We start from the raw sequence: 56,077 nt of genomic DNA, 5'->3' as shown, positions 1-56,077 counted from the left end.
GTCTTTTTTTATTATGTCCCTGTAATCGAAATCCATACGGGGAGGTTGTGCGTTCAGGATGGATCTTAACCCTCCTCCCCATGCCTGAATACGCGGATCGGGGGTGTTCCAGTAATCGGCGTTTGGAATGTACGGCCATCCGGCGGCGCTGGTGTAGAGTCTGCGGTCGTCTTTCTTTTTCCAATAATCAACCAGGTCTGAAAGATATTTTCCCTGATTGCCTCCTCCCGGTTCATTTCCGTATGCCAGCAAACAAAAAGACGGATGATTGCCGTACTCTTTCAGTATCCTGTCGCCTTCGGCATAAAACCATTCATCTAAATAGCCGCCATTGCCTACTGTGGTCCAGCCGGCACATTCAACCTGTAGATAGATCCCCATGCTATCGGCTACATGAAATGCAGCTTCCGGAGGACACCAGGAGTGAAAACGCACATGGTTCAGGCCAAACTCTTTGCAGGTACGGTATATCTTTTCCCAATATTTATTACCGGTCGCAGGATAGCCGGTCAATGGGAAGATACAACATTCGAGCGTCCCACGCAAAAAGATGGGCTGGCCATTTACCTGGAAGCGCGTCCCGTTTTTCTTAAAGTCGCGGAACCCGAATTGGGTATATCTTTCGTCTTTTTCGCCCGAAGAGGTTACGGTCGTTTTCAGGCGGTATAGGTTGGGTGAGTGTTCAGACCATAATAATATCTCTTCTCCTGCTTCTATGGTAACATCCAGTTGTGTGTCGTTGTCCGTAGTTTCAAATCCGAGGTGGACAGGTTTGCCTACTGATTCTCCTTTAGCGGTTTCTATCTGTACCAGCACCTTGCCTTTTCCTGTGTCTGTTTTTCCTTTCAGCCGGATGGCGGCTTTTACCTTTTTGCCGGCCACATCGGGATATACCTGTACGTCGTCAATATATACTTTGGGTTTTGCCGAAAGCGACAGGTTGCCCGTAAGGCCGTTCCAATTGCTCTGGGTATGATCGGAAACACTGTGGGCATTCACACCTACATCAGGATGAACCCTGTTGTCCACACGTATACTGATGACATGTTTTCCGGGTTTAAGACCGTCCAGGAAATACCGGTGAGGGGTTGATAAAGCATCCTGCCTGTCCTGCTTCATACCGTCTATATAGAGTGTCGTTTCCCAGTGTGTGCGTTCCAGTTCGAGTTGAACGGTTCTATCTTTCCAACCCGAAGGAATATCGATCTCTTTCTGGTACCAGGCTACTCCGACATAATGCTTATCGGGATTCAACCAGAAAGGCACCTTGATATTTCCCTTTTGCCTGTATTTTTCATATTCCGGAGCAGTATACCAGGCTCTGTCAACAATGCCCCCTGTCCATTTCGTATCGATGCCAATATCATAACCATATCCTTGCTCCTGCAATGAGCCCGGCAGGGTGATAGGATCATTGAATATGGTATGATACCATTGCTGGATTTCTCCGACATTGTCCGGATCTAACCTGAACCGCCAGCTACCGCTCAGGTCAATGTTCTTTTGAGAGGCTGAGCATCCAAGTAGGATAACCATCATCATGTATAATATTGAATTTTTCATAAGTGCTTATTTAAAATTGTCGTTTAGTTGTTTTTTATTGAGATCGTATACTTTCTAAGCTTTATTGTTTCCGGAACTTTATCGCTTTTATGTTATGGCGAATGTATCAATTCTTTTGCTTATCTCAAAACTTTAGTCAATTGCGAATTACGAATGATCATGATCAATTGCGAATTACGAATGATCAATTACGAATGAAAAAAGAGCAGAGATAAGAGTTTTGCCTTTGCCGTTATCGAAGAAGTAATAGGCGGACAACTGAAAGTAGACTTTAGATCGAAGTTCCCGATTAAATTTTAAAAAGCACGGATTATCGTAATTCGTAATTTATAATTCGTAATTGACTATATTTGCTGTGTAAGGGGAGTGATATTCAATGATTATTAAAATAACCATCAAACTATGATGAAAAATATATTCGTGTCGTTTTTTCTTTTGGCCAGCCTGGTCGCATTTGGACAAAGTTCTGTCGTGGATGATCTCTGGAAATTGTATCAATCAAAGGATTATGATCAGGTAATAGATAAGGCTGTCCCGCTCCTTGAGGCAGATCCGTTAAATGTAAACTTAAATCTATTGATAGGCAGGACTTATACGGACCAGGGGAATTTTAAGGAAGCGGTTCCCTATCTTACATGTGTAGTAAAAAATGACAGCAACAACTCATGGCTTAAGGCCTGGGCGCTTGGATACCTGGGTACTTGTTATTTTATGCTGCAGAAGTACCAGGACTCGAAGCAATCGCTCACCGAATGTATCCATTTGAATGCGACTAAAAACGCGACCAATGACGCTTATGGAAAGACCCTGCTTTTCGGTTTTCATGAGTTTTATGATCACTGGAAAATCGTTGAAACGGAGAATTTTCGTTTTTATTTCCAGAATATGAGTGATGGTGATATTGAGAAATATACCTCTTTACGGGAAAATGCCTACAAGAGTATCAATGGTTTTTTCAAAAGCACTTTACCTAAAAAGACCGATTTTTTTGTGTGGGAATCAAGAGAGGATGCGGTCAGAATTTTAAAAGCAAACCTGGGATTTGCAAGACCGGGATTTTGTATCGTTCATTCACATTACCAACAAACAGTAGGACATGAAATGACCCATGTTATCTCCCATTATACAACAGATATTTCCCATAAAACACGGTTTATCAATGAGGGAACTGCCGTATGTTTTGATCTAACCCGTCAGGACCGGTTAACACAGGTAAAAAAATGGGTGGTGGCCAATCAACAACAAATTTCCATAAAAGATTGTTGGGAAAACAAAGCCAAATATGCCGAAGAGATATTGTATCCGTTGTCCGGATTATTTGTCAAAGATTTGATCGATTATTTCGGGAGGGAAAAATTCATTGAGTTTTTTGAAAATCAATCATACGAAAATGCCCAACGGATATTCGGCGATAAATTGAATAAGGTAATTAAAGATTTTGAAAATAAGATAAATACATAAAGTGTTTTGTTGGGAAAACTTCTTTTAATCAGATTGTTTGCGCTTACTTGCTGTTAATTCGTAATGTGTATTTATGCGGATCATTCAAACATTTTTTCTTTACTTTTTTTATTTTGTTTAATTATTTAATTATATTTGCCACAAGCGGGTTAAACTTATTATTTCGATTTTTAGTCAACTATATATGAGACACGCTGATTTTTCTGATATAAAACATCTGCTATATGCTCGTGGATACCTGTTCTTCATCAAAACAAGAAAGTAATATTGAGTCAATTTTAATACAATGCTTCATTTTTTTAAAAATGAAACATTGTATGATAAATTAAAAACTTATTGAACTACAAAAGCAAACAAATAGGTAAAATATGATAAGTAAAATAAATTTGAACAAGGTAGCAAGTTATAAAAACTCAACAATTTTAGAAACCGACAAAAAGGTAAATCTTGTTTATGGTTTAAATGGGACAGGTAAAAGTACCTTATCTAATTTTTTTTACAAGCCGACAGAAAGCAGATATAAAAATTGTTCTGTTGACGGATTAGATGAAAATCACGAAATACTCGTATATAATCAAACTTTCATTCACGAAAATTTCTTTGAGCCTGAAAGTTTAAAAGGAATTTTTACATTGTCAAAAGAAAATAAAGAGGCAGAATCAAAAATTGCAAATGCACAAAATGAAATTGAAAAGCTTGAAAATGAGCGAGAGATAAAAAGTAAAGAACTTGAATCTGAAATCACAAGTATAAACTTAAAGCAAAATGCGATAAAGGATATACTTTGGAAAATCAAGACAGATTATAGCGGAGGCGATAGAGTTCTCGAATTTTGTTTAGAAGGCTTCAAAGGTTCAAAGGATTCTTTGTTTAATCATATTGTTGTTTTATTAAAACCTGAAACAAAACCTTCGAGAAATATTGTTGATTTAAAAAATGATTTACAATCAATTTTGGGTGAAAATGCTCAAAAATATCCTGAACTATCTTTAATTGTTTTCACAAAACACAACATAGAAACAGAATCTCTATTTCACAAACAAATTGTAGGTAATGAAAACAGCACAATTTCAGAATTAATCAAAAAATTGAATAATTCTGATTGGGTTAAAACGGGGTTGGAATATTTACCAACAGAGTCAATTCAAGAAAATGTAACTTGTCCTTTTTGTCAGGAAAAAACAATTTCAAAAACATTGGTAGAGAATATTAAAAGTTATTTTGATGCTTCATATGAAGCAGACATAAGTTCCTTAAAATCATTCTTACTAGATTACTCACAAGCAATTCAATTTATTCCTAACAAATCCATTTTTGAAGTAAATCCGAAATTTGAAGGATATAAAAAAGATTTTGAAATAAAATACACAGCATTTATCAAAGTTGTTGAAGATAATAGAAATTTAATTGATAGTAAAATTAAAACACCGAGTTTATCAGTAACGCTTAAAAATTCCACAGTAGCACTTCAGGAATTAAATGATGTTATTCAAAAAATAAATACACTTATTGCCGAACATAATAGAAATATTGACCAAAAAGAATCTGTAAAATCAAAAATAAAAACTGAGTTTTGGCAAAATATGCGTTGGGATTACGACCAAGCAATAAGCTCTTTTAAAGCAGAAAAACTAACTTCAAAAAATAAAACCAATGCTTTGGAAATAGTAATTAGAGATTATGGGACGAAAATAAATGAACAAATCACAATTATCTCAGAACAACAAAAACATACAGTAAACATTGAAGAAGCTATTGCAAACATAAACAGTGGTTTAGTCGATTTGGGAATTGATGATTTTAAAATAATGAAACACTCCGAAAACTTATATAAAATAGTACGAGGAGAAAATAAAGAAAAAATATTCCATTCGTTGAGTGAAGGAGAAAAAATGATTATTAGCTTTCTTTATTTCATTGAATTGTGTAGAGGTAAGAAAAATGCAACTGAAGCGGGAAAAAAGAAAATAATTGTTATTGACGACCCAATTTCAAGCTTATCACATATCTATGTTTTTAATATTGGCAGATTAATTAAGAATGAATTTTTTGGAAAAAAAGAAACCAAAAAAAATAAAGAAACGGGAGAGAAGATTGTTGAATGGAAATATAACTATGAACAAGTATTTATATTAACTCATAGTTTGTATTTTTTTTATGAGATAACAGAGACAAAACACGAAGAAAGAAAAGAAACACAAAATCTTTTTCGACTGACCAAAAATGAATCAGGAAGCTCATTTTGTACAATGAATTATGAAGAAATGCAAAACGATTATCAAGCCTATTGGTTCATTGTAAAAGACGAAAAGCAACCTCCAGCATTAATTGCAAATTGTATGAGAAATGTTATTGAATACTTTTTTAATTTTGTTGAAAAGAAAGACTTAAATAACTTTTTCTTACAAAAACCGCTTAACAACTATAGATTTCAAGCATTTTATAGATACATAAATCGAGAATCTCATTCATTGGGGCAAAATATTTTTGATTTCAAAGAATTCGATTATACCGACTTCAAAGATGCTTTTGCTGAATTATTTAAAATTACGGGTTATGAAGCACATTACAAAAAGATGTGGGGAAAATAGAAAAGCCACCAACAAGCGGTTTGGAATAATGTGGGGGTGTTTACTTGCCAATAGTTTAGAAAAACTTGGCAGTTCCTTTCGCTCAACCAAACATTTATGTTTCCCCGAACTACGGAGTTACTGAGCGTTATGAATAATTAAAAATAAGACAATATGCAAATTGAAGCATTAACTAAAAATGATTTAAAGTTGATCAATGAATTAAGTTCCAGAAATTATACAAGTTTATCTCTTTCTTCAAATTCAAGTGAAGAAGAACGACACCAATTCAAAAATATAAAAGAAAAATTAAAGAAAATAGCAAATTATTTTTCTGACAAATATAAATTATATGGACCTTTTCAAACAAATGTGTCGCCAGAAGCAAATCCTATGTCAAGAGGGAATACTCTGAATTATGTTTGGTCTACATTCTTTAAAGGAACTAAAAACAAACAATATTCTGCTCAAATTAGCTTTGTCATTGATAAACAAGTATCTTGTCTAAATATTGGATTTTATTTTGGGAGTGCTTCGGCTCATAGTTTACATATAAAAGAAAGAGATGAGTTAGAAAGTACTCTTAATAGGTTAGGAACATTATTATCTGACGCAATTAAAAATAATCCGAGCATAAAAACTAGATATAATGATTTATTTGATTTAGGTTTTTCCGCATATATTAACGGAGAAAACACACTGCCTGATTTATGGATAGACAAAATAAATTATGATCCTAAGAACTCGAACATAACTATAAAAGTTTTTCCTAATGAATCAGGTTATATTGAGCTATTGACTTTGGACTTTTATGTTTCACAAGTTATTTTTTTAATGACTGCTATTGAGTCAACTAAAAGCAATCAAAAGACTGTACCACCATTGACGTCGGAACAATGGGCCAAGAGAGCGGAAAGGAAAGCTAAAATTGGTTCTGATGGAGAATTATTTGTTTGGAAAAAAGAATGTGAAAAATTACGAAAAAATGGCAGCAAAAAAGAAGCCAAACACGTTGCTTTAGAATCTATCCATTATGGATACGATATTCTCTCGTATGACAACAATGAAAATGAAATATATATTGAAGTAAAGACAACAACTAGACAAAAAAAAGACCCAAAATCAAAACAATTTTTCTTGTCTAGTAATGAATATAACACTTATCTTACAAACAAGAGTAAATATAAATTATATCGAGTTTATGAAATAGAAAATGAGCCTCATTTTGAGGAACTAAATTTAGAAAATGTAAATAAACAAGCTGATGGATATATAATAGAATACTAAGCTATTTATAATAAGTTATTTACCATAGATTGGGGGGGGTAGACTTGCAAAAAGTTATGAGGGAACTTAGAAACTTATCTCCGTTCGAATATTATCATTCTCCTCTTGAGCGGCAATATTCCTATGATTTTATTATCATTATTTACAGTAATTTAACCATTATTTGCTTATAATGTTTAAGTTTCTGAAGTTAATTTTACATGTGATTGACATAATGAAGCTTATGATCGGTTAATTCGAATTTGTAATGCCACTTGGACTACAACTACAGTCAACTTTATAATTTAATCTATAGCAATAAAAGTCTGATATAGACGTCAGTTTTTTGAGTTTTTAATATATACTATGATCTTGCCAATTTCCATAGATTTGTCTATTTTCCCGGATTATTCTAAATTGTATCCCCCTGTTGAGCAACATCTGTAATACCGCTTGAACTACAACTCTTTGTTGAGCGGCATTTGTAATGCCGCTTGAAATATAGTTAACTTTACAATTTGATACAAAACAATAAAAGCCTGATATAAACATCAGGTTTTTGTATTTTTAGATATATACCGGAATCTTATCAGGTTTTATAGATTTGGACATTTTTCCGCATTCAAAAGTGATTAAATGTGAAAAGTGATTAATATGTTGATATTTTAGCGCTCATTTTTCATAACCTAAATAACTCATTTGAAAGTAATTTTAAAACTATAAAAATGATTGTTAACATTTCACATGGCACAGAATTTGACGTTTAGTAGTATTACTAATAAATAAAGTATTAACATTTAAGTAAAAAGATTATGAGTATTCTTGATGGTTTAAAAGCAGCTCCCAATTATTTGGAAGACGAACATTTAAGTGTGGGAACAAAGAAATATCTGAAAGTATTAAATGCAGGTGATACACCCGTAGAATCACTTCCTCCGACTGAAGCGCGCAAAGTTTTGGAAGGAGCACAATCATCTGTAAATGTAGATTTATCAGGTATAGAAGAATCATACAAAACAATAGAACAAGATGGACTTTCTGTAAAGCTGGTAATAGTCCGTCCTAATGGAGTGCAGGGAAAACTTCCTGTATTTATGTTCATACATGGAGGTGGATGGGTATTGGGCGACTATCCAACGCATAAACGTTTGGTTAGGGATATAGTAGTAGAATCGCAGCTGGCCTGTGTTTTTGTAGAATACACACGCTCGCCGGAAGTAAAATTTCCAGTTGCGCTAAACGAATGCTATGCAGCAACAAAATGGGTAGCTGCAAACGGAGACCAGATAAATGTCGATGGTACACGCCTGGCCGTAATCGGTAATAGTGCGGGTGGCAATATGACTATAGGAACATCCCTGTTAGCAAAAGAAAAAGGAACTCCCGAAATTAAATGTCAGGTACTTATGTGGCCTTACTCGGATGCAAGTACCGATTTCAAATCCTATAAAAAATATGGCAAAGAACGTTTTCTTACTACAACTTTAATGGAATGGATGCGTGATAACTATTTGAATAGCGAATCAGACTGGGATAATTACCACATATCACCCATGCGCGCCACTAAAGAACAACTGCAAGGACTTCCTCCAACATTAATAGAAGTAGCTGAAAATGATATATTAAGAGATGGAGGTGAAACTTTGGGCCGTCATCTTGACGAAGCCGGGGTATTTGTAACTACCATCCGTTTCAACAGTGTTATACATGACTGGGGATTATTGAATGGATTTGCAGAGATATCTCCTGTAAAAAGTCTGGCAATGTTCACTGCTGCGATGTTGAATAAGTATTTGAAATAATGATATTTTAGATTTATAATTTTAATCAACAGACAGGAATGTTTATTTTTATACAATAAACATTCCTGCATTTTTTTGTGTTAGCATAAATATTATTTGCGAATCAGTAGTTGAAACAGTTTGCCTATTATTATATTTAGATATTAAATATCAATAAAATAAAAGTATTAAATATTTGTTCAATCTTCTGAAAAATCATTAACTTAGAAAAATAATCCCCCGCTTGGACTACAACCACAGTCAACTTTATAATTTAATCTATAGCAATAAAAGTCTGATATAGACGTCAGTTTTTGAGTTTTTAATATATACTATGATCTTGCCAATTTCCATAGATTTGTCTATTTTCCTGGATTATTCTAAATTGTATCCTTTGCATGTCCGGTAATAAAATTTATTCGCATTTATTTGTGAAATTACAACAGCATAAGTTTTGTTGTGGTACCTATCTGTGACAAGTGACATGTTACTTGTCACAGATATAAATGGAACTTTCTTATATTGTTGTTTTTATTTCATTCGGATTGATTATATTTACCACACAAAAGCATGTCTGCTTCTCAGGGGATGGGCAAAATGTTTAATTTTATGATGAAACGATTTGTATTTGCTTTTATTCTGCTATTACTTGCCCAATTATCAATGGGCCAAAAAAGGGTTTATAATTCCGGAATAACTTTTTCAATCATTCCTATAGAAGGATGGGGGAATTATTCCAAAAGAAATAATATTGTTTTCGCTCAAAAATTAACCGGCTTCAAAGACAGATATCAAGAAAATATTAGCATAGAAACATATCCTGCAAATAATCTGACACTTGATGAATTATGGGACTTTCATACAATTAATGTTTATCCGGTAGCATTCAAAAAATATGCAATGAAGCAAACCGGAGAATCAAAAATTAACGGGATGGATGCTAAATGGATTGCATTTACAAATAAAGCAAAAGCAAAGCGGCAAACATTTTATAATCTCGTTTATATGATTGTCGAGAACAACATAATGTACAGTATAATATGTGTAGCATTAGAGAAAGATTATAAAAGTGTTGAAAAAGATTTCCAAAAAATGATCCATACTTTCAGGATAGAAGGTGATCCTGAAATCTTTAACCATGAAGAGATCGAATATGCAATGATTGATGAGAAACCAATGTTTAACGGTGACACAACTGATATGGATATAGAATTTCATAAATATATATCCTCAAACGTTACTTACCCTAAAAAACTCCAAAGAAAAGGGGTGATAGGACGTGTGATCGTAGACTTTATCATTGACGTAGATGGTTCTGTCACAGAAGCGGAAGTAACTCATGGTGTACACCCGTTACTTGATGCCGAAGCATTACGGGTTATCCAATCATCACCTAAATGGTCACCCGGGATTCAGGATGGTAAGCCGATAAGGGTGCGATATACCTTCCCATTGAATTTTAGGTTAGAATAAGAAATGATATAGTGGTAACAACAAATCTGTTTATTAAAAAACAAAACCCATGAAGATCTTATCAATGTTGAATGTTCGCCTCGGTTGTAAGGAGAATGCCAAATCTGGAGTGTTGCTGGCAATGCCGCAAGAGCGTAGTTAAAAAGTTTAGCGAAGAGGATCTGGACGGTATATCCTGTAGAAAATTTTAAAATTTTGTAATTGTAAATAAAATGATTATGAAGAGGGATAAAACATTTTTATTAACAGTAGTATTATTTACTGTAAGTATCAGTCTATTCTCACAGACAGCGGAAGAATGGAAAAAACTCGGCAATATTGAGTCTGACAGTGCTAATTACATTAAAGCTATTGAGTATTATCAAAAAGCGATAGAAACGGACAGTACATATTTTGATGCCTATCACAATTTGGGTTTTGCATTTTCTAATATTCAGGATTTTGATAAAGCAATAGAATTTTATAACAAAGCCATAAGTATAAATGATACGGAGGTTGATACCTATTTTATGCTCGGAAGTGTTTATGCGGAGATACAGGATTACGACAAAGCAATAGAAATATTTAAAAAGGGTATAAGTTTAAAGCCGGATTCACCAAAGGAAAACTATTTTTTGGGTTTCCTGTACAATGTGAAAGGTAATCATGTTTATGAAATGCTATACACCAAAAAAGCAGCGCAATTAGGCGACACATTGGCTCAACAAATTTTTATTGACAATGAAATGTCGTGGGAAGATAATTTTGTAAAGCCTGATTATGAACAGATAAAATTGAACATAGAAAACAAACAGTCCAACTTTCACTATTCCAAACTCTGGAATAGATTTCAACAGGGTGACAGTACTATGACTTTGGATGAAAAAAGACATTTATATTATGGTTATGTGTTTCATAAAGATTATGCACCTTATTTATCCGTATACGATTCAAAACAAGTAAATGACATATTGGGTAAAGAAGAGCCAACACAAAAAGAATGGAAAAAATTAGTGTCATTGCTCAATACGTCATTGGGTGCAGAGCCGTTTAATTTTAGGTATCTTTATTATCAAAGCATTGCGTACAATGCTTTAAAGAACCCTGTTAGTGCTAAGAAGAATATGAGGAAAATATGGAATATCGCAGATGCACTGATTTCGACAGGTGACGGCTTATCAAAGGAAACCGCCATACACGTTATCGCTGTTTCGAGTGAGTATGATTATTTATTTTTGAATAATTTATCAATACAAAGTCAGGAGTTAGTGAATGGTGGTTATGATGTTCTGTATTTACAACCCAATAAAGACGGTATAGAGGAAATGTGGTTTGACGTTAATCAATCACTGAATACACTTAACCAATCGTTTAAATGAAATGGTTGACAGATAAAACGTACGGCTGCCTGACAAGCGGTTTGACTTCGTTGAACTCAGCTGCACTACGGCAAGCTGTCAAATCGTTAGTGGTCATGCGAACGCAGAATGTGCAATTTATTAGAATAAAGAAAATGAATAGAAAAGTAAGATTAATGATTGTAGCAATGAGCATTACTTTGAGTGGTTTTGCCAATCAGCCGAAAGAAATACCCGAATTGAAAAACGTATTTGATAAATTCAAAGTCAGCGGTTCGATTCTTATTTACGATCAGAATGAAAATGTTTACATGGGGTATAATTTGGAAAGATGCAATATTGCTTTTGGCCCGGCTTCGACTTTTAAAATCCCGAATACATTGATTGCGCTCGAAAGTGGAATTGCATCAGCAGAAACTGTCTTTAAATGGAATGGAGAAAAAAGAAAATTTTCAGATTGGGAGAGGGATCTAACACTCAAAGAAGCATTCAAAATATCTTCTGTTCCCGTTTATCAGGAAATTGCACGGCGTGTTGGCGTTGAAAAAATGAAATACTATACCCAACTTTTCAATTACGGAAACCTGGAAATAACGGCTGAAAATATTGATAAATTTTGGTTGGAAGGAAATTCTGCAATAACACAATATCAACAGATCTACTTTTTGAAGAAGTTATATAATTTGGAATTACCTGTCCGGGAAGAATTTATGATGCAAGTCAAAGAAATCATGCAATATGAAGTTAATGGTAATTACACGATCAGTGGAAAAACAGGTTGGGCTGTTCGCCAAAAAGAAGACATAACATGGTTCGTGGGTTATGTGGAAACAAATGATCATGTTTATTTTTTCGCCACGAATGTCACTTCAAATGAAAACACCGATGTGGAAACATTTGGACAAGTGCGGATTAAATTAACAAAAGAAATTTTGAACGAATTGAAAATTATCACTAAAAAATGAAATGCATGAACCGCCACTTAATAAGCGGTTTAACTTTGTTGATTCTGTTAGTAAGGCTAAGAAGGACAAAACTGAATGGGTTAGTATTGGTAAGGTAATAGTATATAAGTGTATTGAGAGACAAATGTTTAAAAATAAAAGATCATGCAAAAAGAAAGATCCAACAACGATGTTTCAAGTATTCTGTTAATTGTTTTTATTATCATAACATTCGTTACCAATGTCAGTATCGCGTTAATACAAAGTTCCGTCGATAATTGGTATAATATGAAAACAGTAACAGTTGTCCTTTTGTGTTTACAGATTTTACGAAACGTAAGTTATATTTTACCCGCATTGGCCATTAAGAATAAAATCTATAAGATCATAGGAGTTGCTCTTAGTTCGATCATGGTGGTATATTTGTTATGTAGCCCTATAATACAGATTTTGGAAAACAGATAAAATAAATGTTGAACCCGTTGAGCGAGCGACATTTGTAATGCCGCTTGAACTACAGCCAACCGAGATCTTGTCACATTTCATAGGTTTGGATTTATTCGTTTTATTACATGTTAACCCGGTTGACAAAATCTTGAAAAATAGAGAATAGAGTATGAATCAACGAAAATTAATTCTTAATGTTCAAAAATTTTAAAAAATGAGAGGTTTCAGTTATTTTGTAGTTGCAGCTATGATTTTTGGCGTAACACTACTGACGTCATGTGAAGAGAATGATGATAAACCGAAGGAATTTACCGTTTCTTTCAACAGTAATGAGGGTAGTGAAGTTTCAACACAAATCGTGAAGGAGAATGAAATGGTAATCAGGCCCGAAAACCCAACACGTAGTGGATACGATTTTTTGACATGGTATAAGGACGCGGACTTGGTAAATGAATGGAATTTCGATATCGATGTAGTAACTGCCGACATTATACTCTACGCAAAATGGGAGGAAAGAAAACGACAAAAATCATTATTACCGCTAAGCATTGGAAATAGTTGGTCTTATGAGAACACCAGTTATAATGGAGGAGTTCCGAAAACAATAACCACAAATGAGAACATCCAAAACTCATACGTAATCGATGGAATAACAGGATTTTCTTTTAGCGAATATAAAAGCGGGCAACCAATTTCTCTATTTGAAAACGATGAAAATGGAAATCTTGTTGAATATTTATTTAACAATGATAAATTTGTTCACAGTACGATTTTATATAAAAAGGATGTTAAAAAAGGAGATAATTGGACTTATAAGTCAGCTGTTTATACAAATGATGATTTCTCAAAATATAAAATTGAAGAATGGGTAATAACATGTATTACTTCAGATACTATAATATCCACTCCTAAAGGAAATTATCATTGTATTGGTTTTTCTTACCACCCAGGAGGAGAACAAAGAAATGGAGACCCAAATCACACAATGATTGATTTTTTATCAGAAAACATTGGAAAAGTTAAACTTCTTCATTATGAGCATGATAATGGGAGAAGTTGGTTGTTCCGGGAACGCGTATTGATTGATTTTCAGTTAGAGGAATAATTAGAAGTGTGAACGATAGCGAAACTGGAAAAAGATACCAGTAACCACTGGCGAGTTTGTTGTTATACAAGGGTGTATATACTTGCAGGAATTTTCCGGCAGTGTTGGAGTTCTTCACATGTTCGAAATAAGCGCGAACAGCAATTTTTCTCTTGTTGAGCAGAATTACAAATGACGCTTAAGGTATTACCAGCTTTGCAAATTAATATATGATAATAAAACCCCCGTTGAGCGGCATTTATAATGCCGCTTGAACTACAGCCAACCGAGATCTTGTCATATTTCATAGGTTTGGATTTATACAATTTATTACATGTTAGTTTGTATCCTGTGTGTCTGAGAATGGGGTTTATTCGTCATTTTACGAATAATTAGTTCTTAATCCTACGAGCGGAACAGTGCAATGCTGTACTATTTATACCCACCCTGTTCGGATAAGCGAACGGTAATTCGTCTTTTTCCGTCGTTCATCGTTGTTTTTTTACGAAAAATCTCGTAGGTTTGCCGTCTTAAAATTTTAACGACAACCAAACTGATAAAAATGAATGGATTAAAAATCATTGTTTTAGCGAAGCAGGTGCCTGATACGCGTAATGTGGGGAAGGATGCGATGAAAGCCGACGGGACTGTGAATCGTGCTGCTCTTCCGGCCATTTTCAATCCCGAAGACCTGAACGCTCTTGAATTGGCTTTGCGGATAAAAGATTATCATCCGGGGACTACAGTTACTTTGTTGACGATGGGACCTGTCCGTGCTGCCGATATTATTCGTGAAGGATTGTATCGTGGCGCCGATAATGGTTATCTGCTTACCGACCGTGCATTTGCCGGTTCGGACACACTGGCCACCTCTTATGCTCTTTCATGCGCCATCCGTGCGATCGGTAAATTCGACCTGATCATTTGCGGACGTCAGGCTATTGACGGTGATACTGCACAGGTAGGCCCTCAGGTTGCCGAAAAACTCGGTATTCCACAGATCACTTATGCTGAAGAAGTGAAGAAGATCGAGAAAAATAAAATACGTATCAAACGCCGTCTGGACAGAGGTGTGGAAGTAGTGGAAGGAACGATGCCGCTGGTAGTGACCGTAAACGGTTCTGCTCCGGAATGCCGTCCGCGCAACGTTAAACTGATGATGAAGTACAAGCATGCCAAAACCGTCAGCGAAGTTCAGGAAGCTGCCGAAGATTATATGGAATTGTACAACAACCGTCCTTATCTGAATATCTCTGAAATGGGGGTAAAAGATATCGAGACCAAGATCGAGGAACTCGGTTTATCAGGTTCTCCTACAAAAGTGAAAAAAATCGAAAATATTGTGTTTCAGGCAAAAGATTCGAAAAAACTGACTGACTCCGATTTCGATATACAGGCATTGATGGTGGAATTGATCGCCAACCATACTTTGGGTTAATAAATTGCAAAAAGTTATCAGGAAAAAATGAACAGTATATTTGTATATTGCGAAGTGGAGAACGGCGTTGTAGCCGAAGTGAGTCTCGAACTTTGTACCAAAGGCCGTAAACTGGCCGACCAACTGAAATGTAAACTGGAAGCCATCGTCATCGGAAGCGGATTGAAAGATGTTGAGAAACAGATCATCCCCTATGGTGTAGACAGGCTTTTTGTAGCAGATGCTCCCGAACTGGAACCCTATACTACCCAGGTACATACTTCCATCGTAGTAAAGCTTTTCGAAGAAGAGAAACCGCAGATCGCCCTGATGGGTGCTACCGGTATCGGCCGTGACCTGGGTCCGCGCGTATCCAGTGCCTTACACAGCGGGCTGACAGCCGACTGTACTTCACTCGAGATCGGTGAACACGAAGACAAAAAAGCAGGCAAAATATATAAGGACCTTTTGTATCAGATCCGCCCCGCTTTCGGAGGAAATATCATCGCTACCATTATCAACCCGGATTGCCGTCCGCAGATGGCTACCGTCCGTGAAGGGGTGATGAAAAAAGAAATACTTGATCAGGACTACAAAGGTGAAGTTGTCAGGATGGACGTAAAAAAATACGTTACCGATGCCGACCTTGTGGTAAAAGTGATCGAACGCCAGATGGAAAAATCGAAGGTGAACATCAAAGGTGCGCCTATCCTTGTTTCCGGGGGTTATGGAATGGGATCCCGTGAAGGATTTAAATTGTTGTTTGAACTGGCTGAGGTAATCGGTGCGGAAGTAGGGGCTTCACGTGCCGCTGTGGATGCCGGTTTTGCCGATCATGAACGTCAGGTAGGACAAACGGGAGTCACCGTACGTCCCAAACTGTACATCGCCTGTGGTATTTCGGGGCAAATTCAGCATACTGCAGGGATGCAGGAAAGCGCCATGATCATTTCCATCAACAATGATCCCGGTGCGCCCATCAATGCCATTGCCGATTATGTGATTACGGGAGATGTCAATGATGTTGTTCCCAAGATGATCAAGTATTACAAACAAAACAAGAAATAAGAGAATTATGGCTAATTTTTATACAGATAACAGAGATCTGAAATTCCATCTCACGCATCCGCTCATGAAAAGAGTGATCGAATTGCGTGAGAACAATTATAACGAAAAGGACCAGTTCGATTATGCACCTTTTGATTATGAAGATGCGATAGACAGTTATGACAAAGTATTGGAAGTGATTGGCGAAATATGCGGTGACATTGTTGCTCCCAATGCAGAGTCGGTGGACATTGAGGGTCCTCAGGTGGTGGATAACCATGTAGTATATGCCCGTGGTACCCAGGAAAACCTTGATGCATTGCGTAAAGCCAACCTGATGGGGATTACTTTACCACGCCGGTATGGTGGTTTGAACCTATCAGTAGTGCCATATACGATGGCAGCTGATATTGTATCCCGTGCCGATGCCGGGTTTGTCAATATCTGGGGTTTGCAGGACTGTGCTGAGACCATCAATGAATTTGCCGACGAGTCGCAGAAGGAACGTTTCCTGCCCCGCGTATGTAACGGTGAAACCTGTGCCATGGATCTTACCGAACCTGATGCAGGTTCCGACCTGCAGGCTGTTCAACTGAAAGCCACGCAGAAACCTGACGGATCATGGGTGTTGAATGGAGTAAAGCGCTTCATCACCAACGGTGACGGAGATATCTCACTGGTACTGGCCCGTTCGGAAGAAGGGACCAGCGACGGACGCGGACTTTCCATGTTCATCTACGACCGTACCCACAACGCTGTGAAAGTACGCCGTATCGAGCATAAATTAGGAATTATCGGTTCGCCTACCTGTGAGCTGGTATTCAAGGATGCTCCGGCAGAACTGGTAGGTTCCCGTAAGTTAGGTCTGATCAAATATGTCATGGCATTGATGAACGGCGCCCGTCTGGGTATCGGAGCACAATCTGTCGGAGTTTCCGAAGCTGCTTACCGTGAGGCTTTGGCTTATGCCAAAGAACGCCGCCAGTTCGGAAAGGAGATCATCCGTTTCCCGGCTGTTTACGAGATGCTGGCCAATATGAAAGCCAAACTGGATGCATCCCGTTCCCTGTTATATGAAACCTGCCGTTTCGTAGATATTTACAAAACACTGGAACATATTTCCAGCGAGCGTACCCTGACACCTGAAGAACGTACAGAAATGAAGTCGTACCAGAAGCTGGCCGATTTCTTCACTCCGTTGTTAAAAGGAATGTCCAGCGAATACTGTAACCAGCTGGCATACGATGCCATACAGATACACGGCGGATCGGGCTTCATGAAAGATTACCCGGTAGAACGTATCTATCGCGATGCACGTATCACTTCCATCTATGAAGGTACTACCCAGTTACAGGTAGTGGCTGCCATCCGTGGTGTGACCACCGGCGCTTACCTGAAACATATCCGTGAGGTGTATGAAACGACCGAGATCAGGCCCGAGCTGGAAGGATTGCGTCGCATATTGCAGGAAATGACTGCAGAATACGAAGCTTGTGTAGCGATAGTTGCTGAGCCGAAAAATAATGAATTCCTTGATTTCCATGCCCGCCGCCTGGTAGAAATGGCCGGGAACATTGTGATGGGATATCTGTTGATCCTGGACAGCAACCGTGATGAGCATTATTCCAAATCAGCCGAGATATTCATCAAACAAGGTCAGGCCGATAACAAGTCGAAAAAACATTATATCGAGACTACTTCATTGGATGACCTGGGTTTTTTCAAATATGAAATGACCGAACCGGCATCCGCTGAATAAGTAATGATCGTATACAGATAAGTAAACGCCTGTCAAATTTCGACAGGCGTTTACTTTACCTGTGATTTCTTACATAAGAAGCTATGCACAGTACAAAAATGTTGCATTTTCTTGTATCTGGTATGTGTCCATTCTAATGAACGGTTTATTGTATGATTGGGTATATATCGTAGAATATAGGATGCACCTCGGACATCTACAAGCAAGCTTGTGATCCCTCTTGGTTTTCACTATATTTATACAATATAGGATGCGGTTCGGCAATTTTTCGAAAGCAAGCTTTCTACAATTACTCTCACCTTTCACTATATTTGTACCATTATTTGCTATTAAGTAATACCCCCAAATTAATGTCATATACTAGAAGTGTAATTGACATTAATCAATGTGATTTAAGAAAGTAATAAATAACATTGAGTGCTTATTCTAGAATGAAATGACAGCTTTTATAATAAAAAATTCTACTTTCAATGGTTAAGATAGGCATCCTTTCAGATACCCATGGTTTTATTGAACCCAGATTATTTGATTTTTTCTCTTCCTGTGATATGTTGTTCCATGCCGGAGATATCGGTAATATGGAAACTGCTGATGCATTGGCCGCTTTTAAACCGTTGATAGCTGTACACGGTAATATAGACGGACAGGATGTACGTGCTGTTTATCCAGAAATGCAAAAGATGCGTTGTGAGGAGGTGAAAATATTGATGGTACATATAGGCGGGTATCCAGGACGCTATGACAGGAAAATTTATCCTGTTTTAAAAGCGCATCCGCCACAATTGTTTATCACCGGGCATTCCCATATCCTGAAGGTGATGTATGACCGGTCACTGCATTTTTTGCACATTAATCCGGGAGCCATAGGAAACTCTGGTATACATCAGGTAAAGACGGCTATCAGGTTGACCATTGATAAAGACAATATGAAAGATATGGAGATACTTGAATTACCCAGGAAGAAAGTAATCGTTGAGTAACATTTGATAATAAAGAGACTATGATTTTAGTGATCAATCCAGGTTCAACATCCACAAAAATAGCTGTATACAATAAAGACGAGGTTGTTTTTCAGGAGACGATCCGGCATTCGGCAGAAGAAATCGGTCGATATCCGACCATTGCGGATCAATTGCCTTTTCGAAAAAAGATTATCATGGAAGAACTGGAAAAATCCGGTATAAATTTATCCCAGTTACAGGTTATTATAGGACGGGGAGGGCTTATCAAGCCGGTGAAGTCAGGTATATACCGGATAAACGATGCGATGAAAAAGGATATGGTGCCCGGTTTTCAGGGACAACATGCCAGCAACCTCGGAGGACTTATTGCCGATGAAATTGCTAAAGAATGCCCTCAAAAAGTAGATGCCTATATTGCCGATCCTGTTGTAGTAGATGAGTTACAGCCCTGTGCCCGCATTGCCGGGCATCCTTTGTTTGAACGCAGATCGGTCTTTCATGCATTGAACCAGAAATCGATAGCGCGTATTTATGCACAATCCGTACACCGTTCTTATCAGGAAATGAACCTGATTATAGCACATCTGGGAGGAGGTGTTTCTGTTGCTGCGCACTATCAGGGTTCTGTGATCGATGTCAATCAGGCGTTAGACGGGGAGGGGCCGTTTTCTCCGGAACGGAGCGGGACTCTTCCTACCAAACAACTGGTCGATCTGTGCTTTAGCGGACAATATACCCACCGGGAAGTCTCGGGAATGTTGAACGGAAAGGGAGGGATGGTCGCCTACTGCCAGAGCAATAATGTACAGGATTTGGTGGATAAAGCCCAATCAGGGGACGAATATACCCGGCTCATCCTGGATGCTTTTTGCTATCAGGTGGCTAAAGATATAGGCGCCATGAGTGTGGTACTGAAAGGTAAAACCGACCAGATCATTCTTACAGGTGGTATCGCTTTTAATCATTGGATTACGGACCAGATCACGGCTTATGTTTCCTTCATTGCACCTATAACCATTTATCCGGGAGAGGATGAGATGGCTGCCTTAGCTATGAATGCACAGTTGGTGATTTCAGGGGAATTGATACCCGGGGAATATTTTTAAATAATTGATAATTGCAAACTATATAATTTACATGCATTGGCATGGGCTGATTTTTTGATATAATTTTTATATTTCGTATAACTGTATTCAACAAATCTTGTATCTTTAGGCAGGTAAAAGAGGTGGTCACTAAAAGAGACAATATGAAAAAAATACAAGTAGGGTTGGCATCATTCGGTATGTCGGGTAAGGTATTTCATGCACCTATACTGGATAATCATCCGGGATTTTCTTTAAACACAATTGTTGAACGAACCAAAAACGAAGCTGTTAAATCATACCCTGAGGTAGATATTGTCCGCTCTTTTGATGAATTGATCGATCGTGATGATATTGAACTGATCGTAGTCAATACTCCGGATGCCACACATTTTGAATATGCGCATAAAGCCCTTGAAGCCGGGAAGAATGTGGTGGTGGAAAAACCGTTCACACATACCATCGGGCAGGGAGAAGACCTGTTGAATCTGGCTTACAAACATAAGAAGATGTTGAGTGTATTCCAGAACCGGCGGTGGGATGGAGACTTCCTTACAGTCCGGAAAATTATCGACAATCAATGGTTGGGCCGCCTGGTAGAGTTTGAGTCGAATTACATGCGTTATCGTAACTATATCCAGCCTGATACCTGGAAAGAGTCGCTGGTACAAGGCATAGGCATCACTTATAACCTTGGTTCGCATATGATCGATCAGGCATTGGTACTATTTGGCATGCCCGAAGCAGTGTGGGCCGATATAGATACCTTACGGAGCGGGGGAGAGATCGATGATTATTACCATATCAAACTGATCTATCCGGAAATAAAGGTAACGCTCAAATCAAGCTATCTGGTGCGGGAAGAAGGAGCCCGTTATACCTTACATGGTACATTGGGATCATTTCTTAAATATGGGATCGACCCTCAGGAAGACATGCTGAAACAAGGCGGAAACCCGACATTACCCGGGTGGGGGACAGAACCGGAAGAATACTGGGGAATATTGAATACAGAGATCAATGGGATGCATTTCAGGGGAAAAGTGGAAACTATTGCCGGGAATTATGCAGCCTATTATGATAATATTTACGACGTGATCAGGAATCGGGCGGAACTGGAAGTACTGCCGGAGGAGGCATTGAATGTGATCCACGTGATAGAGGCAGTGATGGAAAGTAGCCGGATAGGACAGACTATCGAATTGGGTTAGGATGGATGAAGCGTTGAAATACAAAATCGGAATAGGTCTGATTCCCGGTATTGGCGATATCATGGCTAAAAAACTGATTTCATATTGCAACGGTCCGGAAGCTGTCTTTAAAGAAAGAAAAGAAGTATTGATGAAAATACCGGGAGTGGGGGAGATGTTGGCTTCATCCATTACCCGTCAGGATATTTTACAAAAGGCGGAAAAAGAAATAGATTTTATTCATCGCCACCAAATCGGTTATTCCTACTATCTGGATGATAATTATCCGCAGAGGTTGAAAAACTGTCCCGATGCCCCGGTTATCTTTTATTATAAAGGAGAAATTGATTTTGAATCTTCTAAGATATTGAGTATTGTCGGGACAAGGCAGGCTACTTCATATGGGAAAGATTTCTGTAATCAGCTGGTTGATGAATTATGCCGGCGGGGGCATCATCCGGTGATTGTAAGTGGTCTGGCTTATGGAATTGATATTTGTGCTCACCGGGCAGCTTTGCGCAATGAGACGCCCACCATTGCTGTACTGGGAAACGGATTGTCGCAGATATATCCGTCGATGCATACTGCTACGGCCCGCGAAATTGTCCGTCATGGGGGAATCCTTCTTTCAGAGTTTTTGAGTGACAGTCCTATTGACCGTAATAATTTTATTAAACGCAACAGGATCATAGCCGGATTGGCCGATTGTACCGTTGTTGTTGAATCCAATATGAAAGGAGGGGCATTGATAACGGCAGATATTGCCAATTCCTATAACAGGGATGTTTTTGCCTGTCCCGGTCGTTTAACTGATCCCTGTTCTGCAGGATGCAACTGGTTGGTCAAAACCAACAAGGCCCATCTGCTTCAGAGTGTTGATGATATTGAATACATCATGAACTGGGATGTAAAGGAAAAACAACCGGAAGCAATCCAGATGAATTTGTTCCCAACGGTATCAGCCGACGAGAAAATTGTCCTGGAGTGTCTTAGGGAACACGGAGCATGTATGATCGATCATCTTAGCGCACATGCACAGATGCCCGTCCATAAAGTCTCTACCCTGTTATTGAATCTGGAATTATCCGGTTGGGTACGTAGTCTGCCCGGGAAAATGTACAAGGCGGTATAGCCCTTGTATATTTTGGAGTATCCTTTAAAAAAGGATAGCTGCGGATAGTGAAAACTTATTGTTCTTTAAATCAAATTCGCTGGCATCGGAAACATTTTTCAATCCCCAGGAATAACGAAGACCTAATTGTAATTTCCATACCTCAATGCCACCGCCTAATCCGATACCCCAGTCAAACTTTTTAACACTATCCTTGAAGGTATCTCCGTCGAAATTCACTGCATAGGCGAAATACGGACCTGCTAAAATAAATGGCCTGACAATTAGAAGATTAAATCCCCATCGTACATTTACAGGTACTTCGAAATAACCGATTTTGTTGGATATATTATCTATCTTCATCTTATGGGAAGTATACAATAATTCCGGTTGGACTCCTAATCCTATAATAGGAACCTTAAACTGGAGCAATATTCCGGCATGCCATCCGGTAGCATCTTTCAGTGATAACTCGTCCGATTTGAACTTAGGGAAATTAAGCCCGCCTTTGACCCCGAAATGAACCTGTGAATGAACATTTCCGGCAAAGCTGATCATGACAACAATGATAAAAGCAATTTTTTTCATGTGTGAATTTTTTAGGTAATATTCAATGTTAAATCCAGTAAACAAAAATAATCAAATTTATTGAATTGACGACTATCTCTTTCAAATAGCAGCCGTATTAGAATTTATTTTTGTTATCATCTAGTTATAAGGGAATTTTTTGTGTCAGGTATCGATTTGGCAGCAGTTATTTTGAATGATTAAGATAGTCTTATGGTTTAACTTGTTGATAAATAAATGAGTATAATATTAACAATAATCTGCATGATCAACTCGCTAGCAGTTAATTTAAGTATATTTTTTAATTATTATTTTTAATTCAGAAATAAAAATTACATTTGTAATTGATGTATTTCAATATGACTTTTTTATTAAATCCAGCAACTACATGAAAAGAGAGGTGTTTTTATTTTTTATGCTATGTTTTAGCATTTCGTCTTATGCGCAGGTACAACGTAATTATGCTCAGGAGCTTATTGACTTGTTGCATACGGAAAGATATTTTGAAGCTAGAGAAATTAAATCGAAATATGCATACTTTCTTCCTCAAAAAGACAGGGCATTTGATTTAATCTATGATATCCATATGGCACTTGCATTTAATAAACCGGATAGTGCTATAGTTTATCTTGAAGAATTTTTAAGCAACCGGGATTATGAGCGCATTATGGGGCCTATTATAGGCTCTTATTATGGGAGGTTGGTTCTTGTCTATGAAGAGTGTCAACGGTTTGAACAGTCAATAGATGCTGTTGGTAAACACTTAGACTATTTGGAAAGAAATCCATTTTCTATGGATCAGAAATTTATCGAATCAGAAATTCTTATTGGGCAAAATAAGATAGTATCACTAAAAGAAAAATTAAAGAATGAACCGCTTTGGCGAATTGTGAGAGATTCAGATGTGCAAAATATAGAGTTGAAAGATAGCGAGTATATTAGATTTGATGCATTATATAACGGTAAGGTAGTAGAAACATTCTTTGACACTGGTTCTTCTTTATTTTGCGTTATGGATGAAGCAACAGCTAATGATATAGGAGTGAGAATAAGTCCCAATCAGGACACTATGCGAATGATAAATGGGAAGCCGGAAAGAGCTCTGGAAGGTATTATTGATGAGGTAGAGTTAAAGGGCGTAAAACTTTATAATATCCCGGTGTTAATTCTAAATTCAGTTTCGCCCATGTCAACTGGTTTATCTCCAAATGATCAATCAAACATTGCGAAGGAGTTGTTGAAAGAGAAACAAGTTGTAATGGGGATTCCAATGATGAAAATGATAGGTCGGTTTGAATTTGATTGGAAAGCAAATACTTTCCGTATTTCACAAAGGCAAGAGCCTGGAGAGATTAGCCTTGCCTCAAATTTTATGTTTCTTAGAAACGTTCCTTATTTGAATTTGAAAATAAATGATATAGGGTTTACTGGTTTTTTTGATTCTGGTTCCAATCAGTTTTTGAATCTGACATATCCATATTGCAATTCAAAAAGTGATCTTATTGAATTAGATACTCAAAAGCAAGTGTATACCCGTACAGGATTTACAGGAACAGAGACACATATAGAACGTCAGAAGGTGAAGGATCCACGTGTCTATTTTGATGGAAGAAAGATCGGTAACGATGACTTGGATAATGATGTTTATGTAGCAGACTTTAGTTGGTCTCATATAAACTGTCGGGATGGGGAAGCAGGCGTTAAATTTATAAAAAATATAGGTTCTAAATGCATTCTGGACTTTGATGCCATGACAGTTACAATAGAAGATTAATGCGCTGTAGGGTAGTTCTCTCTGTATATATATTTATGAATTAGAGAGTGGAAAAATTAAAAAGGCTTATCTTTTAGAAAACTTTCGAAGCGCTTGCGGTTGATAAGTAATTATTTGTATGATCCTTCTATCTGATTTTTACCTACATGTTTACTGTATTGCTTATAAGGCTCATCAGTAACAGACAACAAAGTGTGGTGCTCTTCTCCCAAACCTGAATTCGTGAATTTATAAATGCCGGTATTTTATCTGTTTTTCGGTTGATTTCCCGTTTAATGTCATGGTTTCTGTGTTAATGTTCTTTTTAAGCCTGACTGTTTTTTTTGTGGATAAATTCAGGCTGTTTATTGAACTTTTTAAAAGAAGAATCTGCCATAGGTAAATAATATCACTTCAGTATCTCCTGTAGTTATTGAAATTAAAATTTCATCCCTTGTTTTAGCAATAACTTTAGGTTGAATGTGGTATATTTTATAACTTGTGAAATTTATATTTCGTCTCGTTTGTTTTTTTAGTTTTCCCATATTAGCGATTTGATAACCTGCTGTAATTGAGGTGTTCAATTACTTATCAACAATTATGCGGATCTATGTTTATGATGGTGTTGAAAAATGTTTTGTATCATCTATGGAATAAACTAAGCCAACTGTTGTATCTTTGTTTCTCCAAACAATATTTTAATGTTTAATATATAATCGTAAACGCCTCTTATTTAGGAGGTATTACTTTCTTCAATAATTTGATACATGGCAAAGACAAACAGCCGGCAGGGTAGGGGAACTTTTCCCATCATGGATAACACCAGGGTGATAGGCGTGGAAGCTGGTAAACTGCCACCCCAGGCTGTGGATATGGAAGAGGCTGTATTGGGTGCTATTATGCTTGAAAAAGATGCTATTTATGAAGTAATTGAATTGCTCAAGCCCGAGTGCTTTTATAAAGAGGCCCATTCCAAAATATACCAGGCTGTAATAGATCTGTCTCTACGGGAAGAGCCTATTGACCTGAAAACGGTAACCCATGAGCTTCGTAAGAAAGGATTACTGGAAGAGGTAGGCGGATCATTTTATATCACACAGTTGACGACCCGTGTAATGTCTTCAGTGCATATAGAATACCATGCCCGTATCATTTATCAGAAATATGTGCAACGGGAGTTGATCAGGGTATCTACACATATTCAGGAACGGGCATTTGATGAAAGTGTGGATGTTGAAGACCTGCTGAACAGTTCGGAACAGGCCATGTTTGAGATCACACAGGGATCCATCAAAAAAGATGTACAATCCATCAGTGTATTGTTGAAGGATGCTATTGAAAGTATTGAAGAGGCCGGGAAGCGTGAAGACAACCTGGTCGGTGTACCTTCCGGATTCACTAAACTGGACCGTATAACAGCAGGGTGGCAGCCCACCGACCTGATCATCATTGCAGCAAGACCCTCCATGGGGAAAACGGCATTTGTCCTGTCCATGGCCAGGAATATGGCTGTAGACCATAAGCGTCCCGTCGCTTTATTCTCATTGGAAATGTCTTCACAGCAGCTGGTAAAACGTATGATCGTTTCGGAGACCGAATTGGACTCGCAGAAGATCAGGACGGGAAAACTGGAAAAAGAGGATTGGGAACGTTTGGAATCCAAAATTACCGCATTACAGGAAGCTCCGGTGTTCATCGATGATACCCCGGCTTTATCGGTTTTTGAATTTCGGGCAAAATGCCGGAGGCTGGTACAACAACACCATGTCGGTATTGCCATCATCGATTATCTGCAGTTGATGACCTGGACCGGGGATACCAAAGGCAACAGGGAACAGGAAGTATCCAATATCTCCCGTTCGCTCAAAGCCATTGCAAAAGAACTGAATATTCCGGTCATTGCTCTTTCCCAGTTGAATCGTGGTGTGGAAAACCGTACAGGTTTGCAGAATAAACGTCCCCAGCTGGCAGACCTCAGGGAATCCGGAGCTATTGAACAGGATGCTGATATTGTTGCTTTTATACATAGGCCTGAATATTATGGATTTACAGAAGATGAGGAAGGGAACTCATTGCGGGGAATCGCTGAAATTATACTGGCCAAGCACCGTAACGGGGCATTGGATGATGTCCAGTTGAAATTCAGGAGTCAGTTTGCCAAATTTGTGGAACCTGATGCCGACAGCCTTGCCTACGATATGATGCCCCAGATTATGCCATCCAAAATGAATGAAGATGATATGTCGGGCGATACATTTTATGATCATTCTTTTCCGGCAGGCACTTCTTCCAATGAACCGGCACCATTTTAAACACAGTAACCAGAAAGAAAATGGAGCAGGGGATGATCGATTTTTTAAATGACCTGAACGGAACACAACGCGAAGCAGTTACCCAGTATGACGGGCCTTCGTTGATTATTGCAGGGGCAGGTTCGGGAAAAACGAGGGTATTGACTTACCGGATCGCTTACCTGCTGACACAAGGGGTTGCACCCGGAAGTATCCTGGCACTTACTTTTACCAATAAGGCTGCCAGGGAAATGAAAGAACGTATTGCACAACTGGTAGGAGAGAAGCAGGCCCGTCGTTTATGGATGGGGACTTTCCATTCCGTTTTTGCCAGGATATTGCGCTCCGAGGCGGAAGCCATCGGATACCCCTCCAATTTCTCCATATATGATACACAGGATACTAAAAACCTGTTCCGGCAGATCATTAAAGACATGAAGCTGGATGATCAGATCTATAAAGTGGGAGATGTCTACAGCCGCATATCTTCAGCCAAAAATAACCTGATAACAGCCAGTATGTATGCTGCTAATTCAAACCTTACCGTGCAGGATGCGGCCGTCAAAAGGCCGTTGATCTCAGAAATTTACCGGCAATATGCACAACGTTGCTTCAAGGCCGGAGCCATGGATTTTGATGATATCCTGTTGAATACCAATATACTTTTTCGTGATCATCCGGAAATCCTGGATAAATACCAGCGATTTTACCGTTATATACTGGTGGATGAGTACCAGGATACGAATTCGGCGCAATACATGATCGTGAAGAAGCTGGCCCGGCAACGGGGCAATATTTGTGTTGTCGGAGATGACGCCCAGAGCATCTATGCTTTTCGTGGAGCGCGTATTGAAAACATACTGAATTTCAGGAAAGATTATCCGAATTACCGGATGTACAAACTGGAGCAGAATTACCGCTCTACCCAGAATATTGTCAATGCAGCCAATACACTGATCGAGAAAAATAAGAACAGGATACAGAAAGAGATATTTTCGGAAAATGACTCAGGTGACCGTATCCGTGTATTCGGTGTCGGGACGGATCAGGAAGAGGGATACCTGGTTGCAGCATCTATACTGGAGATGAAATACAATTACCAGTTGTTCAATAAGGATTTTGCCATTTTGTACCGGACCAATGCCCAGTCCCGTATTTTTGAAGAAGCCTTGCGGAAGAGGAATATCCCCTACAAAATCTATGGGGGATTGTCTTTCTACGAAAGGAAGGAAGTAAAAGATGTATTGGCTTACGGAAGGTTGCTGGTGAATTATAAGGATGATGAAGCATTCAAACGGATCATAAATTTCCCGGCAAGGGGCATTGGCAATACGACCATTGGGCGACTGGAGACGGCAGCAAATGCAGCCGGCCTGTCATTATGGGAGACAGCACTCAGGGCAGATCAACTGGCTCCGGAGATAACCGGTGCGGCCCGTGCTAAAATACAACAGTTCATTACTTTTATGAACGGGTTTTCCCAGAAACTGGCATCGTTGGATGCCTATGAACTCTTACATCAGCTGATACTGGCTACAGGTATTATCTCTTTATTGCAGGCAGAAAAAACACCGGAGAATATCAGCCGCCTACAGAATATCGATGAGCTTTTGAATGGTATCCGTGAATTTGTGGAGGAAAATGTCTCGGAGTCAGATCTGGTTACGCTGGATCAATACCTTGCTAATGTTTCATTATTGACGGATGCCGATAACGAATCGGAGGAGGATATGGACAAGGTAACGGTGATGACGGTACATTCATCGAAAGGCCTTGAATTTGATGTGGTATACATCGTCGGAATGGAAGAAAACCTTTTTCCGTCGCAAATGTCCATTTCTTCTTTACAGGATATCGAAGAAGAACGAAGATTATTTTATGTGGCCCTGACCCGCGCCCGGCGTAATGTTTTTCTGTCTTATGCCGCTACCCGTTTCCGTTGGGGATCTATCGTATCTTCTTCACCCAGCAGGTTTATCAAGGAAATTGATCCAAAATATCTTGATTTCCCCGGAGGGAATACCCGTATGGTAAATAATCCTTTTACCACACCTTCGTCCAGACCGCTTTTTGATACTGCAGGTAATGCTCAACCGGCTTTTTCAAAGAAACTTTCCCCGGTCAATCAGTTTTCTGCAAAATCTTCCCTGGCTGATACATCCGAATACCAGGCCGATGATCCTGACAAGATCAAGCCGGGCATGTCTGTGGAACACCAACGCTTTGGCGTAGGAAAAGTCCTCAGCCTGGATGGAAATGGTTCCAATGCCAAAGTAGTCGTACATTTTGGCAATGCAGGACAAAAACAACTATTATTGAAATTCGCCAAATTGAGAATAGTCTGAGATAAAGAGTTCTTATTCTTGCAAAAAAAACTCGCCTTAATTACGGATGAAATGACTTTTTATAATTGCTCTTGCTCTAAAAGCAATTTTTTTCGCAACAATGCTTCCAGGAAATAATAATCGGCATATACCAACGGGACATCGATTTCACTTTTTCCCGGTTTGGAACCTGTGCTGTGCATGAGCAGGAAGCCACGGTTCTCGTTCAGTGGTGAACGATAGGCCGGAGAAGACAGGCTTTCCAGTATCTTATCTGCTTTTGCCCGGTATTCGTCTGTTTTTTCGGGAACATATCCGCTTAGTTCATATAATGCAGAGGCGGTTACAGATGCTGCCGAAGCGTCACGTGGTTCATGGGGGATATCCGGTGCGTCAAAATCCCAATAGGGAACCAGATCCTCAGGCATATTAGGATGAGAAAACATATAATTTTCAATACGTTTGGCCTGTTCCAGAAATTCGGTGAGCCCGGTTGCCCGGTAACACATCGTATATCCGTACAGTCCCCATGCCTGTCCGCGCGACCATGCCGATTCATGTGCCAGGCCCTGATGGGTATGCTTGTTTAATACTTGCCCGGAAATGGTATCATAATCAATCACATGATAGGTACTGTAATCTGCCCGGAAATGATTTTTCATGGTGGTGCGTGCGTGATTGACTGCGATCTGGTAAAACAGGGAATCGCCGGTTTCTTCGAATGCCCAGAAAAGCAGTTCAAGATTCATCATATTGTCGATGATTACCGGATATTGCCATTTGTCCCTGTTGTGGTCCCAGGAACGTATAGCCCCTACCTTTTCCCGGTAACGGGATGTCAATGTCCTGGCCGACTGTATCAGTATTTCCCGATAATTATCATCGTTGGTCAAACGGTATCCATTACCGAAGCTGCAAAACATTTTAAAACCCATATCGTGGGTACCTCCGTTGAGCTTTTCGCGTTCGATCAATCCGGTATAATGACGGGCCTGTTCCATCCATTGATGATCGCCGGTATATTCGTACATATACCAGAGTTCACCGGGATAGAAGCCGCTTGTCCAGTCACGTGAAATGACCAGCCGTAATTTCCCGTCAGGCTCTATGGTACGCGGATTGGTCAAAGGACCGGAATGGCTCCTTTCACGCCGCTCCCTGCTTTTTTCCGGTTCTTCGGATAGGGCCGTTTGGATTTCACTGAAGGAAAAAGTCAATTGCCGGGTAGCAAACTGAAAATTGTCTTCTATCAGTTCCTTTCCTGTTTTCGGTTGGGAAGAACAGGCAACCGCTATCATCATTATTAAAAAAAGGGAGAAGAGATTTGCTTTCATGTGGTTATCGGAGGTTTTAGTGGGACTTATCTGGAGTTATATATCGGTAATCTTTGTCAGGGAAGATACGTTCTGCCCTTTTACATATCCGGGCAGCCGTATTATTTTTCCTTTTCCGGTATGGTACAGATGAGAGATCGTAATCACGGATCATGGACATTTCTTCTTCAAAACTTAACTGTAACAGGTATGACCTCAAATATATGTCTTGGATGGCCTTATTCCAACCATCTTTGTTTCCCCAATAATGTGCGACAACATCTTTTGCATCGGTCAACGTATAATAATCCGACATTAATATGGAAAAAGACATTTGCTCCATAAATGTATTCCGATCAACGAGATAAGATAATTTGTCGGACAATTGAATGGCTGTATCGATCAGTTCTTTGTTTCTTTTGACGGGAATGCCGACAACTCCTGAATTCCACATGGCATGACCGGAAGTGATGCTAACTCCTTCAACCGTCCTGTTTCCTACCCGTTTCCATACATGACGTTCCGTCTTAGTCGTAGGGCGGGATAAAAGATTCTCATATTCATGCAATATGGCTGTACCGTTTTCCAATAGATGAAACAAACGATCCATTGACCCGTAAATAAATGTGTCCGAATCTATAAACATCAAAGGCGTATCCGGGTAAAGGTTTATCATTAATTGTATGGACTTTTGCTTGGCGCGGAATCCAAAATTTTTCGAACCGGTCCACATCCACTCTTTGATTGTTTCCTGTTCTACCGTATGTATGGTAAGCGGTTTATTCTCCGGGAACTTTTTAAAATATTCCGGATGATCGGTAACCAGGTGTATCGAAATGTCGGGATGATACAACCAGAAAGTTTGCATGGAAAAAAAAGTCTGACAATATATATCCGCATTGTTACCATATGCCAGATAAATTATATGAATCATGATATGTGGGGAATTGGTATTTTTCAACATCCAAAAATAGGATAAATTATTATATCATCAATATGTGGTATGGTTAAATTCATTGATATGATGGTTCAATCTGGTTTGGTATGTAATCAATGTATCATAAACAGACCTATTGATCCGTGATGATGAATGGTTTACATTTTCCTATCTTTCAACCATGCATCATATGTACTTTTAGGAAAAACCTCTGATTCGTAATGAGGTAAAAAATAATGATATTTTGATTTACGGGATGTTTTGTCCTTAAATTTTAATGCCATCAGATAAAATCACTGGACATCAGGCTATTTTGCCAGGCAGTTGTCGTAAAAAGCGTTGAAGTATTTGCAATAACTTTTTCTGATGTGATATATTACTCTTGTCATTGACACATTTTTGAGAAGAGAAAAAATAACTACTTTTGATATCAATTTCAAAAGTTGATCAGGAATAATGAAGATTGAACAGATTTATACAGGATGTCTGTCACATGGAGCTTATTACATCGTTTCCAAAGGAGAAGCGGCCATCATTGATCCATTGCGTGAACCGCAACCTTATCTGAAAAGATTGGAAAGGGATGGTGTAACACTCAAATATATTTTTGAAACCCATTTTCATGCCGACTTCGTAAGTGGACATATACATCTGAGTGAAAGAACCAATGCCCCAATTATATATGGTCCGACTGCTCAACCCGAATTCAAGGCTATTATTGCAAAGGACAACCAGCGCTTCCAATTAGGGGATGTAACGATCCGTATTATACATACGCCCGGACATACGATGGAAAGCTCCTGTTTTTATTGTCTGATGAGAGCGGTAAGGATGCGGCGTTATTCAGTGGTGATACCTTATTTTTAGGCGACGTGGGAAGACCGGACCTGGCTCAGAAGGCAACCAATATGACACAGGAACAATTGGCCGGATTGCTTTATGATAGCCTTTATAACAAAATACTTCCTTTGGCGGATGATATTAAAATATATCCGGCACATGGAGCAGGTTCTGCTTGCGGGAAAAATATGATGAAAGAAACAGTGGATACGTTGGGCAATCAAAAAAAGACAAATTATGCCCTGAATCAACCGGATAAGAATACATTTATAGAAGCAGTAACTGACGGATTGCTTCCTCCACCCGGTTATTTTAAAATGAATGCCGAAATGAATAAGACGGGATATACTGTTTTTGATACGGTGTTAGACAGGGGAATGAATGCACTCACTGCAGCCGGTTTTGAAGCCATTGCGGAGACAACAAATGCTTTATTATTGGATACCAGGGATGACCGGGATTTTGCGAAAGGATTTATTCCACAATCTGTAAATATCGGATTGAATGGAAGTTTTGCACCTTGGGTAGGTACGTTAGTAGCAGATGTGCAGCAACCGATCCTTTTGGTTACTGATCATGGAAAGGAAGAAGAAACCATTACCCGGTTGAGCCGTGTAGGTTTTGATCATGTGTTGGGATACCTGAAAGGAGGTATTGAAGCATGGGTAAAGTCCGGAAAGGAAACAGACAGGGTAAACCGTATTTCGCCTGAAAAATTTGCTGCAGAAATGAAGGATAGGAACTATAAGGTCGTGGATGTACGTAAACCAGGCGAATACACGGCTGAACATATTAAAGGCGCAGATAACAAGCCTCTGGACTATATCAATGACTGGATAGAAGAGATCGATCCTGGAGAACACTTTTATTTATACTGTGGAAGCGGATATCGCAGTATGATGGCAGCAAGTATTTTACAGGCAAGAGGATACCGCAATTTCTCGGAAATAGAAGGTGGTTTTCAGCCTATTACTGCAACCAATGTTCCCACGACCGGATCTATTTGATATCCTATTGAGCGGTTGTCTGATTCAGCTTAGATATGATGAAATGTCCATAAACATAGCGGTATACCCACCGTCATGAACAAAATAGGACATTTAGTTTCACTGAGCCGTTACCTGCGGTGAACCCTTTGGGTTTCGGGGTCCATGTGTCCATTAAAAATTAAATTTTATTCACATGAAACCCTTTTATATCACGAAAATCAGTGAACCTCTTAATGTGGCTTGTTGCTTTTGTTTTTATTTGCTTCAGTAGATATAATAAAATAAGAAAGGATGACATGAGTCATCCTTTCTTATTTTATTCATCCACAGGAGAAAAATCCTCCTTACCTACTCCGCAAAGTGGGCATACCCAGTCATCGGGAATATCTTCAAAAGCGGTTCCCGGTTTAATTCCACTGTCCGGATCTCCTTCAGCGGGATCATATACGTACCCGCAAATATCGCATTGGTATTTTTTCATTGTTGATGTTTTAATAGATTAATTACTCAAATATAATACTTCTGTTTTGAATTGGTGCAAATACTTTTTCATTTGGTTCGGTAATAGGTATCCCAAACGGCATTTGTGCGATCAGTTTCCAACTCGGGTCAATCTTCCATGATTTTGAGATCTCTTCATCAATCAAAGGATTGTAATGCTGGAGAGAGGCACCAAAGCCTGCTTTTTCAAGCAATAGCCATATAGCATACTGATGCATGGCCGAAGCATGTTCAGACCATATCGGAAAATTATCCCGGAAAGTCGGATAGTTATTTTGAAGTGTTTTAACAACACTTTGATCCTCGTAAAAAAGAACTGTACCATAACCTGCTTCAAAACAGTTTTCGATTTTTTCTTTTGTCGCCGGAAATTTTTCGGTGGATATTAGTCCTTCGAGTTCCTTTTTTACTATATCCCATAATCTTTTATGATGCTCATTCAAAAGAAGTACAATTCTGGTTGATTGTGAGTTGAATGGAGAAGGGGTATGAAGCACTGCAAAATCAATTAATTCTTTGATCTCTTTGTCGGAAATGGGACTTTTACCAGCGATTTGGTAGTAAGACCTGCGATCTTTAATTATCTTTTTCAAATTTTCCATGTCAATTTTTTAAGAAATGATACGTTTTTGATAAATGATGTATTGTTTTTAGCGATTATCTTTTGGCCAGGTCATGATTAATGCTATACAATCCATGTACACCGAATACGTTGAATTTATCCAATATTGATTTAGCAGAATCTTCTTCTTCCACTTGCTCCGTCACAAACCATCTCAGAAATTCCTGTGTGGCTTTGTCATTCTCTGCAATAGCCAGATCCATGAGCTGATCGATCATTTCCGAAACTTGGAGTTCATGTTTGTATACATGTTCAAATACAGCCTGAGGGTTCTCCCATTCAGTAGGGACTGCATCAATTTGGTTAACAATGGCTTTTCCACCACGTTGAACGGAATAATCGATCAGTTTATGGGCATGTTCCAGCTCTTCCTCTGCCTGCTTTTTCATCCAGTTGACGCATCCGTCAAGTCCTCCCATATTCATGAAATAAACGGCCATAGACAGGTACAGGTTTGACGACCACATTTCTGCTTTGATTTGCTGGTTAAAAGCATCCGATAATTTTTTTGTAAGATTCATATGATTTATTTTAATAATTGGTAAAACATTTGTTTAATAAAAACTCGTGAAAAAGTAAGAATCAAGCATATTTAGAAACGATGATCCATAAAAATACTTATTCAGTATACATTGGGAGGTCTGCCCGTGGCATGCCCATCCTTACACATTTCGTGAAAGGTATCACTGCATGTCATCCATGTTCAGTTCTTTTGTACGAATTGCTATTTTCTGCTTATCCGGACAGGTTTCACTTTCTGCCTAGAACCTGTCATTCGGGTTGATTTTGGTACCCCATACCATTCATACTGCATTCTGCATTGAAATGAACTTTCAATCCTTCCGGAGTTTTGGGACCGCTCACCTTGTCGGTATTCGTCCACCCATCCAATGCTTGTGCAGATCAATTCATGATGAAGCTTTAATAGGTTTAAGTTGAATCATTGCATGATTGTTACCTGCAATTTTTACAGGTACCCAGGAAGTATACCTGGGTTTCTTCGTGAAGAAGATCCATGTCTTCTTTAAAAGAAGGAACTTCCTCTTTATTCATCGGAATATCGTAGATCATTCCGCATTTTTTGCATTTAAAATGAGCATGATCGAACGTATTCGCATCATACCTTACATTTTTTTCGTCGATAGTCAAGGATAACACAGCTTTCTTGTCATAAAACAATTTGAGGGTATTATAGACGGTTGTTTTCGACAATGTAGGCATAGATGGCAACAGGTCATTGAAGATCTCATCTATCGTGGGATGAGTCATGTGTTCCATCAGGTATTGCATGATAGCCACCCGCTGCATAGAGGGTCTGATATCATGGCTTGTCAGGTGTTGGTGTATTTCTTGAATATCCATTTTTGTTCATTATCTATTATCCATTGATTATGGATGTAAAATTAGAATAATTATCATGTTTTACACAAAATGTTTTTTTCTGACTTATCCTGAGGAACGGAAATGATTACCCCAAAACACCGCGGATACGATCATCAAATGCGGAAAGAGCTGCTTTAGCACCTTCGCCCATTGATATGACGATCTGCTTGTAAGGTACGGTAGAAACATCTCCGGCCGCATAAATGCCAGAGACATTCGTCCGGCAATGTTCATCGATCTCGATTTCACCCATGAGGTTGATTTTTACAATGTCTCTGAACAATAGACTGTTGGGTATTAATCCGATCTGAACAAAAATACCGTCCAGTTCGACCAAACGTTCCTGTTCGGTCTGGCGGTCTTTTACCTTGATGCCGACTAATTTTTCATCATCACCAAGAATTTCAGTAGTTTGTGCGTTGAGGAAGAGCTCCACATTCGGCAGGCTATGTAATTTTTCCTGAAGTACCCGGTCGGCTTTCATTTCTTCCAGGAATTCAAAAACGGTTACTTTGGAACAGATGCCTGCCAGGTCAATGGCTGCTTCGATACCGGAATTTCCACCACCAATGACCGCTGTATGTTTTCCTTTGTAAAAGGGACCATCACAATGCGGGCAGAAAGCCACCCCCTTACCGATGTATCTTGATTCTCCTTCCACATTGAGTCTGCGCCAGCTTGCACCGGTAGCAATGATCAGCGCCGGGGAGGTATAGATCTCACCGCCTTTTACATGCAATATTTTATTATTTCCATTAATTTCCACTTTTTCAACAGTCCGGTTCTCGAAAATATCAATAGGATATTCCAGCATATGCTTTTTCAGGTCATTAGCTAATTGTTCCCCGGTAGTCTTAGGAATTGAAACCAGATTTTCAATGCCTACCGTTTCCTTGACTTGTCCGCCGATGCGTTCAGCCAGAACAGCTACTTTCAACCCTTTACGTGCGGAATAAATGGCTGCTGAAGAGCCTGCAGGTCCCCCGCCTATCACCAGCACATCATATTCTTTACGGGTATCCACGGGATTGACTATTTCTTCCGATCCGTATTTTTTTTCGAGTTTATCCAACAGTTCGCCAAAATCGGCACGTCCCGAATGAATAAATTCACTATCGGCAAATACGGCAGGAACTCCTTGTATTTTCAACCGGTCCACTTCTTCCTGATTGATGGCTCCATCCACAGTTTCGTGTTGTATCCTGGGATTGATCAATGCCATCAGGTTGAATGCTTGTGCCACATCCGGGCAATTAGTACAGGTGAGCGATACATAGGTAGTGATATGGATTTTTCCTTTCAAGGCTTTTATCCTGTTCTGAATAAATTCATCCGGGAAATTCTTGCCTTTTCCATCACTGTTCAGTATTGCCAGAAGAAGTGTGGAAAACTCATGCCCGTTAGGCACAGCCCTGAATTTTATTCCGGTCTTTGCCCCATCTTTCAATAGGTAAAACTCTAGTCCGGTCCCTTTATTCAGATGGCATTCGATCTTGTCCGAGCATGAAGACAAGTCTTCCAGTAATTCGATCAGATCTTCACGGTTTTCATGAGTGTCGGACACGTAGATATCCAACGTATATGATGAAGAAAGTTCTGAAAAAATAGACTTTACCTGTTCTTTTATTGCTGTATCTAACATTTGATTTATTTGTTGGTGAAGATGGAGTATGAAACCAGATCCTTACTCCATCATTGATCATTATATGATTTTAGACCGGGATTTAGATTTTACCTACGAGATCAATACCCGGTTTCAGAGTTTTGTCTCCTTTTTTCCATTTGGCCGGACAAACCTCATTCGGATTTTCTGCTACGAACTTGGCCGCTTCTGCTTTGCGGAGTAATTCACCTGCATTACGTCCGATACCATTGTCATGGATTTCACACACCTTGATTTGTCCTTCAGGATTGAAGAGGAAGGTACCACGATAAGCCAACCCTTCTTCTTCAATATATACGCCCAGTGCACGTGAAAGAGCACCAGTTGGATCAGCCAGCATCGGATATTTTATCTTTTTAATGCTTTCCGAAGCATCGTGCCAGGCTTTATGAACAAAATGCGTATCAGTACTTACCGAATACACCTCAACGCCTAATTCTTTGAATTTAGCGTAATTATCAGCCATGTCTTCCAATTCGGTAGGACAAACAAAAGTAAAATCAGCAGGATAAAAAAAGAAAATACCCCATTTACCTTTTACATCTTTATCGGTAATGGTTTTGAACTCACCGTTATGATAAGCGTTCGCTTTAAATTCGGGAATGAAAGAATTAATGATAGATGCCATAATATGAATATTTAAAATTATTATAAATTTGTAATTGATACAAAAATATATTTATTTTAAATGCAAAACAAATTTTGTAAAGGAAAAATTTCATTTATTTATTGTGATTTTTATTAAACTACTGTTATGTAGATAATTATTATATGATAAATATATTAAATATGGATACTGACTGAAAAATAGCTTTAATCTTCTTGAAAATACACTATTGTTTTTACCTTTGACCTGTTTCTAATGGTTATTGTCCTTGAATCTTTGTGATATGATTATAATATGAAAGAAAAAGGACATGAATTTTTAAAAAATGAAAGTTAAGTTATTTTAATAATATGTGTGGAATTGTTGGATATATTGGAAATCAGGAAGCTTACCCTATCCTGATAAAAGGACTTCATAGACTGGAATATCGTGGGTATGACAGTGCAGGAATTGCGCTCTTGAATCAACAGGGTAATCTGAATATATGCAAAGCTAAAGGGAGGGTATCCGACCTGGAAGAGTTTTGTGCGAATAAAGATGTATCAGGAACGATAGGAATAGCTCATACACGTTGGGCAACTCATGGTGAACCCAGCAATGTGAACGCGCATCCCCACTATTCGCAGTCGGAAAATCTGGCATTGATACACAATGGTATCATTGAGAACTATGTAGTATTGAAAGAGCAATTATTGAAAAGTGGTTATACTTTCCAGAGCAGTACGGATACGGAAGTATTAATTCAATTGATTGAATTTGTAAAGAATCTGAATCATGTGGACTTACATACAGCGGTTCAGCTTGCACTGAATCAGGTAGTAGGAGCTTATGCTATTGCAATTATTGAAAAAAACAATCCTGACCAGATCATAGCGGCCCGTAAAAGTAGTCCGTTGGTATTGGGTATTGGAGATGATGAATTTTTTATCGCATCGGATGCTTCTCCTATTATTGAATATACCAACAAGGTGATTTATCTGGAAGACGGAGATATAGCCACTGTAAAGCGAAAAACCTCACCTAAAATAGTGACCATAGAGAATATTGAAAAAACTCACGAGATCATACAATTGGAGATGAGTCTGAGCCAACTGGAAAAGGGTGGTTATCCGCATTTCATGTTGAAGGAGATATTCGAACAACCGCGCACTTTACGTGACTGTATGCGGGGTCGGATCAATGTAGCATGTGACAATGCGGTACTTTCAGGTATTATCGATAACCGGGAACGTTTTCTGAATGCCAGGCGGATCATTATCCTGGCTTGTGGGACATCCTGGCATGCCGGGCTCATCGGTGAATATCTTTTTGAAGAGTTTTGCAGGATTCCGGTGGAAGTCGAGTACTCTTCGGAATTCCGGTACCGGAATCCGGTTATTTATCCGGATGATATTGTCATTACGATTTCCCAATCAGGGGAAACGGCTGATACTCTTGCAGCCATCGAGCTAGTGAGAAAATCCGGTGCTTTTGTTTACGGGATCTGCAATGTGGTCGGTTCATCTATTCCCAGAAATACCGATTCGGGTTCGTATACCCATGTAGGTCCGGAAATTGGCGTTGCATCAACCAAGGCATTTACCGCTCAGTTAATGGTATTATCTATTATGGCATTATGCGTTGGCCGTGAAAAGAAAACCATATCAGAAAAACGTTTTGTTGATTTATTACACGAGTTGAATTCGATTCCGGAAAAGATAGAACAGATACTACTATCAAATGAGAAAATAAGGGAATTATCAAATATTTTCACCTATGCCCATAATTTTATTTATCTCGGACGGGGATATAATTATCCGGTTGCGTTGGAAGGTGCATTGAAATTAAAGGAAATATCCTATATCCATGCCGAAGGTTATCCGGCAGCTGAAATGAAACACGGGCCTATTGCGCTTATTGATAGTGAAATGCCTGTTGTAGCCATAGCTACGGACAATGGTATGTATGAAAAAGTAATCAGTAACATACAGGAGATCAAGGCAAGAAATGGACGGGTCATTGCCATTGTCAGTGAAAATGATATGGTCGTTAAAAATATTGCTGATTATGTGATCGAGGTTCCTGCAACTGAAGATTGTTTCGATCCTTTACTGGTGACTGTTCCATTGCAATTGTTGTCCTATCATATTGCTGTGAATAAGAAACGGGATGTAGATATGCCTCGTAACCTTGCCAAATCGGTTACAGTAGAATAAAGTCGTGGTTATTGTCGTGTGATCGTTTATCAGAGGGTTCCTTTTGTGCTGGGGAGTTCAAAATGATAGATATCCCTACGGATAGCCATTTTCAATGCACGGGCCAGCGCTTTGAAAGTGCCTTCTATTTTATGGTGTTCATTTTCTCCTTCTGCCTTGATATTAAGGTTCATTTTGGCTGCGTCACTCAAAGATTTGAAGAAATGTAAAAACATCTCTGTAGGCATATCGCCCACCTTCTCCCGCTTATATTCAGCATTCCACACAAGCCAGGGCCTTCCGCCAAAATCAAGGGCAACCGAACAAAGGCAGTCATCCATGGGAAGCGAAAAGCCATATCGCTCTATACCTCTTTTGCTGCCCAAAGCATTATATAAAGCTTCACCCAACGCAATAGCCGTATCTTCGATGGTGTGGTGTTCATCCACATTCAGATCGCCTTTCGTGTGAATAGTTAAATCCATGCCCGAATGTTTTCCGATCTGTTCGAGCATATGGTCGAAAAAATTCAAACCTGTATGAATATCGCATACCCCGTTTCCATCCAGGTTAATTTCCACATGGATGTCTGTTTCTTTTGTGGTACGTTGAATAACAGCACGCCGCTCCTTTGCAAAAAGGATTTCAGCAACCTTATCCCAATCGGTAGTAGCAAGAATACAGGTCTCATGTAATTCCGGATGATCTTTGAGAAGTGCTCCGTCATTCAATAAAATAGCTTTACAGCCCAGGTTCTTAGCTAATTCAATGTCGGTGACCCGGTCGCCGATGACAAATGAGTGGGTCAGGTCATATTCGGGAGGCAGGTATTTGCAGAACATTCCCGTACCCGGTTTTCGGGTCGGTTTGTTCTCGTCAGGAAAAGAACGGTCTATCAGGATATCATCGAAAATGATCCCTTCATTCGCAAATGTTTGTATGATTTTGTTTTGTGCCGGCCAAAATGTTTCTTCTGGAAATGAGGCGCTACCTAAGCCATCCTGGTTGGTCGCCATCACCCATTCAAAATCCAGCTTTTTTTGTATGAAGTATAAATTCCGGAATACCTTGGGATAGAATTCCAGTTTTTCCAGACTGTCTAATTGGTAGTCAACGGGTGGTTCTATGACTAATGTCCCATCTCTGTCAAGTATTAAGACTCTCTTCATACCTTAATTGGATAAATATTTTTGAAAAAAATACAATAATCGAAATAAAAACTCGTTTTTCAAGTAAAGTTTTACTTAAAATTTATGTTGCCTATGGCTAAGAAATTTACTCTTCTGTTTTTATCACAGCATTATTCCGGTTCACAACAAACACAAGCCTGTTATAATAACCAGGCATTAATGGACGCCGATATTGCTGGCTTTTTTCAACAAGCGGAACAACCGGTACGTAAAGAAATTCTTGAGCGGATATATTCAATCGCGTCACAGGCTATTGCGAACAGGTAATATAGCTGGTTGAAAAACGGATAAATAAAAACCTTTCCTATGCAGGAAAGGTTTTTATTTATTATTTTAATATAAAAATCTTAGGCCTTTCCTGCGCTACCCAGTACACTTTTTACTTTATGAATATAAAGTTTTTTCAACGAATCGCGGGCAGGACCTAAATATTTACGAGGATCAAATTCGGCTGGCTGAAGAGCAAAAACCTCACGTACTGCAGCTGTCATAGCCAAACGACCATCACTGTCGATATTAATTTTACATACAGCCGATGAAGCAGCCTTGCGCAACTGTTCTTCGGGAATGCCGATCGCATCTTTAAGTTTACCTCCATATTGATTAATGGTAGCGACAAGATCCTGTGGAACCGAAGAAGCACCATGCAATACGATAGGGAATCCTGGTATCCGTTTTTCAATTTCTTCCAGGATATCAAAACGCAACGGCGGAGGAACCAGAATACCGTCGGCATTACGGGTACACTGTTCAGGTTTGAATTTGTTGGCTCCGTGCGAAGTGCCGATTGAAATAGCCAGCGAATCAACGCCTGTTTTCTTTACAAAGTCTTCTACCTGGTCCGGTTCGGTATAAGTGTGGTGTTCTGCGACAACGTCATCTTCTATACCGGCCAATACACCTAATTCACCTTCAACGGTAACATCATATTTATGTGCGTACTCTACTACCTTTGCAGTTAATTCCACATTTTTATCATACGGATGATGAGATCCGTCGATCATTACTGATGAAAAGCCATACTCAATACATGACTGGCATAGTTCAAAAGTATCACCATGGTCCAGATGGAGAACGATGGGAATATTGTATCCAAGTTCTTTGGCATACTCAACAGCTCCCTGAGCCATATAACGAAGTAATGTTTGGTTAGCATACTTACGTGCGCCGCTCGAAACCTGTAAAATAACAGGTGATTTTGTCTCAACACATGCAGAAACAATGGCTTGTAGCTGCTCCATATTATTGAAATTGAATGCCGGGATGGCATATCTACCTTTAAAGGCCTTATCGAATATTTCTTTCGAATTAACCAAGCCTAAATCTTTGTATGAAACCATGATGTTATTATTAAATGATAAGATAATTACTAAATAAAGCACAAAAATAATAATAAAAATCAATTGATGGGGAATTATCTGTTTGATTTATTGTCACGATAACTCAATGGTTGGATATTTATCCTGACAGATATTCGGAAGCTATTCTCCGGAAACTATCTTTCGGCCCAATTCAAAAGCTTTTTGGCGATCAATAGGGAACTGTGTCTTCCTGATATGATCCTTATGCTTTTCATCGAAGCGTGCAGCTGCATATTTGTGGTAATCGTCGAATTGGTACGTATCTCCAATGATCAGTTGTTCGAATGTGCCTCCAAGATTCCGCATATATCTTTCATTGGTGGCAAAAATATACCCGTAACCTCTCCTTATTGCTTCTTCATAATCAAGGTTCATTGTATAAATGAACGCACTGTGGATTTTTCCGGCAAAATTTCTGTTGCTGTCTTCATAAGATAATAACGGAAAAAGCAGTCGTTCAAGGAAACAACGGGTCATTCCGGTTACTTGTCCCAAATATATGGGAGATCCGCATATAACAGCATCACTGCTTAATATCTTTTCGAGAATGGGTGAAAGATGATCTTTTAGCGTACACTTCCATTTACATGTAGCATTTTTATGTTTACATGCAAAACAACTGTTGCAACCTTTGTACTCAAAATCATACAGGTGGATGGTCTCGGTTTCAGCCCCTGATTCTCTGACTCCTTTTGCAGCTTCATCAAGTAATATTGATGTATTGAATTTTTTGCGTGGTCCACCATTGATTATCATCACTCTTTTCATATGATATATTATTTTTATGTACGTATGGAACTCAGCATGTTAAATTTCCTTATGGCGTAAATCTCTGATTTACATGCTTCGTTTCATAGGAATACAATCATTGATTGGTAATATATTGAATTTTACGCGTTTAATTTCTAATGCCATGCGGCTGGCTGGGAGCAAATTTCGTTGATTTTTGGTAAATAATGTTAAATAAGATAGGAAAAGTGTGATCAACTGCTATAATTTTAGATATATTTGTATAGAATATAGGATGCGCCTCGGACATTTGCAAGCAAGCTTGTAATACCTCCCGGCTTTCACTATTTTATGTAATAAAAAGTAACATGCTATTGGATCAATGATGTTGAAAAGTCTGGCTATAGTAGTTTTGGTGATCGGGATGATGTCCTGTCATTCTAATCCGTTGCCTTTGCAGGAAAAGGCAGAAATCCTTGTGAAAGAGTGGGGTGAGTCGACATATCCCTATCCCAATAGTTATGATTCCATTACCTTTACTCAGGTAGATAGTTTGTTTTCCACCTATTCGGATGACCCTGCTTTTGTATTTATATCCGATTCCATAGAATTATGGTTATCGAAGAGTAATATACATAAGAATAAAGCCGGATTATGGAGCGATAAAGATGAAGAAACGGCGATTTCCTATATGCGGTTATCCCAACTGGAAATAAAATATGCGGAACGGCTGATCGGGTTAAAAGATAACTTTAAGGCCAGATATAAAAGCGAACATATCGGTTGGAAAATACGAAATAAATATCAGGTGAAGGACTTATATGGTGTCGTTGAGACAAGTAATCGTCTGTTTTACTTTGATAAGGAGATGAATGGGATTACGGAATCCTTTAAAGAATAAAGGTTGGGATGCCCTGGAAAGTATTTTATAATCAGTAAAGGCAGCTATTGTATCCCGTATAAGTAAAATCCATATTTTAAAATTATATATTCGTTAATGGGATCAATAAAGATCCTGTTGATAGAATATCATGTTGTATTTTTGTAATACCGTTTTGTAAATCGTTCAATTCAATAGCCTATGCAAATTGGTTGCGGTAGAGGTGATAGTATATGCCTTGTTTTTCCATAAGTTGGGTGTGACTGCCTTCTTCTGCTATTTCCCCGTTCTCGAGTACCAGTATGCGGTCGAGATTACGCACTGTGGATAGACGATGAGCTATCACAAAGCTGGTACGTCCTTCCATCAGTTTATCCAGACCTTCCTGTATCAGGGTTTCACTACGTGTATCTATGTTGCTGGTAGCTTCGTCCAACAGGAGTATAGCCGGGTCGGAAACTGCTGCCCGCGCAATATTGAGTAACTGACGTTGCCCCTGACTCAGGTTTTCCCCGTCATTCTCCAAAATGGTTTCATATCCTTGGGGTAATCGTTTGATGAACGAATGTGCTGAGGTCAGTTTTGCCGCTTCTATTACATCTTCACGGGTGGCTTTGGGTTTTCCGAAACGGATATTTTCGGTTACCGTTCCCGTGAAAAGATGGGTGTCCTGTAATACTATAGCCAGCGAGCTCCGCAGATCGCGTCGGACAATATTTTTTATCGGTATGCCGTCTATGGTGATGTCTCCCTTATCGATATCATAAAACCGGGGCAACAGGTTGAGTATAGTGGTTTTCCCCGCACCCGTCGATCCCACAAGGCCAATTCGTTCACCTGGCCGGGCATGCAATGAGATATTTTTAAGCACCGGTTTTTCAGGATCATAACTGAACCAAACACCGGTGAGGCAGATATCACCCTTCACTTCGTTAATGACAAGGTGGACGGCATCTTTGGGGTCAGCAGGTTCTGATGGCTGGTCCAGTATATCAAAGACTCGTTCGGCGCCTGCAATAGCGGACTGGATATTGTTATAGAGCGATGCAATATCGGTAATCGGACGTCCGAACTGGCGTGAGTACTGCAAAAATGCGGCAAGGCCACCCACGTCAAACCCTCTGTATATAGCCAACAATGCGCCGACAATAGTGACCACTACAAAATTAAGCGTGTTGAAGTTCTGCATGATGGGCATCATCATTCCCGAGAAAAGCTGGGCTTTACGTGATTTTTCATACAGGGTTTTGTTCCGCACATCGAATTCCCCTTCTACTTTCTTCTCTTGTCCGAATATTTTAATCACTTTCTGGCCGCTGATCATTTCTTCTATATAGCCATTCACGTCACCGATCGTATTTTGTTGGGCCGTAAAATATTTACGGCTTCTTTTAGCGATGATATTTACGAAAAGAAGCATGACCGGCACTATAATGAACATCGAGAGCGTTAATAATGGACTTATGATGAGCATCAGTACGAGAATACCTGTGAGAGACAGCACTGCTGAGATCATATCGGCGAGATTGTCGGTAAGTACTTCACTTATGCGGTCCATGTCGTTGGTATAACGACTCATCAGGTCACCGTGAGGATGTGTGTCGAAATACTTCACCGGTAGCGTCTCCATCTTGGTAAATAACTCCATACGAAGGCGAGCGGCTGTTTTCTGGCCTATCCTGTTCAGCATCCTGTATTGTATGAATGCTGCCACCACTCCTGCCAGATAAATGCCGGCCAGGATGACCAGCATGCGCAGCAGTCCAGGTATATCGCCGGGCATGATATAATCGTTGATTATAGGGCGCAGCATATAAGAACCCAGCAGGCTACATGCGATCGAGATCACAACCAGCACCATTACAACCGATAGCTTACCTTTCGAGTCGCCAAGGTATGCGGCCAGCCTGAGGAAAGTTTTTTTACCTTCCTTCGGTTTTACATAACCTTTATTTTTACCGCCGTGAGCCATCTGCTTTATCCTTTTTAAAACGCCATTTGTTGCGAGTAGACAATTTCCCTGTAAATCCGCGATTGTTCATGCAGCTTTTCAGGCGTATCAAACGATTCTATCGTGCCGTCGTCGAGTACCAGCACTTTATCAGCCCCTTCCATAGTTTTTACTCTTTGGGTGGCAATGAATACCGTTGTGTCTCCCAGATATTCTTTCAGTCCGGAGCGCATTTTTTTTTCCGTGTCGGTATCTACTGCGCTGGTGCTGTCGTCAAGTATCAGGATTTTTGGCCGGGCAATCAGTGAGCGCGCTATACAGATACGTTGTTTCTGGCCGCCCGAAACGTTTACTCCGCCACGACCCAGTACAGTTGAGTAACCATTGGGGAAAGACATGATGAAATCGTGAGCCTGGGCGGCTTTGGTAGCCTCCATTATTTCTTCAATTGTTGCATCTTTCTTGCCCCAGCGAATATTCTCTTCTATTGTTCCGCTGAAAAGTACGTTCTTCTGAAGCACCATTCCGACTTTATGATGTAGTTCATCCAGCAGATAATTACGGACATCGTGGCCGTCCACCCACACCGATCCGTCTGAGGCGTCGTAAAGCCTTGGTATAAGCTGCAGCAGGGTGCTCTTACCTGAACCGGTGGCCCCGACAATTGCGATTGTCTGTCCCTGGGATACGTCGAAGTTTATATTATACAATACGTCAGTGCCGGCGCCGGCGTAACGGAAGTTTACGTTTTTGAAGCTTACGCTGCCTTGTGTGATTTTGTTGTTGTCTGTCACACTTTTAGGACTATCTTTCAGTGATGATTCTGTGTCCAGTACTTCCAGGATACGGTCGGATGAAGCTGATGCACGTGCTATATTCATGATGATCATAGACATCATCATGAGCGACATAAGGATTTGCATGAGGTAGTTAACCAGCGAAACCAGTTCACCCACCTTAAGGTTGCCACTTGCGACCTGGGTACCACCTGCCCAAAGCACCACTATCACCGAGAGGTTCAGCACCAGCTGCATTACCGGGAATATGGTCACAATGATATTTGCAGCCCTTATCGACACATCCTGCAGGTCCTTATTGCTTGCCGAGAATTTACGGGATTCATAACGTTCGCGGACGAATGATTTCACTACACGTATATTGATGAGGTTTTCCCTGACCACGGCATTCAGGCTATCCACTTTCTTCTGCATGCGCAGGAAGTACGGGAAGCCTTTCTTTAGTATGAAATATACAGCTATGCCGAGGATTGGAATTGACGCGGCTACTATAATAGCCAGCCCTGAGTTGATGCGAAGCACATAAACGAATGCCATGATAAGCATCATTGGCGAACGGAACATAATGCGCAGGCCGAGTAATACTACCTGCTGTATCCGGGTGATGTCGTTCGTCAGCCTTGTTATAAGTGATGCAGAATTGAATTTGTCGATCTCTGCGAAGGAAAGCGTTTGGATTTTGTTGAACAGAAGAGTCCTCAGGTCGGTTGCGAACCCCACGGAGGTGTTCGACGAAATGTATACATTGGTAATGTTTGCTGCAAGCCCCAGCAATGATATACCCACCATGTAAAGTCCTACGCGGGTGATAATGTCTATATCTTTGAGCATGACCCCATCATCCACTATTCGTGCCATCAACATAGGTTGTAGCGTTTCACATACTACGAAAACCAATACCAGAAGCGGACAGAGTATAAGACTCCACCAATACTTCCGTAATATTTGCCAGTATTTCTTCATTTTTCAGATGCCGGGTTGCATGGTCTTCAAAAAGTGCAGGTATTAATTTTGCAAAAATATCAAATAAGATGCCAGATACCGAAATATCGGGTTATAACTGAAAATTATTATTGGTACTTTTAGGATGCTGTTAAACAAAATAATAATTTAGTACATATTAGATCGTGTTTAACGTATTAAAATGTGTTGATATGTCTGGAGAAATTTTATTAGATTCCTGTAAGAAAAAAAATACCAAGGAATTGACGATCAACTTCTTGGTATTTTGTGGTGCCCAGGACGAGACTCGAACTCACACGGGCTATCGCCCACTACCCCCTCAAAGTAGCGTGTCTACCAATTCCACCACCTGGGCTGGAATTTTGTACCCAGAACAGGACTCGAACCTGCACATCCTTGCGGACACTAGTCCCTGAAACTAGCGTGTCTACCAATTCCACCATCTGGGCATTCTTTTGAGGCTGCAAAAGTAGCTATTTTTTCTTTTGAAAAAATGTTTCAAGGAAAAAATCTATAAGTTTTTTCTAAAAACATGATTTTTATGTGGAAAATATGGTAAATATTTTTACCTTTGCAAATTCAAAATAAACAACATAAAGTCTAATTCATTAATTTTTTAACACAAGTTTTTTTAATGACAACACATTCAAAATCGGAAGAGCTGGAAAAAGAGCTCGAAATGGAAAATAATCAAGTATTGGCTGAAGAAGCTGTAGCAGAATCTGAAACTGTAATTCCGGAAGAGGAAGATGTTACAGAAGAAGAGGAAGACTTTGAAGATGAAGGTGCAGAAGAAGTAGTTCAGGAAATCAAGAAAATTAAAAAAGAAAGTGTATCCCTTGAGAATTTTAATTGGGATACTTATTCAAATGTTCCTAATGTTTATTCGGAAGGTGAACGTTCCCAGATGGAAGCGATGTATGATAAAACATTATCATCCATCACCGAAAATGAAATCATTGACGGAACGGTAATTGCCATGAACAAACGTGAAGTGGTAATAAACATCGGCTTTAAATCGGAAGGTGTTGTCAGCATGAATGAATTTCGCTACAGACCCGACCTTAAGGTAGGTGATACTGTAGAAGTATATGTTGAAAGTTCGGAAGATAAGAAAGGACAGTTAATTTTATCTCATCGTACGGCACGTTCTATGCGTTCATGGGATAGGGTTAACCAGGCTCTTGAAAATGATGAGGTAATCACAGGTTATATCAAGTGTCGTACGAAGGGTGGTATGATTGTAGATGTCTTTGGCATTGAGGCTTTCTTACCCGGATCGCAAATTGATGTAAAACCGATTCGTGATTATGACGTTTTTGTTGGTAAGACAACAGATTTCAAGATTGTTAAGATCAATCATGAATTCAAAAATGTTGTGGTTTCACATAAAGCATTGATTGAAGCTGAATTGGAACAACAAAAAGCGGAAATTATTTCTAAACTGGAAAAAGGACAGGTACTTGAAGGTACTGTTAAGAATATAACCTCATACGGGGTATTCATTGATCTGGGAGGTGTTGACGGATTGATACACATTACCGATCTTTCCTGGGGACGTGTTTCGCATCCCGAAGAAGTGGTCGAACTGGATCAGAAATTGAATGTGGTGATCCTTGATTTTGATGATGCAAAAAAGAGGATAGCCCTTGGATTGAAGCAATTGACGCCGCATCCGTGGGATGCTCTTGATCCGAATCTTAAAGTAGGGGATACGGTTTCCGGAAAAGTAGTGGTGATTGCTGATTATGGCGCATTTGTTGAAATATCTCCTGGTGTGGAAGGTTTGATCCACGTATCGGAAATGTCATGGTCGCAACATTTAAGAAGTGCACAGGAATTCCTGAAAGTAGGGGATACCATTGAAGCACAGGTATTGACATTGGATCGTGAAGACCGGAAAATGTCGCTGGGTATCAAACAACTCAAAGCTGATCCCTGGGATCAGATCGATGAGAAATACAGTATCGGGTCTAAACATGTTGCCAAAGTCCGTAACTTTACTAATTTTGGTGTATTTGTAGAGATTGAAGAAGGTGTTGATGGCTTGATCCACATTTCAGATCTGTCATGGACGAAGAAAGTAAAACATCCTTCTGAATTTACACAAATAGGTGAGGATATCGATGTTGTCGTTCTTGAAATTGACAAGGAAAATCGCCGTTTGAGTCTGGGTCACAAGCAACTGGAAGAAAATCCGTGGGATGTTTTTGAAAGCATATTTACCGTGGACTCTATCCATGAAGGTACGGTTGTGGAGATTTTCGACAAGGGAGCCATCATTGCACTTCCATATGGTGTAGAAGGATTTGTAACTCCGAAACATTTGGTGAAGGAAGATGGTACTTCTGCTAAGTTGGATGAAAAGTTAGACTTTAAAGTAATAGAGTTTAATAAATCATCAAAACGTATCATTTTGTCCCATAGCCGTGTGTTTGAAGATTTGAGGAAGGATACAAGTGTTACTTCTACAGGTAAGCAACGTTCAGCCGGTGATGAAACCAAGATGGCAGCTAAAAAGTTGAAAGCTTCCCTCGAAAAGACCACTTTTGGTGATATATCTGAATTAGCAGCTTTGAAGGAAGAGATGGAAGCAACAGAGAAGAAAAGCCGTAAGAAAAAGGCAGCAACTTCTGAGGAAGAGGCTCCCGCTCCCGTGAAGGCTAAAAAATCAGATGCACCTGCAGAAGAAGTAAATGAAGCCCCTGAAGAAAAAGTGGCTGAAGAAGAAAAACCTGTAGAAGCAAATGATGAAAATGTAGAAGGGAATGCTGATGTGCCGGAGAAGAAGTCAAGAAAAAAGGCTGCTCCTAAATCAGATAAAGAATAATATTCAAACAATGCTAAAAAATTTCAGTTATGGATTTTAAAGTAGAACAACAACCTAATTATACATTAATCAGGGTTTTGCAAGAGAAATTGGATACACATATTGCACCAAACCTTAAATCCGAATTAGTGCTGATATCTGGTAATGGTGAAAAGAATGTAATTCTTGATTTGAGCAAATGCCGTTATTGTGACTCTTCTGGCTTGAGCTCAATTCTCGTAGCCAACCGGTTGTGTAAAAATGCCGGGGGCGTGTTCGTTTTAACCGGACTGAATGATGCCGTTGAACGTTTAATTACCATTTCCCAACTTGACACGGTGTTGAACATCACTTCCTCTATTGAGGATGCGGTAGCATTGATTGAAAAGGCTTAATAGCTAAATGTTATAATATGAATCGGTGACCATAGCCTTGATAAAGGGTTATTGGTTACCGATTTATTTAATTTATAGACCTTCATAATTGTAAATGAAGGATAATAAGGATGGTATTTTCAGTAACAATTTTGGGTAGTGGTGCAGCATTGCCGACATCACAGCGGTTTCCTTCGGCACAGGCGCTACAATTAGGAGAGTGCCTGTATTTAATTGATTGTGCAGAAGGAACACAGATACAACTCCGGCGTTTTCATTTAAAGATAAATCAATTAAAAGCAATATTCATCTCCCATTTACATGGTGATCATGTATTTGGTCTTCCCGGTTTACTGTCTTCCCTTAATTTATTGGGACGTACTGAACCACTGGATATTTTTGGACCGGTCCAGGTAGATGAGTGGTTGACCGCACAATCGAAATTCTTTACACCATTATTATTTCCTGTTCATTTTCACGTATCAACAGGGAATGAACCTGAAATGGTCTATGAGAACAAACATTTTTCCGTAGTATCCTTTCCGTTGAAACACCGTATCCCAACCAGGGGATATTTATTCAGGGAGAAAACGAAACCATTGAATATCCGGAAAGATATGATCTCGTTTTATCAGATCCCGTTACGGGATATACTGGCGATTAAAGAAGGCGGGGATTTTCTTACGGAAGAAGGAAAAGTAATTCCTAACCGCAAATTAACCCACCCTCCTTTACCTGTTCGTTCTTATGCCTATTGCTCCGATACTGTTTATCTGGAACATTTACATGAAATTGTGCAGCATGTGGATTTGCTTTATCATGAAGCAACTTATGCCAATGATGAAAGGGAACGGTCGAAAGAAACTTTTCATGCTACGGCTGAAGAGGCTGCTAAAGTTGCTAAAGCAGCCAATGCAGGCAAGTTGGTGATAGGGCATTTTTCATCTCGCTATAGGGATACAGTACAACACTTGCAGGAGGCCCGCGCTATTTTTGAAAATACAGAAGCGGCCGAAGATGGAAAGACTTTTGAGATAAAGCAGGAACGTAGGTTGACGCAATAAAATAATTGCATACACGTTTAATAGATATGCTTTATTATAGTAATCTTTTTAAATCGTTGTATGTAAGATGAATATATACAATTTGCGATCCAAATGGAAGATATTTCTTTTCATTTGTGCCATAGCTATTGGGCTCGGTTCGTTATTATATACCGATTACCTGATTAGAAAACTGGCGGCCGAAGAAAGGAAAAAAATTGAATTATGGGCTGAAGCTAACCGTATGGTGGTAAAAGCAGATATCGAAGATCCTAATCTTGAATTTTATCTTCAGGTGATTGAAGATAATACAACTATTCCGGTCATTCAGGTCGATAAAGACATGAATATTCTTGATTTCATGAATCTTGATCCTAAAAAAACACAAAATCAGAATTATGTGCTTCAACAACTGGAGCATATGAAAAGTAAACATAAGCCGATCACCATAAGCTTCTATGACCATGTACAGTATCTTTACTATGATGACTCTTCTATTCTTTATCAATTATCTTATTATCCCTATATTCAGTTAGGAATCATTATGTTGTTTGTAGGGATTGCATACTTTGCATTCAATACATCACGTAAATCCGAACAAAATCAGGTTTGGGTCGGGCTTTCGAAAGAAACGGCCCATCAGTTAGGTACTCCGATCTCTTCACTGCTGGCTATTACTGAAATGTTAAAAATGCAGGTAGAAGACCAGTCTTTGGTCAATGAGTTGGAGAAGGATGTTAATCGGCTTAACGCCATAACAGAACGTTTTTCGAAAATAGGATCAAAACCCGCTACTCCGATGACAGATCTTGGTCAGGCAATTGATCGAAGCTTGAATTATATCCGGAAGCGTTCATCCGATAAAGTAACTATTTGCTTTGATCCTCCTGCTGATCCTGTTATGGTACCGTTGAGCGAATCTCTTTTTAGTTGGGTCATTGAGAATTTATGTAAAAATGCATTGGACGCAATGGTAGGAGGTGCCGGGCAAATCAGCATCGATCTGAAACATTATAAAAACCGGGTAACAGTTGATGTAAGTGATACGGGAAAAGGTATTCCCAAACGAAAATATAAGACGGTTTTTAAACCGGGATATACAACAAAATCGAGAGGGTGGGGGTTAGGACTATCTTTAACCAAACGTATTATAGAAGATTACCATGCCGGTAAAATTTTTGTTTTGCGCTCTGACCCGGAAAAAGGAACCGTATTCCGGATCATATTGAAAACAATAGATTAGTGTAATTTTTTGCCAATCAGATGAATGAATTCTTCACGGGTGCGATGGTCTTTTAAAAATACTCCGGTAAAAGCAGATGTTGTCGTGACTGAATTTTGTTTCTGTACCCCGCGCATCATCATACAAAGATGTTGGGCTTCAATAACAACAGCTACTCCCATAGGGTTGAGCGCTTCCTGAATACAATCACGGATTTCCATGGTAAGGCGTTCTTGCACCTGTAACCGGCGGGAAAAAGCATCCACTACACGTGCTATTTTACTCAGACCCGTAATCTTTCCGTCAGGAATGTAGGCAACGTGGGCTTTCCCGAAAAAAGGCAACATATGATGTTCGCACATAGAATACATTTCTATATCTTTTACAAGGACCATCTGCCGGTAATCTTCATGAAAGAGTGCGGAACAAATAATGTCCCTGGGATTCAGATTATATCCTTCGGTTAAGAATTGGAGCGACTGCGCAATTCTCAGAGGGGTTTTTTCAAGTCCTTCTTTTTGGGGATCGGGTGTGATGGTACGAAGAACTTCTGCATATAGCTGTTGCAGCTGCTCAGTCTTATTCATGTCTGTAATTGATTAGTTCTACAGAGTTATTTTCATTTTCTTCAAGCCGGATACAATGTAAAGAAGCTCCAAGCTTTGCAACAGGAAGTTCAAGTTCTTTCCAAATAGCAATAGCCATATTTTCGGAAGAGGCTATCTTTCCCTGCATGAAATCAACATCCAGATTGATATTTTTATGGTCGATCCTTTCAATAATTCGTTCTTTGATCAGTTTACTCAAATCTTTCAGGTTGATGACATATCCGGTTTCAGGATTGATCTCTCCCTTGACGGTCACATATAAAATATAATTATGTCCATGCCAGTTTGGATTGGAGCATTTTCCGTATGTTTCCGTATTTTTTTCTTCAGTCCATTCAGGACGGAACATCCGGTGGGCGGCGCTAAAGCCTTCTCGACGGGTTAAATAAATCACCAGTTATTATTTTAACGAATTTTGATGCAAAGGAAGCAAAAATGTGTGAATAATTACGGGTTTAAATGCTTACAACGAAAAATACCAGGACACACGACCATTCTGAAACTATATGACACTATGTATCTGGAGCCAATTTCTGAAAATACTAAATATAGGCTTACTCCCTTGATAATGTCTGAATCATCCAGAAAAATTTACACAAAAACTGAATTTCTTCAGGCCTTTAATATGACGGTCTTATTCGGTGAAATGTAAAACCGACAGAAAGATTCAAGGTATTCATATTATCACAATAATCACCTATTTTAACGGGACCATAAGAGGAATATTTTTTAGCATCACGGACAGTTACACGGTTCGGCCAGCCAATGATTCCGGATAATTTTATTCTGGCAGATACCCTTTGAGATAACCTATAATGATACCCTACGGAAAGATCACCTCCAAAAGTATTTGCGGACATATATTTGATACGTTGCCGTTCCAGTATTCCCTCAACGGGCGCATTTTTTTGTATCATCTTTGCCCATCCGAAAGAAGCAGTGAGGAACCAATAATTTTTATTATTTTTTTCCCATATCCTCCAACTCATCAATGGACCGGCATAATGATAAAGAATATCCCCGCCTAAGAGTGACCGAAAATTGTATTTTACACCAAAACCTATATGTTCGTTCGGATAAAGAATCACATCGGCACCTATGTAGAAACCCGTCCGGGCACCGAAATTACTTTTGCTGGTGAGGTCATCCTCTATTTGAAATGTTCCATATTGATGGGTAACACCTGCATCAATGGAGAAATCGGTTATAGGATGTAAAAGAAGCCTGTTGCTTCTGAGACTACGGAATACATTCTTTTCAAGGAACAGGATGGAATCTTTATGTATATAACCTTCCATTTTCCGATTGTTCCTATAAAAAGAGATAAGGTATTTGTCATTTTCGAGTTTGCCTATTCTGCAATTCAGCGTGTCCATACTTTTCGTTACCAACATATCCTGTGCACTTGCAGAAAGGGAAAAGAAGAACGACAAAATTAAAAAAATACGAAAAAAAATTGTGTAGTGCTTTTTCATGAGATTAATTATAGCAGATCTGTAAATATAAATACTTGGTTTGATAGAACAAATAAAAATAAAAAATATCCTGAACCACGGGAATATATCAATTATTTTTGTGATCTTGCTCTATGAAACGTAAAACCGACAGAAAGATTTAACGTATTCATATTATCGCAATAATCGCCAATTTCAAGAGATTTGGAATTGTATGTCGTATATTTTTGAACAT

The 56,077-nt window shown here is 39.2% G+C and carries 45 protein-coding genes and 2 tRNA genes; 27 read left to right on the top strand and 20 right to left on the bottom strand.

Annotated elements, in window-relative coordinates; all coding sequences use genetic code 11:
- Positions 1 to 1,563 (bottom strand): beta-galactosidase (locus LBQ60_21950; protein ID MDR2040588.1); only part of this gene is annotated, 1,563 nt, incomplete at its 3' end.
- Positions 1,564 to 1,965: 402 nt separating this feature from the next.
- On the opposite strand from LBQ60_21950, the gene LBQ60_21945 reads away from it, so the two are divergent.
- The 15 genes from LBQ60_21945 to dprA all read left to right on the top strand — a co-directional run bounded on the left by LBQ60_21945 (position 1,966) and on the right by dprA (position 22,518).
- Positions 1,966 to 3,024, top strand: a complete 1,059-nt coding sequence (locus LBQ60_21945; GenBank protein MDR2040587.1) for a hypothetical protein — start codon at positions 1,966 to 1,968, stop codon at positions 3,022 to 3,024.
- Between the two features lie 368 nt (positions 3,025 to 3,392).
- On the top strand, positions 3,393 to 5,615 hold the full coding sequence (locus tag LBQ60_21940; protein ID MDR2040586.1) for an AAA family ATPase: 2,223 nt from the start codon (positions 3,393 to 3,395) through the stop codon (positions 5,613 to 5,615).
- Between the two features lie 153 nt (positions 5,616 to 5,768).
- The gene (locus tag LBQ60_21935) at positions 5,769 to 6,881 is read left to right on the top strand and encodes a DUF3883 domain-containing protein (protein ID MDR2040585.1); all 1,113 of its coding nucleotides are present in this window, start codon (positions 5,769 to 5,771) and stop codon (positions 6,879 to 6,881) included.
- A gap of 791 nt (positions 6,882 to 7,672) precedes the next feature.
- Positions 7,673 to 8,662, top strand: coding sequence for an alpha/beta hydrolase (locus tag LBQ60_21930; GenBank protein MDR2040584.1), 990 nt, complete (start codon positions 7,673 to 7,675; stop codon positions 8,660 to 8,662).
- 576 nt (positions 8,663 to 9,238) lie between these two features.
- Positions 9,239 to 10,114: an energy transducer TonB gene (locus LBQ60_21925; protein ID MDR2040583.1), complete on the top strand. Its 876-nt coding sequence runs from the start codon at positions 9,239 to 9,241 to the stop codon at positions 10,112 to 10,114.
- Between the two features lie 218 nt (positions 10,115 to 10,332).
- Positions 10,333 to 11,472 (top strand): DUF4919 domain-containing protein, encoded by a 1,140-nt coding sequence (locus tag LBQ60_21920; protein ID MDR2040582.1) that lies wholly within the window; start codon positions 10,333 to 10,335, stop codon positions 11,470 to 11,472.
- Complete coding sequence (gene blaOXA / locus LBQ60_21915; GenBank protein MDR2040581.1) at positions 11,469 to 12,416, top strand: class D beta-lactamase; 948 nt, start codon at positions 11,469 to 11,471, stop codon at positions 12,414 to 12,416. Before LBQ60_21920 ends, blaOXA begins: the two co-directional genes overlap by 4 nt.
- Positions 12,417 to 13,056: 640 nt before the next feature.
- Positions 13,057 to 13,947 (top strand): InlB B-repeat-containing protein, encoded by an 891-nt coding sequence (locus tag LBQ60_21910; protein MDR2040580.1) that lies wholly within the window; start codon positions 13,057 to 13,059, stop codon positions 13,945 to 13,947.
- Between the two features lie 541 nt (positions 13,948 to 14,488).
- Positions 14,489 to 15,364: an electron transfer flavoprotein subunit beta/FixA family protein gene (locus LBQ60_21905; GenBank protein MDR2040579.1), complete on the top strand. Its 876-nt coding sequence runs from the start codon at positions 14,489 to 14,491 to the stop codon at positions 15,362 to 15,364.
- A 27-nt stretch (positions 15,365 to 15,391) separates the two neighbouring features.
- Complete coding sequence (locus LBQ60_21900; GenBank protein MDR2040578.1) at positions 15,392 to 16,411, top strand: electron transfer flavoprotein subunit alpha/FixB family protein; 1,020 nt, start codon at positions 15,392 to 15,394, stop codon at positions 16,409 to 16,411.
- A 7-nt stretch (positions 16,412 to 16,418) separates the two neighbouring features.
- On the top strand, positions 16,419 to 18,149 hold the full coding sequence (locus LBQ60_21895) for an acyl-CoA dehydrogenase family protein (protein MDR2040577.1): 1,731 nt from the start codon (positions 16,419 to 16,421) through the stop codon (positions 18,147 to 18,149).
- A gap of 470 nt (positions 18,150 to 18,619) precedes the next feature.
- Entirely contained in the window at positions 18,620 to 19,129 is a 510-nt protein-coding gene (locus tag LBQ60_21890) for a metallophosphatase family protein (GenBank protein ID MDR2040576.1), read from the top strand.
- Between the two features lie 20 nt (positions 19,130 to 19,149).
- Positions 19,150 to 20,217: a butyrate kinase gene (buk, locus tag LBQ60_21885; protein MDR2040575.1), complete on the top strand. Its 1,068-nt coding sequence runs from the start codon at positions 19,150 to 19,152 to the stop codon at positions 20,215 to 20,217.
- A gap of 143 nt (positions 20,218 to 20,360) precedes the next feature.
- Positions 20,361 to 21,407 carry an oxidoreductase gene (locus LBQ60_21880; protein MDR2040574.1) on the top strand — a complete coding sequence of 349 codons (1,047 nt, stop codon included), beginning with the start codon at positions 20,361 to 20,363 and terminating at the stop codon, positions 21,405 to 21,407.
- 1 nt (position 21,408) lies between these two features.
- Complete coding sequence (dprA, locus tag LBQ60_21875) at positions 21,409 to 22,518, top strand: DNA-processing protein DprA (protein MDR2040573.1); 1,110 nt, start codon at positions 21,409 to 21,411, stop codon at positions 22,516 to 22,518.
- Positions 22,519 to 22,542: 24 nt separating this feature from the next.
- Here the strand turns inward: dprA and LBQ60_21870 are convergent, their stop codons facing one another.
- Positions 22,543 to 23,085, bottom strand: coding sequence for a PorT family protein (locus LBQ60_21870; GenBank protein ID MDR2040572.1), 543 nt, complete (start codon positions 23,083 to 23,085; stop codon positions 22,543 to 22,545).
- Positions 23,086 to 23,452: 367 nt separating this feature from the next.
- Between LBQ60_21870 and LBQ60_21865 the strand changes: the two genes are divergently transcribed.
- The 3 genes from LBQ60_21865 (at position 23,453) to LBQ60_21855 (ending at position 29,453) form a co-directional block, all read left to right on the top strand.
- The gene (locus tag LBQ60_21865; GenBank protein ID MDR2040571.1) at positions 23,453 to 24,838 is read left to right on the top strand and encodes a retropepsin-like domain-containing protein; all 1,386 of its coding nucleotides are present in this window, start codon (positions 23,453 to 23,455) and stop codon (positions 24,836 to 24,838) included.
- Positions 24,839 to 25,629: 791 nt separating this feature from the next.
- Entirely contained in the window at positions 25,630 to 27,129 is a 1,500-nt protein-coding gene (gene dnaB, locus LBQ60_21860; protein MDR2040570.1) for a replicative DNA helicase, read from the top strand.
- Positions 27,130 to 27,161: 32 nt separating this feature from the next.
- Positions 27,162 to 29,453, top strand: a complete 2,292-nt coding sequence (locus tag LBQ60_21855) for a UvrD-helicase domain-containing protein (GenBank protein ID MDR2040569.1) — start codon at positions 27,162 to 27,164, stop codon at positions 29,451 to 29,453.
- Positions 29,454 to 29,512: 59 nt separating this feature from the next.
- Here LBQ60_21855 and LBQ60_21850 read toward each other — a convergent pair whose 3' ends face one another.
- Complete coding sequence (locus LBQ60_21850) at positions 29,513 to 30,733, bottom strand: glycoside hydrolase family 88 protein (GenBank protein MDR2040568.1); 1,221 nt, start codon at positions 30,731 to 30,733, stop codon at positions 29,513 to 29,515.
- Positions 30,734 to 30,782: 49 nt separating this feature from the next.
- On the bottom strand, positions 30,783 to 31,679 hold the full coding sequence (locus tag LBQ60_21845) for a hypothetical protein (protein ID MDR2040567.1): 897 nt from the start codon (positions 31,677 to 31,679) through the stop codon (positions 30,783 to 30,785).
- Between the two features lie 459 nt (positions 31,680 to 32,138).
- Here LBQ60_21845 and LBQ60_21840 point away from each other — a divergent pair, with 459 nt between their 5' ends.
- Both LBQ60_21840 and LBQ60_21835 read left to right on the top strand, forming a co-directional pair.
- The gene (locus LBQ60_21840; GenBank protein MDR2040566.1) at positions 32,139 to 32,549 is read left to right on the top strand and encodes an MBL fold metallo-hydrolase; all 411 of its coding nucleotides are present in this window, start codon (positions 32,139 to 32,141) and stop codon (positions 32,547 to 32,549) included.
- Positions 32,492 to 33,529, top strand: a complete 1,038-nt coding sequence (locus LBQ60_21835; protein ID MDR2040565.1) for an MBL fold metallo-hydrolase — start codon at positions 32,492 to 32,494, stop codon at positions 33,527 to 33,529. Before LBQ60_21840 ends, LBQ60_21835 begins: the two co-directional genes overlap by 58 nt.
- A 298-nt stretch (positions 33,530 to 33,827) precedes the next feature.
- Here LBQ60_21835 and LBQ60_21830 read toward each other — a convergent pair whose 3' ends face one another.
- From LBQ60_21830 to ahpC, 6 genes are all read right to left on the bottom strand, one after another.
- Positions 33,828 to 33,992 (bottom strand): rubredoxin, encoded by a 165-nt coding sequence (locus LBQ60_21830; protein MDR2040564.1) that lies wholly within the window; start codon positions 33,990 to 33,992, stop codon positions 33,828 to 33,830.
- Positions 33,993 to 34,014: 22 nt separating this feature from the next.
- Positions 34,015 to 34,614, bottom strand: a complete 600-nt coding sequence (locus LBQ60_21825) for a nitroreductase family protein (GenBank protein MDR2040563.1) — start codon at positions 34,612 to 34,614, stop codon at positions 34,015 to 34,017.
- A gap of 55 nt (positions 34,615 to 34,669) precedes the next feature.
- Positions 34,670 to 35,155: a ferritin gene (locus LBQ60_21820; protein MDR2040562.1), complete on the bottom strand. Its 486-nt coding sequence runs from the start codon at positions 35,153 to 35,155 to the stop codon at positions 34,670 to 34,672.
- A gap of 433 nt (positions 35,156 to 35,588) precedes the next feature.
- Entirely contained in the window at positions 35,589 to 35,996 is a 408-nt protein-coding gene (locus LBQ60_21815; GenBank protein ID MDR2040561.1) for a transcriptional repressor, read from the bottom strand.
- Between the two features lie 106 nt (positions 35,997 to 36,102).
- A complete protein-coding gene (gene ahpF / locus LBQ60_21810) occupies positions 36,103 to 37,659 on the bottom strand; it encodes an alkyl hydroperoxide reductase subunit F (GenBank protein ID MDR2040560.1) in 1,557 nt (518 codons plus the stop codon).
- Positions 37,660 to 37,741: 82 nt separating this feature from the next.
- Positions 37,742 to 38,308, bottom strand: coding sequence for a peroxiredoxin (ahpC, locus tag LBQ60_21805; protein MDR2040559.1), 567 nt, complete (start codon positions 38,306 to 38,308; stop codon positions 37,742 to 37,744).
- 329 nt (positions 38,309 to 38,637) lie between these two features.
- Here ahpC and glmS point away from each other — a divergent pair, with 329 nt between their 5' ends.
- Entirely contained in the window at positions 38,638 to 40,482 is a 1,845-nt protein-coding gene (glmS, locus tag LBQ60_21800) for a glutamine--fructose-6-phosphate transaminase (isomerizing) (GenBank protein MDR2040558.1), read from the top strand.
- Positions 40,483 to 40,511: 29 nt separating this feature from the next.
- On the opposite strand, the gene hisB is transcribed toward glmS, so the two are convergent.
- Positions 40,512 to 41,630: a bifunctional histidinol-phosphatase/imidazoleglycerol-phosphate dehydratase HisB gene (gene hisB / locus LBQ60_21795; GenBank protein MDR2040557.1), complete on the bottom strand. Its 1,119-nt coding sequence runs from the start codon at positions 41,628 to 41,630 to the stop codon at positions 40,512 to 40,514.
- A gap of 93 nt (positions 41,631 to 41,723) precedes the next feature.
- Between hisB and LBQ60_21790 the strand changes: the two genes are divergently transcribed.
- Positions 41,724 to 41,918: a hypothetical protein gene (locus LBQ60_21790; GenBank protein MDR2040556.1), complete on the top strand. Its 195-nt coding sequence runs from the start codon at positions 41,724 to 41,726 to the stop codon at positions 41,916 to 41,918.
- 80 nt (positions 41,919 to 41,998) lie between these two features.
- On the opposite strand, the gene LBQ60_21785 is transcribed toward LBQ60_21790, so the two are convergent.
- Together LBQ60_21785 and LBQ60_21780 are read right to left on the bottom strand one after the other, a co-directional pair.
- A complete protein-coding gene (locus tag LBQ60_21785) occupies positions 41,999 to 42,991 on the bottom strand; it encodes a class II fructose-1,6-bisphosphate aldolase (protein MDR2040555.1) in 993 nt (330 codons plus the stop codon).
- 141 nt (positions 42,992 to 43,132) lie between these two features.
- Positions 43,133 to 43,780, bottom strand: coding sequence for a flavodoxin family protein (locus LBQ60_21780; GenBank protein ID MDR2040554.1), 648 nt, complete (start codon positions 43,778 to 43,780; stop codon positions 43,133 to 43,135).
- Positions 43,781 to 44,123: 343 nt separating this feature from the next.
- Here LBQ60_21780 and LBQ60_21775 point away from each other — a divergent pair, with 343 nt between their 5' ends.
- Positions 44,124 to 44,642, top strand: coding sequence for a hypothetical protein (locus LBQ60_21775; protein MDR2040553.1), 519 nt, complete (start codon positions 44,124 to 44,126; stop codon positions 44,640 to 44,642).
- 178 nt (positions 44,643 to 44,820) lie between these two features.
- On the opposite strand, the gene LBQ60_21770 is transcribed toward LBQ60_21775, so the two are convergent.
- The 4 genes from LBQ60_21770 to LBQ60_21755 form a co-directional block, all read right to left on the bottom strand.
- A complete protein-coding gene (locus LBQ60_21770) occupies positions 44,821 to 46,593 on the bottom strand; it encodes an ABC transporter ATP-binding protein/permease (GenBank protein MDR2040552.1) in 1,773 nt (590 codons plus the stop codon).
- Positions 46,594 to 46,607: 14 nt separating this feature from the next.
- The gene (locus LBQ60_21765) at positions 46,608 to 48,332 is read right to left on the bottom strand and encodes an ABC transporter ATP-binding protein/permease (protein ID MDR2040551.1); all 1,725 of its coding nucleotides are present in this window, start codon (positions 48,330 to 48,332) and stop codon (positions 46,608 to 46,610) included.
- Between the two features lie 268 nt (positions 48,333 to 48,600).
- A tRNA-Leu gene (locus LBQ60_21760) sits at positions 48,601 to 48,687 on the bottom strand.
- A 10-nt stretch (positions 48,688 to 48,697) separates the two neighbouring features.
- Positions 48,698 to 48,781, bottom strand: a tRNA-Leu gene (locus LBQ60_21755).
- A gap of 185 nt (positions 48,782 to 48,966) precedes the next feature.
- Between LBQ60_21755 and rpsA the strand changes: the two genes are divergently transcribed.
- From rpsA to LBQ60_21735, 4 genes are all read left to right on the top strand, one after another.
- On the top strand, positions 48,967 to 51,162 hold the full coding sequence (gene rpsA / locus LBQ60_21750; protein ID MDR2040550.1) for a 30S ribosomal protein S1: 2,196 nt from the start codon (positions 48,967 to 48,969) through the stop codon (positions 51,160 to 51,162).
- Between the two features lie 29 nt (positions 51,163 to 51,191).
- A complete protein-coding gene (locus LBQ60_21745) occupies positions 51,192 to 51,536 on the top strand; it encodes an STAS domain-containing protein (GenBank protein ID MDR2040549.1) in 345 nt (114 codons plus the stop codon).
- 110 nt (positions 51,537 to 51,646) lie between these two features.
- Positions 51,647 to 52,579, top strand: coding sequence for a ribonuclease Z (locus LBQ60_21740; protein ID MDR2040548.1), 933 nt, complete (start codon positions 51,647 to 51,649; stop codon positions 52,577 to 52,579).
- Between the two features lie 67 nt (positions 52,580 to 52,646).
- A complete protein-coding gene (locus LBQ60_21735; GenBank protein ID MDR2040547.1) occupies positions 52,647 to 53,801 on the top strand; it encodes a HAMP domain-containing histidine kinase in 1,155 nt (384 codons plus the stop codon).
- Here the strand turns inward: LBQ60_21735 and folE are convergent.
- The 3 genes from folE to LBQ60_21720 all read right to left on the bottom strand — a co-directional run bounded on the left by folE (position 53,798) and on the right by LBQ60_21720 (position 55,863).
- Positions 53,798 to 54,367: a GTP cyclohydrolase I FolE gene (gene folE, locus LBQ60_21730; protein MDR2040546.1), complete on the bottom strand. Its 570-nt coding sequence runs from the start codon at positions 54,365 to 54,367 to the stop codon at positions 53,798 to 53,800. The two genes, LBQ60_21735 and folE, sit on opposite strands and share 4 nt — an antisense overlap.
- Positions 54,360 to 54,782, bottom strand: coding sequence for a 6-carboxytetrahydropterin synthase (locus LBQ60_21725; protein MDR2040545.1), 423 nt, complete (start codon positions 54,780 to 54,782; stop codon positions 54,360 to 54,362). Before LBQ60_21725 ends, folE begins: the two co-directional genes overlap by 8 nt.
- Before the next feature lie 226 nt (positions 54,783 to 55,008).
- Positions 55,009 to 55,863: an autotransporter outer membrane beta-barrel domain-containing protein gene (locus LBQ60_21720; protein ID MDR2040544.1), complete on the bottom strand. Its 855-nt coding sequence runs from the start codon at positions 55,861 to 55,863 to the stop codon at positions 55,009 to 55,011.
- Positions 55,864 to 56,077: the final 214 nt, after the last annotated feature.

The sequence above is a fragment of the Bacteroidales bacterium genome (assembly GCA_031275285.1).
GTDB lineage: Bacteria > Bacteroidota > Bacteroidia > Bacteroidales > UBA4181 > JAIRLS01.
The sequence above is the reverse complement of the archived record's forward strand: the minus strand, read 5'-3'. Positions and strand labels throughout refer to the sequence as shown.

What these genes read in the sequence shown, in the direction of transcription:
- LBQ60_21945 (MDR2040587.1), top strand. Translation starts at nt 1,966, where the DNA reads ATGATGAAAAATATATTCGTGTCGTTTTTTCTTTTGGCCAGCCTGGTC.
- LBQ60_21940 (MDR2040586.1), top strand. Translation starts at nt 3,393, where the DNA reads ATGATAAGTAAAATAAATTTGAACAAGGTAGCAAGTTATAAAAACTCA.
- LBQ60_21935 (MDR2040585.1), top strand. Translation starts at nt 5,769, where the DNA reads ATGCAAATTGAAGCATTAACTAAAAATGATTTAAAGTTGATCAATGAA.
- LBQ60_21930 (MDR2040584.1), top strand. Translation starts at nt 7,673, where the DNA reads ATGAGTATTCTTGATGGTTTAAAAGCAGCTCCCAATTATTTGGAAGAC.
- LBQ60_21925 (MDR2040583.1), top strand. Translation starts at nt 9,239, where the DNA reads ATGTTTAATTTTATGATGAAACGATTTGTATTTGCTTTTATTCTGCTA.
- LBQ60_21920 (MDR2040582.1), top strand. Translation starts at nt 10,333, where the DNA reads ATGAAGAGGGATAAAACATTTTTATTAACAGTAGTATTATTTACTGTA.
- blaOXA (MDR2040581.1), top strand. Translation starts at nt 11,469, where the DNA reads ATGAAATGGTTGACAGATAAAACGTACGGCTGCCTGACAAGCGGTTTG.
- LBQ60_21910 (MDR2040580.1), top strand. Translation starts at nt 13,057, where the DNA reads ATGAGAGGTTTCAGTTATTTTGTAGTTGCAGCTATGATTTTTGGCGTA.
- LBQ60_21905 (MDR2040579.1), top strand. Translation starts at nt 14,489, where the DNA reads ATGAATGGATTAAAAATCATTGTTTTAGCGAAGCAGGTGCCTGATACG.
- LBQ60_21900 (MDR2040578.1), top strand. Translation starts at nt 15,392, where the DNA reads ATGAACAGTATATTTGTATATTGCGAAGTGGAGAACGGCGTTGTAGCC.
- LBQ60_21895 (MDR2040577.1), top strand. Translation starts at nt 16,419, where the DNA reads ATGGCTAATTTTTATACAGATAACAGAGATCTGAAATTCCATCTCACG.
- LBQ60_21890 (MDR2040576.1), top strand. Translation starts at nt 18,620, where the DNA reads ATGGTTAAGATAGGCATCCTTTCAGATACCCATGGTTTTATTGAACCC.
- buk (MDR2040575.1), top strand. Translation starts at nt 19,150, where the DNA reads ATGATTTTAGTGATCAATCCAGGTTCAACATCCACAAAAATAGCTGTA.
- LBQ60_21880 (MDR2040574.1), top strand. Translation starts at nt 20,361, where the DNA reads ATGAAAAAAATACAAGTAGGGTTGGCATCATTCGGTATGTCGGGTAAG.
- dprA (MDR2040573.1), top strand. Translation starts at nt 21,409, where the DNA reads ATGGATGAAGCGTTGAAATACAAAATCGGAATAGGTCTGATTCCCGGT.
- LBQ60_21870 (MDR2040572.1), bottom strand. Translation starts at nt 23,085, where the DNA reads ATGAAAAAAATTGCTTTTATCATTGTTGTCATGATCAGCTTTGCCGGA.
- LBQ60_21865 (MDR2040571.1), top strand. Translation starts at nt 23,453, where the DNA reads ATGAAAAGAGAGGTGTTTTTATTTTTTATGCTATGTTTTAGCATTTCG.
- dnaB (MDR2040570.1), top strand. Translation starts at nt 25,630, where the DNA reads ATGGATAACACCAGGGTGATAGGCGTGGAAGCTGGTAAACTGCCACCC.
- LBQ60_21855 (MDR2040569.1), top strand. Translation starts at nt 27,162, where the DNA reads ATGATCGATTTTTTAAATGACCTGAACGGAACACAACGCGAAGCAGTT.
- LBQ60_21850 (MDR2040568.1), bottom strand. Translation starts at nt 30,733, where the DNA reads ATGATGATAGCGGTTGCCTGTTCTTCCCAACCGAAAACAGGAAAGGAA.
- LBQ60_21845 (MDR2040567.1), bottom strand. Translation starts at nt 31,679, where the DNA reads ATGATTCATATAATTTATCTGGCATATGGTAACAATGCGGATATATAT.
- LBQ60_21840 (MDR2040566.1), top strand. Translation starts at nt 32,139, where the DNA reads ATGAAGATTGAACAGATTTATACAGGATGTCTGTCACATGGAGCTTAT.
- LBQ60_21830 (MDR2040564.1), bottom strand. Translation starts at nt 33,992, where the DNA reads ATGAAAAAATACCAATGCGATATTTGCGGGTACGTATATGATCCCGCT.
- LBQ60_21825 (MDR2040563.1), bottom strand. Translation starts at nt 34,614, where the DNA reads ATGGAAAATTTGAAAAAGATAATTAAAGATCGCAGGTCTTACTACCAA.
- LBQ60_21820 (MDR2040562.1), bottom strand. Translation starts at nt 35,155, where the DNA reads ATGAATCTTACAAAAAAATTATCGGATGCTTTTAACCAGCAAATCAAA.
- LBQ60_21815 (MDR2040561.1), bottom strand. Translation starts at nt 35,996, where the DNA reads ATGGATATTCAAGAAATACACCAACACCTGACAAGCCATGATATCAGA.
- ahpF (MDR2040560.1), bottom strand. Translation starts at nt 37,659, where the DNA reads ATGTTAGATACAGCAATAAAAGAACAGGTAAAGTCTATTTTTTCAGAA.
- ahpC (MDR2040559.1), bottom strand. Translation starts at nt 38,308, where the DNA reads ATGGCATCTATCATTAATTCTTTCATTCCCGAATTTAAAGCGAACGCT.
- glmS (MDR2040558.1), top strand. Translation starts at nt 38,638, where the DNA reads ATGTGTGGAATTGTTGGATATATTGGAAATCAGGAAGCTTACCCTATC.
- hisB (MDR2040557.1), bottom strand. Translation starts at nt 41,630, where the DNA reads ATGAAGAGAGTCTTAATACTTGACAGAGATGGGACATTAGTCATAGAA.
- LBQ60_21790 (MDR2040556.1), top strand. Translation starts at nt 41,724, where the DNA reads ATGGCTAAGAAATTTACTCTTCTGTTTTTATCACAGCATTATTCCGGT.
- LBQ60_21785 (MDR2040555.1), bottom strand. Translation starts at nt 42,991, where the DNA reads ATGGTTTCATACAAAGATTTAGGCTTGGTTAATTCGAAAGAAATATTC.
- LBQ60_21780 (MDR2040554.1), bottom strand. Translation starts at nt 43,780, where the DNA reads ATGAAAAGAGTGATGATAATCAATGGTGGACCACGCAAAAAATTCAAT.
- LBQ60_21775 (MDR2040553.1), top strand. Translation starts at nt 44,124, where the DNA reads ATGATGTTGAAAAGTCTGGCTATAGTAGTTTTGGTGATCGGGATGATG.
- LBQ60_21770 (MDR2040552.1), bottom strand. Translation starts at nt 46,593, where the DNA reads ATGGCTCACGGCGGTAAAAATAAAGGTTATGTAAAACCGAAGGAAGGT.
- LBQ60_21765 (MDR2040551.1), bottom strand. Translation starts at nt 48,332, where the DNA reads ATGAAGAAATACTGGCAAATATTACGGAAGTATTGGTGGAGTCTTATA.
- rpsA (MDR2040550.1), top strand. Translation starts at nt 48,967, where the DNA reads ATGACAACACATTCAAAATCGGAAGAGCTGGAAAAAGAGCTCGAAATG.
- LBQ60_21745 (MDR2040549.1), top strand. Translation starts at nt 51,192, where the DNA reads ATGGATTTTAAAGTAGAACAACAACCTAATTATACATTAATCAGGGTT.
- LBQ60_21740 (MDR2040548.1), top strand. Translation starts at nt 51,647, where the DNA reads ATGGTATTTTCAGTAACAATTTTGGGTAGTGGTGCAGCATTGCCGACA.
- LBQ60_21735 (MDR2040547.1), top strand. Translation starts at nt 52,647, where the DNA reads ATGAATATATACAATTTGCGATCCAAATGGAAGATATTTCTTTTCATT.
- folE (MDR2040546.1), bottom strand. Translation starts at nt 54,367, where the DNA reads ATGAATAAGACTGAGCAGCTGCAACAGCTATATGCAGAAGTTCTTCGT.
- LBQ60_21720 (MDR2040544.1), bottom strand. Translation starts at nt 55,863, where the DNA reads ATGAAAAAGCACTACACAATTTTTTTTCGTATTTTTTTAATTTTGTCG.